Raw genomic sequence first — 57,671 nt, forward strand, 5'->3', positions numbered from 1 at the left:
GTGTCCCATTGCTCAATTGAATGAAATTGAATATTCTGTCCGCAAAAGTGCTTCAATGGAGTCCCGCGTGGCTGAATCGAATGCCGTAATTTCGCAGATCGGAGATCTTGCAGAAGCCGGCGAAAAAATGATCGAGCGGCTGCGGCGCAAAGCCTTTCTGCCAGAAAGCCGCAAGGGCCTCAACGTGCGTACCGGCATTGCCGAAGCCGCACAATTGCTCGGTTGTTCGACCAATCGCATCCGCATGGCCGAAGAAGACGGCCGCCTGCCCCCTCCCCCGGCCGGCGAAAATGGCCGCCGTCTTGGCTATTCGATCGAGGACATGCTGCACATGCGCGAAGTGCTTGGCGCTTCGCCGGCGCGCGCTCCGCTCGATGTGCCGGCAATGATCGCGGTTCAGAACTTCAAGGGCGGCGTCGGCAAGTCCACCGTCACCACGCATCTTGCCCACTTCTTCGCGGTGCATGGCTACAAGGTACTGGTTGTCGACTGCGACAGCCAGGCCACCACAACCACGCTGTTCGGCTTCAATCCGCACTTCAACATCACCCGCGAAGAGACCCTTTACCCTTATCTATCAATCGATCCGACCCAGGCGGACCTGCTCTACGCGGTCAAGCGTACGCCCTGGCCTAACGTCGACCTGATCCCGTCGAACCTTGAACTGTTCGACGTCGAATACGAACTGGCTGCGGCCGGTTCGGACGGCCAATCGGTGCTCGCCGCCCGTTTCCGCAAGCTCAAAAAGGGTCTGACCGACCTTGCGCGGGACTACGACGTGGTGATTCTCGATCCGCCGCCGGCGCTGGGGACCATCAGCCTGGCCGTGATGCAGGCCGCCAATGCCCTGCTGGTGCCGCTGGCCGCAACCACGCCGGACTTCTGCTCGACCGTGCAGTTCCTCTCGATGATGGATCAGGTACTCGACCAGCTCACCGGTGTCGGCATCGAGGTCGACTATTCGTTCGTGCGGCTGATCTGCTCGAAGTTCGACGGCAACGATCCCAGCCATGAAATGGTCCGCACCATCATGGAGCAGACTTTCGGCCCTGCCCTCCTGCCCGTGCCGATTCTCGAAAGTGCCGAAATCAGCCACGCAGCGCTGCGCATGATGACGGTCTACGAGCTGGAAAAGCCGATCGGCACGCCGCGAACGCACAAGCGCTGCCGTGCCAACCTGGACGAAGCGCTGGGCCAGATCGAACAACTGGTCCGTGCCGGTTGGGGACGCAGCCAGAAAGTCGACGAGGACATGCTCGTCAATGGCTGACCTGAGGCCTTTCTCCTTCGACAGCGCGGCCTTGTGGCATCGCGCAGTTCCCTGTTTGTTCTTCACGAAAATCTCTGCCCGTCGAGTGGCAGAGTGTCGCTCGAGGTAAGCCCATGGCCCGCAAGCAATCCGATTATCTCGCCGCACTGCTCTCGGACGACGAAATAACGGCCGATCTCACGCCCAAGAATGAGGCAGAGTCCACCGCTCCCCCTCCAGTCGCGTCTACAAGGGCGGAAAGATCGCGTGGTACAACGCTGCTCGGACGTGAGAGCGCCCTCGCCCGCGTCGCCAGCGGTGAGGTACGCCAGGTCACGCAGCTGCTGCTCGACCCCGCGCGTGTCCGTATCTGGACCGGCAATGCCCGCAGCTATGTCCACCTGACCGAAGAATCCTGCCGCGAACTGATCGATTCCATCATCGCGGAAGGCGGCCAGAAGGTTCCTGCGGTGGTGCGCCGCATCGAGGGCGACCCGGAGCACGACTTCGAGGTCATCGCCGGAACCCGCAGGCACTGGTCGATTTCATGGCTGCGCCAGCATTCCTATCCGGACATGCAGTTTGTGGCGCAAGTGGTCCAGCTCGACGACGAAGCCGCCTTCCGGCTCGCCGATCTGGAGAACCGTGCCCGCAAGGACGTGTCCGACCTTGAGCGCGCGCGCAACTATGCGGCTGCACTCAAGGAACATTACGGCAATCACATGACCCGCATGGCCGAACGCCTCAAGCTCTCCAAGGGCTGGCTGTCGAAGATGCTGAAGGTCGCCGCAATCCCGGACAATGTGCTGGAGGCCTTTGCGTCGCCTGCCGATGTCCAGCTCAAGCCGGCCTATCCCCTCGCCCAGGCGCTCGACGATACCAGCAAGGCACCGGCAATCCGCAAGGAGGCACAGCGTCTGGCCAAGGAGCAGATGGCCCGCCGCAATGGCAATCGCCCGGCAGTTGCCGCTGCTGACGTAATAAAGGCCCTTCTCGCGGCCAACGATACCGATCGAGCGCGCCAGGATACGATGGCGGTCTTCTCACGGCACGGTCGTCAGATGGCTTCGGTCCAGTCGAGCAACCGCCAGGGCGTGACCATGCGGCTTCACGCCGGCTCCGGCGCCACCCGCGAGGAGATCCTCGAAGCGGTTCGCGAATTGCTAGGTCAGCTTGACGAGGACGGCCGCGGCTTGCGATCGTGATGCCGCAACCTTGCAAACACCGTCTCGCAAGGCACTCGAATATAGGTTTGTTGACAGGCAGGGGCACAACGTCCCTGCCTTTTTTCTTGCCTAAGCTCCAGTGGTTTCCCCGGGGAAACAGTTTCCCAGTTCCCCCCGCTTGGCGACATCGCTCCAGCAAGCGCAGGCTCTCCCCGTTCCCAGTTGGCCGAGTTCTTCACAGCCGCAACACCCCGGCGATTTGCCCTCCCCTGCCCGCATCGCCATGATACCCGGGAATCACCCGCTCTCACGAACACCGGCGTTTCCCTGGGGAAACACCGGCACCGCGTTGTGCGGATCAGTGCCGTCCAACCACGTCAAAACGCCAGTCGGAAACCCAACATGAGTCGCCAGAAGCCCGAAGCGGCAACAGAGCAGTTCGACATCTTCCTGCCCTACATCGTCGAGCTTCCGCTGCGCGATCAGCGCGAGATGATGGAACGTCCGTTCTTCAGCCTTGCCAAGTCGAAGCGTGTGAAGCCGATCGACTACACCAGCCCCGACGGCAAGCTCTGGGTCCATGTCAGCGCCAATCCCGACTATGGCATGGCGACGATCTGGGACGCGGACATCCTGATCTACTGCGCCAGCACGCTTGCCGACATGGCCAGGCGGGGAACCAACGATGTGCCCCGCAAGCTCCATCTGATGCCCTACGACCTGCTGCGCGCCATCGGTCGCCCGACCACCGGGCGTGCCTACGAATTGCTCGCCCAGGCCCTGGATCGTCTCGTCTCAACCACCATCAAGACCAACATCCGGGCCGAAAACCGCCGCGAGGCGACCTTTTCCTGGCTCGACGGCTGGACTCAGCTGGTTGACGAAAAGACCGAACGATCGCGCGGAATGACCATCGAGCTATCCAACTGGTTCTGGGAAGGCGTGATGATGAAGGGCGGTGTGCTGTCTATCGACCGCGCCTACTTCGACATCACCGGTGGACGCGAACGCTGGCTCTATCGCGTCGCACGCAAGCACGCCGGCGGGGCAGGGGAGGGCGGTTTTGCCATTTCTATGCCTGTGCTGTTCGAAAAATCCGGTGCCGAAGGGCAGTATCGCCGCTTCAAGTTCGAGATGCTCAAACTGGCGGAGAAGGACGAGCTACCTGGTTATGCGCTCAGCGTCGAAACCGCCAAGGACGGTGAACCGATGCTGCGCATGCGCCGCGTGGACGGCAAAGGCGGCGCAGGAACCGTACTTTCCGACGGCGCCGCCTCCACGCCCGAGGCCAAGGCGCTATCACCCGTTTCCCCGGGGAAACCCGCAGAGGCTCACAGACAACGTCCTGCCGCCGTATCCCCCAAAACCTCGTCCGCGGCGGCGCTCGGCCAGGTGGGTGATGACGCCGCCATCGATGCCCGCAAGCTCATTCGCTCGACCGTGGCCGGCCTCTCCGATGCGGCCACCCGCGGCTTCATGACCGATGAGACGATCGATCTGCTGCGCCGCGAATGCCCGGGCTGGGATCTCCACGCCCTGCATGCCGATTTCGAACGTTGGGTTTTTGCCAGCTCCGAACGTACTCCGGCGGACTGGCAGCGCGCGTTCATCGGCTGGGTACGTCGGCATCACGCCAAGCACGGTCGCCAGATCCGCGGTTGAGGGCAGGGGGGAGATGCACCGATCCCGCGACCGTTTCAGCCGAACGGCAAAGAGCGTTCCCGAAGTGTCGCGTCTCCCCCGCCACCCCGCCAAATCGGCGATGAGCGCTTCGGGCTTCGTTTGCCGATTGAACCTTGTTCGCAAGCGTCCTCTTCAAAGTGATTCAACTCAGCCTGCAAAATCGGCGATTTTTCGGGACCTTCGACACTCCGGGAACAGCTTGAGGTGGATCTTCGACCCTTCAGGAACACCCCTTCGACACTCCGGGAACGTTGCTGTCGACACTCCGGGAACACATTCACGACATTTCGGGAACGGCCCTTTTTCGCGACTCATCGGGAAACCTGCGGTTTCGGAAGCAAGCGGGCTCCCTAACCTTGTAACAGATTCCCTAAATAGCTTTCTAACCTCGCAGAAGTCTCAGTCTTGTGGAGATTTTTAGATGGGCGCGATGCCCGCGACACAGCGGCAGACCCAGCATCTCACTGCCATCGGCAAGCCTTCAATGAGGCCCGATCCGTCTCCCTCCGCACACAGGCCCTAGCGGATGCCCGCCAGATCACCTTTTACCAGCCACGATCTCGACACCTTTGCCGCATGCCCAAAGCGTTTTTGGCTGGAACGGAATATTGAGACTGAAACGACAAAGCCTGCCTTCGCCGGACACCCGGAACGTGATCCGATCCTGCATGCAGTTCTAGCAGCCACCCCGGAAGGACAGCGGATCTGCGATGGCCCCGACTTGCAAGCGGCCGTAAACGAAACCAACCGCCATCTGGCCCACAACGATCATCGTCCCTTGTTCAACGCGTGCTTCATTGCCGCAGGCCTTGCGGACGCGGTCACCCATGATCCGGCACCCGCCATCACCGTAACCGCCGATATGCTGTTACCTGCAGGAGAATACAGCTGGATCCTGGTCGAGATTCTGCCAGCCTTGCGCATTCGCGAGCGAAGCCTCGAACGGGTCGCCCACAAGATCGCGGTACTCGAACGCTGCGGCATTGAAATTGCCGGAGCCATTATCCGCACGATCAACCCGGATTTTGTTCTCGAACGCCCGGGGGAATATCGGGGGCTCTTCAGCGACCATCATGTTCTCGGCCGGGTCCGTCACCTCGTGAACGACGTCCCGGGAATACTGGAAGCAGCCCAAGCTGTCATGAAAGAACCCGAGCCGAAATTACCCCTAGGCCCCCATTGTACCAACCCGGCACCGTGTCGGTTCCTGCCCCACTGCACGGCACACGCGCCCGAACCGCAATGGCCGGTCACGATCCTCCCGGATGGCGGCTGGAAAAAGTGGAAACGAAAAGGATACGATGATCTGCTTGCTCTGGATGAGCACGAGATGAAGCCGCGCGAGGCGATGATCGTTGCAGCTACCCGATCGGGCAGGCCCTTTCACGACCTCGAGGGCGCTCGTGAAGCAATCGGGCAATGGACCTATCCCCGTGCATGGATCGACTTCGAAGCGGCATCGCCGGCACTTCCGCGGTGGATCGGGACACAGCCATTTCAACAAGTGCCCTTTCAGTTCTCACTGCACCTCGAGCAGGCTGACGGGAGCATGTCGCACCACGAGTATCTATGCTGCGACGGAAGCGATCCGCGAAAGGGATGCGCGCAAGCACTGGTCGCCGCTATTCCCGTCGACGCCACATTGATTGCCTATAATGCCGGTTTCGAACGCAGCGTCCTGCGACGACTTGCGCGCGATGTGCCCGACCATGCGGCGCCCTTGCTGTCCATGGCGGAACGGACAGTCGACTTGCAGCCAGTGGCCCGCAGTTGCTGGTATCATCGGGCGCAACGCGGTTCGTGGTCTATGAAAGCCGTGCTGCCCAGCGTCGCTGATCTTGATTACGACAGATTGGAGGTAAAAGGCGGTGCCATGGCGCAGGACAGGTTCCTGGAAGCCATTGACCCTTCCACCACCCGGGAGCGCCGTCAGGAGATCGAGGCGGCGCTTAGAGCCTATTGCCGGCAGGATACCTGGGCCATGATCCTGCTCGCCCGCCGACTGACTACGGCAGCTTGACGTGGTGGGAGTAGCTCAAACTTGAGATCGGACTGGCGTACAGGCCCGTTCGAGACGCGCTTGAAACGTCTGACTGCTAATCCCCCGCGGGTGGTGAGGCCTTGTCGAGAAGGGCCTCCAGAGCCTTCATGGAAGCTTCAAACTCGTCGAGCGATTGCTGCGAGAATGCAAAGCTCTCTTCGTTCGGTTGCGGCCCCGGCGCTTTCGGCGGACATTCGGCATAGCGATAGAGCATGGTGCGGTTGTGCGCTGCCTCGGTAACCAACTGGCCGGACTCGGCAATCGTCGCAAGGATCGTGCGCACACCAAGGCGGGAGGCGCCCAGGACAAGCTCGATCTGGCGGCCGCGCATGGACCCAAAGCCAGCCAGCATTTCCAGCACCGGACCGGATCTGCCCGTCGAACGGCGGCCGGCACTCCGTTCGGCAATCGTGCTGGCGCGGCGCTCTGCTTCCCATAGCCACTGCTCTAGCTGCCACAAGGCGGATCGCAGCGCGTCGGTGCTCTGCTGTTGCAAGCGGCGCTGCGTATCCCACAGGTCATCATCGCTTGGATCTTGGTTGCACTGTCCATGACCGGGAAAGGAGAGGAAGCCAGGCAGGGGAATGGGTAGCGGCAGGCGCCCAAGCGGCGAGGCCCAGTCCGACGCAAGCCTTGTGCCGACCAGCAAGTCGAGTGCCCATCGGCAATTGGTCGGGGTATCTGCTTCGCGGGCGATACGACCGGATCCGGTCTCGAGAAGTTCGTATCCGCGCTCCTGCTGGCCGAACCGCGTGCTCGCGCCGACGGCTTGCAGGAGCGCCGAGATTGCGTTGAAGGGCAGGTCCTCTGCCTCAACAGGGATCGCCGCGAGCAGTTGATGTGCCTCCTCGATAGTCGCATTGATCTCTGCATGGGCGGCAGTGGGCGAGGGGGATGTCATGGCGTCCGGAACATCGGACAGGGCGAGAAACGCACGTTGGATCTTCTCGGCGGCATCGGCGAGGAGGGGCCATGAACTGTGCAAAAGCTCAGTCAATATCGCTTGGCATATGGCCCTGGCAGGGCGTAATCTGTGCTGAGGAAGGTCGGACAGCGTCTTTAGTCCCGCGAACCATTCGTGGAAGCGTTGTTCGGTAAAGGCATGTCCCTCCTGCCGAAGGGCTGCGATCAGGCATTCACGGACGACCCGGAGCCCTAGGATCTGCAGGCAGCCCTGCGAGGCTGTTCGGAGGGCACTTTGAAGGCGGCCGAGATAGAGTGCGGCAAGAACCGCGCCGGACGGGGTTTCGAGAGGTGCAGACATGATGGAAGTCCCGGTTTCTGGGGGTTTTTCCAAGGTGTATAATTAAATGTATATAGCTATACACCTTCTTTGAGCAAAGCAGAAGGCACTATCGATAATGATAGGGGCGGCCTTTAGCCCCCCAACTGCCTTTAGAGAAACCGCTAGGCGGGCGGCACGGTGCGGTGCTTTTTCGCGAAGGCATTTTGCCCGTTTCATACCGTGGCCCGAACGCGGGACAAATGGGTCGCGGTTTGGCCGTCAGCCGGGCAGGGCGTATCCCGAACCGGCGAAATCCCCATGATCACGGGAACCACCGAAGTGTTGGAGGGATTCGTTCAACCCAACCGGAGTTAAGACCGCTGTTCCTAGGCCGCAAACTCATCAACGGACCATCGAGGTGCCCAAATGGCGAACAACTCGGGCCGAAGGTGTCGCCGGGCGGGCTGGTTGCCCATCCAAGGTCGCGTCGGTTCGAGATGGAAGCCGTTTTGGCGTCCCTGCGAGATCTACCTTACGGTGAGCTTCGCTTGATCAAAACGCCCAGCGCCGCGTCGGGAAGTCTTGAAATATCGAAATATTCCAGGGCCTTCCCTCCTGTCTCTGATCTATTTGGCCTCAAACCTCGATGGTGCCGTTCATGCGTTTACGACCTAATAGCCGAGCGGCTTGACTTCGCGAATGAGTTCGATGAGGAGCCGCAGCCCCGCTGGTACCTGGCGCCGGCTCGAGTAATAGATGTGATAGCCCGGCCCCATGCAGGACCAGTATTCCAGCACGAGGCGAAGCTCGCCCCGCTGGAGATAGGGCTGGAAAATGGCCTCGTTTCCATACATGAGGCCGGTACCGGCAAGCGCCAGGGGCATCATGGCTCGCCCGCCTCGCACCGTGATGCGGTTGGGAACGGCGATGGCCATGTCGCCGTCGGGGCCTGCAAATTCCCAGTGGTAGACGCGGTCGTCGCCCAGCCTGAAGCCGAGGCAGCGATGCTCGCGCAGGTCTTCGGGTTTTTCGGGCGTGCCATAACGCTCCAGATAGGCAGGCGCGGCCGCGACGCACCAATGCAGGTCTTGCGAGAGGCGCTGCGCGATCATGTCTTCCGGAACGGTGCCGCCGTGACGTATGCCCGCATCGAAGCCTTCCCCGACGATGTCGACCATCCTGTCGGATGCGACGATGTCGATCTCCATGTCGGGATAGCGTTCGAGGAACAACGGCATGACCGGTGCCAGCAGCAGTTCCGCCGCATCGCCGATCACGTTGAGCCGAATGCGCCCGGCCGGGGCATCCCGGAAACGATTGAGGGCTTCGGCAGCGGTTTCGATCATGTCGAACGGTTGCGCGATGACCGAACGGAGTTCCTCGCCCGCAGACGTCAGCGTCACGCTGCGGTTGGTGCGATTGACCAGTCGCACGCCGAGGCGACCTTCCAGGCCCTTGAGCGCGTGGCTCAGCGCCGAGGCGGTGATGCCGAGTTCAAGACCGGCGAGGCGAAAGTTTCGATGCCGTGCAATGGCGAGGAAGTAGGAGAAATCGGCAAGATCGGTGCGGTTCAACGGCATCGCGGCATCATGTTCGATCCGCGCGATCATCGCAACTCCGGCGTCCGGACAAGTGGGGGCAAGTCCGGGCGGAGCCCTCCCGTTTGGTCCGGCCCGGCCCAGAAAGCCGGGCGATACCGGTCAGGCTCCAAGCCTCCGGGCCAGCGCGAAGGCGGCCAGTGTGGCAGCGACGAGCAGCCCTGCACTGGTGAGGAATTCGACCCGGGCGCCAGCCATGTCGAAAACGACGCCGCCCAGCGTAGCGCCTAGGGTAATGGCAAGCTGGACGATCGCGACCATCAAGCCGCCGCCGGCCTCCGCCTCGTCAGGCACCGTGCGCGCGAGCCAGGTCCACCATGCCACGGGTGCCGCCGTACTTGCAAAGCCCCAGATGGCCAGGAGGATCGCCGTTATCGGGAGCGAGGCGCCGAACGCGGCGAGCAGGATGGCGGCGGCAGCCATGGCCGCAGGAAGAACGCCGAGCGTCAGGAACAGCACCTGCACCTGTCCTTGCGGTTGCACTTGCCCGAGTACGCGGCCGATGACGATCGTGCCCATAAACCCCGATACTCCGATGATCAGCAGCATCAGCGAGAGCATCGACACGCCGATCTGCGTGATCTGCTCGAGGAAGGGCCGCAGGTAGGTGAACAGCGCGAATTGACCCGCAAAAAGCAGGGCTACGGTGAGCAGGCCGAATACCAGCGGCGGGCGGCGGAGCAGGCCCAGCATGGCACTCTCGTTGCGCGCCCTTTCGCCGGGCAAGGGAGGCAGGCTGGCGACCTGCCAGACGATGGCCAGAACCGCGGTCGGGACGATGCAGAAAAACGTGCCGCGCCAACCGATCAGGCCGCCCATGAAGCTGCCGATCGGTGCCGCGAGTGTGGAAGCCAGGGCGTTACCGCCGTTGATGATGGCAAGGGCCTTGGGCACGTCCTGCGCTGGAACCAGTCGCATTGCGATCGCGGCGGACATCGACCAGAAACCGCCGATCGCGATACCGAGAATGGCGCGGCCGACCATCAGTACCGGATAGCCTGGTGCAAAGGCGACCATGGTGCCGGAAACGACCAGCATGGCGATAAGCGCAAGCAGCACCCGGCGCCGGTCCGCTCGGCCGAGCAGCGCCGATATCGTCAGGCTGGCAATGACCGCGAACAGTCCCGATATGGCGATGGCCTGGCCCGCCTGTCCCTCGGTGAGGGCAAGCGTTGCGGCAATCGGGCTGAGCAGGCTGACTGGCAGGAATTCCGATGCGACCAGCACGAAGCTGCACAGCGCCATCGCGTAGACGGCGCTCCATCTGGCCGGAGCGTGGGTGGCAGGATTGCTGCCGGACGTCGCCGTTTGGACGGTGTTGAAGCTGGCCATGGGCTCTCCGATGTCTGGTGTGGGCGGCGCACCTGTCGGCCTTGGTGCGAACCAAGGGGCCAAAACCGGAGAATCTGCCGGGCAGGGCGTGCGTGGCAGCGGAGCGGGGGGCCTCGGTGCCGCGCCGGGAATTATGCGGTCGCCGCGGCTGGGACAATCGGGCCTGTGTTTGATGAGGTAATGAGTAAAGCTCATCGTTTGGGTGTTTCGATGCTTTTGGGACCGGCTATATCTGACTGCAGCGTTGAGATTCCCTCATTGCTCCATCAAGTCCCCCCAGTCTGTTGGTGATGCTGCCGGGGCGCTATTTCCCTTGGCACCGGTCGTTCCGCCGGGGTCAAGCGACACCAAGGCACCCTAGATGCAACGCAGAAACGCCGTGAAGCTCAGCGGTGCCGCCGTGCTGGCCCTTGCGGCGGGCACGGTTCTTCCCGTTCTTCCAGCAAAGGCCCAGACCATGTCCAACCTATGGGACAAGACCTTCCCCCAAAGCACCAGGGTTGACCACCAGAAGCTCCGCTTCCCCAATCGCTATGGCATCACTCTCAGCGGTGACCTCTACCTTCCCCGGGATCGCGCGGGCGAGCCGCTCGCCGCCATCGTGGTGTGTGGACCGTTCGGGGCGGTCAAGGAGCAGGCGTCCGGTCTCTATGCGCAGATCATGGCCGAGCGCGGCTTTGTCGCGCTGGCATTCGATCCCTCGTTTACCGGCGAGAGTGGCGGCGAGCCGCGCAACCTCGCCTCGCCCGATATCAATACCGAGGACTTCAGCGCCGCGGTCGATGCGGTCGGCCTGCTGCCGTTCGTCGACCGGGAGCGGATCGGCATGATCGGTATCTGCGGATGGGGCGGCATGGCGCTCAATGCCGCGGCTGCCGACAAGCGCGTCCGGGCAGTTGCCGCCAGCACGATGTACGACATGGGCCGGGTCATGTCGAAGGGGTACAATGACAGCGTCACGCCCGAACAGCGCCGGCAGACGCTGGAGCAACTTGGCCGGCAGCGTTGGGAGGATGCCCAGCGCGGCGCGCCTGCCCATGGCCCGGTCTCGCTCGAACTGAAGGGCGGCGAGCCGCAGTTCGTGGTCGACTATGCCGAATACTACAAGACCCAGCGCGGTTTCCATCCGCGCGCGATCAATTCGAACGCGTCCTGGACGCTGACGACGCCGCTGTCGTTCATGAACATGCCGCTGCTTTCCTATATCCAGGACATCTCGCCGCGACCGATGCTGCTGATCCACGGCGAAAAGGCCCACTCGCGCTATTTCAGCGAGACGGCTTATGCTGCCGCTGCGCAGCCCAAGGAATTGCTGATCGTGCCCGGGGCCAGCCACACCGATCTCTACGACCAGGTGGATGTGATCCCCTTCGACAAGCTGGAGGCGTTTTTCCGCCGGCACCTCGCCTGAAGGGGCGCTTCAGCCGCATCCGGCAAAGGCGACGAGATGCCGCCCGCAGGGCTCCTGGCGCAGTGCGATCGGCCGGCCGAGGAAACGCTCGGCCAGTGCGATGGCGGTCAGCAGATGGCCGCTCGGCTTCACCGTGGTGAAGGAGCCGCTGCCGGCCAGCGCAAAGGGCAGCACCAGCTGGTCGGCCAGATAGGGCCCGGCAAAGGCGCTTGAAGAGAGGTACCCCTTCAGGCGCCCCGCTGCCACCCGCGCGACCCGTTCGGCCGGTACGCCCAACTGGCCGAAGCCGCTGGCCAACTCGGTTACCGCGTCCTTGCGGGCCGCGATCATCAGGATGACGCCGGGGCCCTGGTCGGCGGGAAGTTCGCGCAGGACAAAGGCCTCGTCGGGCCATTCGGCCAGTTCCTTGCGGGCACGCGCGATCATGCGCTCGGCGATGTCGCGCGGGAGTCCGGCAAACAGGACTTGCGCGGTGCCGCCATCGAACGCGCCGCCATCGTGCAGATCTAGCGGCTGCAAGGGCGCCGGGGTGATGTCCACCTCGATCCGTCCGCCGCCGCGCGGGTAGAAACCGTGGCGCACGAGCCGCGCTTCCACTTTCGGGCCCATGCGGTTGACGACCGGCAGGAAAGTGCGCTCGATGAAGTCGAACGGCGGCGCCAGCATGGCGTGCGTGCCGCCCTCCAGCACCAGGCGGGAAGGGGCATCGGCCAGCGCCAGCGGCATCAGCACCGTCTGCAGGACGAGGCCCGTGCTGCCGGCGGTGCCGATGGCGAAGTGGTACTCGCCGGGTCGCACCGTGCCGGGGTGGAATTCGAGTGTGTGCGAACCCACTTGGGCGCCGGTCACCTCCGCCCCGCCGATCCGCGCCGCCGCTTCCACGGCGGTGACGTGCTGGCGCATGAGGCCGGGTTTCGAACGCTGGCCGCGCACATGGATAATGCGGAAAGGCTTGCCGGTGACCAGCGAGAGCGCGCAGGAATTGCGCACCACCTGCCCGCCGCCTTCACCGTCCGAACCGTCGATCTCGATCATGTCGTCCTCTCGTCGTGCGTCTTTGCAGGGTTGGCCCTTGGCATCCACCAGAACCACCACGGATCGGCTTTCCTGTCGTCGGACGGCTTCATGCCGAAGTCGCCGTCACCGATCTCGACCGATGCGAGGGCAGCGCCGAATTTGCGGAGCATCGGTCCGCCTGCTGTCATCGTCAGGCGATCGCCTTCCACCCCGAGGCGAAGCTCCGTCGCCTCGGGGTGGTACTCGATACGCAGGCGCGAATGTTGGCGGTCGATCGGACCGAGAAACCCCGGCACTTCATGAACGGCCTGTGTGACTCGCGCCAGCTCCACGGTGCGGTGGCACGGAGCACCGCCGACCATGCGATCGACCAGATTGCGCATGGAGCGGCATCCCGCCGGATCACCGGTGAAATGCCATCCCCGATAAGCTTGCCGAGGCTGGCGATAGCGCCACACGAACAGTTGGCCCTGCTGCCTCCACTCGCTCACGAAATCGCGCATCTTGTCCTCCGGGGCGATGGTCTGCGTGAAGGGGATCACCCCTTCACGCAAACCACCTGTTTTAAGGTGTGGACGATCTCGACGAGGTCGGCCTGGGCCGCCATCACCGCCTCGATCGGCTTGTAGGCGCGCGGCGTCTCGTCGATGACGCCTTCGTCCTTGCGGCATTCGACGCCCGCCGTATCGGCCACATGCTCTTCCAGCGAGACGAGCTTCTTGGCCTGCGTGCGGCTCATCACCCGGCCGGCCCCGTGCGAGCAGCTGTCAAAGCTCTCCGGGTTGCCGAGCCCGCGCACGATGAACGATTTCGCGCCCATCGAACCCGGGATGATGCCCATGGCGCCCTTCGCCGCGCGCACCGCGCCCTTGCGGGTGACGAGCACGTTCTCGCCGAAGTGGTTCTCGCGGGTCACGTAGTTGTGATGGCAGTTCACCGCTTCCAGTTCGGCCTCGAAGGGCTTGGCGATCCGGCCGCGCAGGGCCGCGATCACGTTGGCCATCATCATCCGCCGGTTGAGCGCGGCGAAGTCCTGCGCCCAGCCCACCGCCTCGACGTAGTCGTCGAAGTGATCGGTCCCTTCCGGGAAGTAGGCGAGGTCCTCGTCCGGCAGGTTGATGTGCCATTTGCGCATGTCCTGCTTGGCCAGCTCGATGAAGAACGTGCCGATGGCGTTGCCGACCCCGCGCGAGCCGGAGTGCAGCATGATCCAGACCCGCGCCTCCTCGTCGAGGCACAGCTCGATGAAGTGGTTGCCCGTCCCCAGCGTGCCCAGGTGTGTGAGGTTGTTGGTGTTCTTCAGGCGCGGGTGCTTGTCGCACAGGCGCTCGAAACGCACGGCAAGCGTCGCCCAGGCCTCGACGATGGCGGGCGGCGGCGCGCCCCACGATCCGTGGTCGCGCTGGCCGCGTCCCACCGAGCGCCCGTGCGGCACCGCCTGCTCGATGGCGGAGCGGAGCCCTTCGAGGCTGTCGGGCAGGTCGTGCGCCATCAGCGAGGTGCGTGCCGCCATCATGCCGCAGCCGATGTCGACACCGACCGCCGCCGGGATCACTGCGCCCTTGGTCGGGATCACCGAGCCGACAGTGGCGCCGATGCCGACATGCACGTCGGGCATGCCCGCCACATGGCGGAAGATGAACGGCATCCTTGCCGCGCGGGCGAGTTGCTCTTGCGCCTTCTCGTCCACGGGTACGCCGCGGGTCCACATCTTGATGGGCACGCCGCCTTCGACCTGCCGGAATTCGAAACTGGTGTCGGTCATCGCCGATCTCCTTGAAAATACGTCATAGATGCTGGCGACGAGGTTTGGCGAGACACCCTGAATGCTCAGGGGCGGGGCGAACCCGCATCTCCCTTCGGGCCTTGCGGGCCTGCGCGGCAGGAACCGCGATGCGGTGCCGGCGAAAAGGCGCTTCACGGCCATGGCGAAAATCCTTCGTCCGGGGAGTGGAGGCGGCCGGCCCATTCCGGCCGCCCCGCTTTCCCGTTTCCTGCTGCCGGGCTGTTCGACAAACCCGACGAGGATGGAATTGCAGGAGGCGTGCCAAATGCCCGGAGGGTTCCGCGAAAAAACTCAAAAACCTCGGAATTTCGCGGATTTCGAGCGGGAATCCATCCGGTTCGGCCACGATCGTTGCCGACGCCGGTCCCGCGATTTGTATATGTTTATATAAGCGGATATATGATCGTATCATGAAGTCGCTTACCGTCATCGGGTTTCTCGGATCCACCCTGGATGCCGCCAAGTTCGGCCCGTCGCGCTGGATGAAGTGGCGCCCATCGGTCGCGCTGACGATGCACGAGGACTTGCGGGTCGATCGTCTGGTCATGATCCATGGCAGTGCCCACCGCCGGCTGGCCGAATACGTCACCGCCGATATCGCCGATGTCTCGCCGGAAACCACGGTGGAGCGCCACGTCATCGATTTCGCCGATGCCTGGGATTTCGAGGAAGTCTACGGCAAGCTGCTGGATTTCACCCGTACCCTGCCGCTCGACCCCGATGCCGAGGATGTGCTGGTCCACATCACCACCGGCACCCATGTCGCCCAGATCTGCCTGTTCCTGCTGACCGAGGCACATTACCTGCCGGGTCGCCTCCTGCAGACCCAGCCCAGCCGCAAGACCGACGGGACCGCGCCGGGCACCTGGTCGATCATCGATCTCGACCTGTCGCGCTACGATTCCATCGCCACGCGCTTTGCCGAGGATCGCGCGACCGGCACCTCGTTCCTGAAATCCGGGATCGAGACACGCAATGGCGCCTTCAATGCGATGATCGACGAGATCGAGCAGGTCGCCTCGCGCACCCGCGCGCCGATCCTGCTGATGGGGCCGACCGGGGCGGGCAAGAGCCAGCTGGCGCGCCGCATCCACGATCTCAAGAAAGTGAAGCGGCAGGTCGCCGGGCCGTTCGTCGAGGTCAACTGCGCCACCTTGCGCGGCGACAGCGCGATGTCGGCGCTGTTCGGCCACCGCAAGGGCGCCTTCACCGGCGCCGCCTCGGACCGCGCGGGCCTGCTGCGCGGTGCCGACAAGGGCATCCTGTTCCTCGACGAGATCGGCGAACTCGGCCTCGACGAGCAGGCGATGATCCTGCGGGCGATCGAGGACAAGCGGTTCCTGCCGGTCGGTGCCGACAGTGAGGTGGCGAGCGATTTCCAGCTGATCGCGGGCACCAACCGCGATCTTGCCCGCAGCGTTGCGGAAGGCACGTTCCGCGAGGATCTGTTCGCCCGCCTCAACTTGTGGACCTTCGCGCTGCCCGGCCTTGCCCAGCGGCGCGAGGACATCGAGCCCAACCTCGACTACGAGCTTGACCGCTACGCCGAGCGCGAGGGGGAGCGTGTCTCCTTCAACAAGGAGGCGCGCGCCCGCTTCCTTGCCTTTGCCGTATCCCCGGCAGCGCCGTGGAACGGCAATTTCCGCGATCTTGCCGCCAGTGTGACCCGCATGGCGACGTTTGCGCCCAAGGGGCGGATCGACGTGGCGACGGTGGACGGCGAAGTCGCGCGGCTGGCGCGGCTGTGGTCCGGGGGCCCGGCCGGCGATGATGGGCTGGCGGCGGTGCTCGATCCGTCGCAACTGGCCGCGATCGATCCGTTCGACCGGGTCCAGCTGGCCTATGTCGTGGCGGTATGCCGTGAGAGCTCTTCGCTTTCCGGCGCCGGGCGGCGCCTTTTCGCCGCCTCGCGCGAACGCCGCGCCAGCACCAACGACGCCGACCGCCTGCGCAAGTATCTGGCGCGGTTCGACCTGGACTTCACCGGCTTGCGCTGATCCGTTCCCGGCGGGTGACACACGCGGTAGCTTGCAAAATGCGTTGGATGAAAACCGGGAGCGGCCGGTCCGGTGCAATCGGATCGGAAATTGCGCTAGAAGGGGGGCTCGCATAGTCGGGGCGCAGGTACGGGAACCCGGTTTGGACAGGATCGTCAGCATCTATGCGCCGGGTGAGGCGAGCGTGCCGGTGCGCGGCAGCGGACAGGCCGCGGACCGGCTGGCGCAAGTCGTCGCCCTCGTGCGCGACCATGCCGGTGCCGCCGATGCCGACTTGCGGTCCGTCCTTGCGGCGCGCGCGCCCGCGAGCCTCAAGGCCCTGGTCAACGACTTTTCTGATTACCGGGCCTTCATCGCCAGGATGGAGGGGCGCATCGATGGGCGCACGTTGCTGCCCGCAGATCCGGCCGAGGTCCTGGCCTATGTGCAGGATTGCCGGGTGCATGGGCAAAAACCGGCGACCATCCGGCGGCGGCTTGCGTCGCTGCGGGCGCTGCATGGGCTCGCCGGGCTGGCGGACCCGACCGGATCGCCGCAGCTTCGTGCCATGCTCAGGGGGCTGGCGGCGCAGGGCGTAGCGGCGTCTTTGCAGGTCAGCAGCCGCAAGCCGGCATTCACGCTGGAGATCCTGCTGGAGGCCTGCGAGGAGACGCCGCCGGGTCTGCGGGATGCGGCCTTGCTGGCGGTGGCCTGCGAGGCGGGCCTGAAGGTCTCGCAGGTCCTCGCGCTGGAGGCGGGGCAGGTGGTCCCCGCTGCCGAAGGGCAAGGCCTGCTGCGGCTGGCGGGCGTACAGGAGCGGGTGCTGACGGGCGAGACCTTCCAGCGCGTCGACCGCTGGTGCCGCGCGGCGGGCATTGCCGAAGGGGCGCTGTTCCGCCGCGTTGCCGTCGTCCGTGCGAAGGGGAGGGAAGGGCGCGGCCCGGTTCCGCTCGCCAAGCTCGCCTGGAATGCGCGCGCCGGCGATGGCCATCTGGGCGAGCGGCAGGCCCGGGCGGCGCGGACCGACTATGTGGTGGGCGAGAACGGGCTGACCGCCGCGGCGGTGCGGGACATCGTGCGCAAGGTGGCGGGCCGTGCCGCCGATCTCGGGCTGGTGGCGCTGCAAGGGCGGGAGCGGGAGGCGGCGATTGCGGCGCTGCGCCTGCAATCGCTGTGGTGCCGGCGCGCGCCGGACGCGACGGTCGGCGGCGATTGAAGGCGAACGGCAAAGGCCGCAACCGGGGGAAGCGGTTGCGGCCTTGTCATTGGGTTTCAGGCGCCGGTTTCAGGGGGCCAGCTTCAGTGGGCCGGGTTTGGCGCCTTTCGGCGTCATTCCGGTTTCAGCACGAACCATCCCGAGTATCGCGGCGTCGGGCCGCCTGCTCCCGCGTCGATGCGGTGGAGTTCCAGCCCGTTCGCCGCCACCAGCGCGTCGATGGCCGCCACGATGTCCGGACGCTCTGGCCCATAGCCGTTTCCGGCAAAGATGCAGCCCGGACGGAGCCTTGCGAACCAGTCGGCCAGCAGGGTTTCCGCCGCCGCGGCGCTTTCGTGCAGGCAGGCGTCGACGTGGATGAAGTCGAGCGTTTCGGGATCGAACATCTCGAGCGCATCGGCAAACCCCATGCGGACCAGCGAATTGCGCTCGCGATAGGGATCGAGGTCGAGCAGGGCCTGCTTGTAGCGCACGATCTCGTCGCGGGCGCCTTCACCCTCGCACTCGCTCCAGCCCACGGTGAAGAGATAGCCTGCCTGCCCTTGGTCGAGGACATGCCGCGAGAAGGCACTGGAGGCATCGAGCGCGACCGCGGCGCTGCCGGGCGGGATCAGCCGGGCGACGTCCTCGTGCCGGGCGAAGCGCGCCGCGACATCGCGCAGGCGGCGGTTGATCCGGACGTAGTCCTCGGCATCGGGGACCGTCGGCGCCGCCGCGAGGGGCACCTCGGCGATCGAGGCCGCAAGCGGGGCTGGCGCCGAAGCCGGACCAGCTACCGGAGTGCCCATCATCATGTCGGGTTCGGAGCGGTATTCCTGGCCCTTGATGTAGAAGGTGAGCGCCAGCGTGTTGCGCGCGTGTTCCTGCGGGCCCAGCTCGCCGACACTGTGCCAGCTTTCCTCGCTGCGGACGAAGGAATAGGCGGCGTTGGGCTTGAAGTCGTTGGTCTTGTAGTCCGCGAAGCCCTGCGGCGTGCGGGTGTGGAAGCGGGTGCCGAGATGGCGCTGGCTCTCGTCCGCGGGCAGGTAGAACTGCAATGTGGCGATCTTCGAGGCGGCATCGGGATGGATGCCGATGCGGTAGCCGGGGAAATCGCGGTAGAGCAGCGGCACCGCGACGAGTTCGGGCAGTTCCTCGCCGAACCGGGCGCGCAGGGTCTTGCCGAACTTGTCGACGAGGGCGGCGGCCAGCGCGGGATGGGTGCAGATCTGCGTCATCGCCTGCCAGAACGCACGGTCCTGGGGGGCGATGCGGCCCAGCGTGGCCTCGGTAAGGTCGAGCAGGCGGCGGGTAATGCGCCCGTCGGCGGCAACCGCATCGGGGTGGACGATTGGATCGAGCACATCATCGGCGGGCAGCCGCGCGACGATTTGTGCGTAGAGATCGGCGGGGAAGACCTCTTCGAGGTAGATGTTCTCGCTGGGCACGGCGTCGATCGGGGCCTCGGCGATGCGGCCGACGATGCCCGCGACCACGGCGTCGACATCGACTTCGACTTCGACTTCGACATCCGCGGGGCTGGGATCCCAGTTCACCGCCACGCTGGTGGCAGGGGCATCGCGGCGGAACAGGTAGTTCAGCACGTCGCGCGTCTCGGGTGTCGCGAACGCGGCGTTCTGTTTCTTGTGCTGGAACTGCAGCCCGGCAGCGGCGAGGATCTCGGTCACTTCATCCACTTGCGCGGCGTCGGTTTCGATCAGTTCGATCGAGACCGATTTGACCTCCTCGCGCGCCAGCATCTGCGCGGCGCCGCGCACGATCGGCAGTTCGATGCCGTCGACGTCGATCTTCACGTGGTTGGGCACCGCCATGCCGAATTCGCCGATCAGGCTGTCGATGTCCTGGCCGACCATGCCCTGGCGGAAGGCGGGAGCGTAAGGATTGCCCCGGAAGTCGAGCGCTTCGCCGAAGCTGCTCATCGAGGTGCCGAAGTCGACGCTGGCCAGGTTCATCGCCGCGATCGCCTTGCGGTCGGTCAGCGCCAGGCAGAGCGGGGTGACGCGGTCCTGCAGGCCGTTGAGGCCGATGTTGATGCACAGCTGGTAGTAGTTGGCGAAATGCGGTTCGAAAGCGTGGACGCGGGTGCCGCGCACCCCGGCATAGACGCTGTAGATGCCGACATTAGCACCGATGTCCCACAGCGTTTCGCCCGGGCGGAAGCTGTCGATCCACTCGATCGTCTCGGGCTCCTTCTGGAGCAGCGTTTCGTAGCGCCAGCCCGAGCCTTGCGCCATGTAACGGATCTCGCGGCCGCGGGCTTCGAGCCGCCCGACGTTTCCGGCACCGAGCTGCCGGCTTACCTCGCTAAAGAATCCTGCCGTGCCGGCGTTCATGACATGCCTCCAGAAAATCCATCGCCCGCAAGGATGCGGGCCGTCTGAGGATTTATAGACTGGAAACGACCCCGAGCCGGATGCGCGGCCCCGGAAATGCGGGGCCTCGGCATCGCATGACCGGGGCGGGAACTCTGCCCGCCCCGGCCGTGCATCGATCCGGACGGCGGATCAGTACTTGAAGCTGACCGTGCCGATCACCGTACGGCCCGCTGCCTGGTGGGCATAGTGGGTCGAATAGGCCTGGTCGTAGTAGAGCTTGTTGGTGATGTTCAGCGCATTGACGCGCACCGCGATATTGTCGGTGATGTCGTAGCTGGCGTTGGCATCGAAGCGCCAGTAGCTGGGCACGTACGTCGCGCGGGTCTTGACGATGGTGAACACGCCGTTCGTGTAAGTACGGGTGTCCGAGAAGCCGCCGTAGACCTTGTCCATGTAGATGGCGCCGCCGCCCAGGGTGAGCTGCGGTGTCACCTTGTAGTTGGTGAACAGCGTGAAGCTGTTCTTCGGCGTGTTCGGGAAGGCGTGGCCAGTGGCCGCCGCCGGGGCGTAGTACTTGGCCGCCGCGCCGCTCGCATCGGTGCCGGTGGTGGCGGTCAGGCCGGCGTTCAGCACCTTGGAATCCATGTAGGTGTAGCCGCCGAAGACGTTCCATTCCGGCGTGATGTTGCCGCTGAAGCCCAGTTCGAAACCGCGAATGCGCTTGGTGCCGACATTGAGCACGCCGCCGTCGGGGTTGGTGGTGCGGGAATTGGTGGTGCGGGTCTGGAACACGTCGAAGCTGAGCGCCAGCGCCTCGCCGAACAGGTTCCACTTGGTGCCCGCTTCATAGCTCGTGGTCTTGGCGACCTTGAGATCGTCGGTGCTGACGCCGGCGGTCGTCAGGCCGTTGTCCTCGCTGCCCTGGGCAAGGAACGAGCCCGGCGGGATCGCCGAAGTGGCGGTCGAGACATAGATCGTGCCGTTGGACACCGGCTTGAACACCAGTCCCGCCTGGTAGGTGAACAGGTCGTCGGTGCGGTGCTGCCAGGTACGGGCGGCGGTGAAGGGCTTGGCGACGGCGGCCGAGGCGTCGGTGTCGTAGTGGTCGTAGCGGCCGCCGATGTTCAGCTTCCAGTGCTCGCCCAGGCTGATCGTGTCGAACAGCGAGGCCGAATAGGTTTCGCTGCTGGCCAGCGTGCGCGAGTTGGCCGGGCCCTTGACGATCGAGCCGGTCCAGCTGTCGTAAGGATTGGGATTGGCGAGATCGGTGCAGATCGCGTTGCTGCCCGAAGTGGCGGTGGCGCAGGTGACCGCGGTGGGCAGCGCGGTGTAGCTGGTGCTATCGGCATAGTAGCTGCCGTAGCCCGATTTCTGCCAGCTGTATTCGAGCGCGGCGGTGAAGCTGTGCTCCAGCACGCCGGTGGCGAACGTGCCCGACAGGTCGAGCTGGTCGACGAGGCCCTGCTGCTTGGAATAGCGCGAGTTCACGCGGCGCGAGACGGTGCCGTAGCTATAGACGTTGCCCTTGGAATCGTCCGGCTGGGTCCAGAGGTACTTCTGGCTCGAATCCGAGAAGCGCGCGGTGTTGCGCAGGGTCAGGCCGTTGTCGAACTCGTGCTGGAAGCGCGCGGTGAACTGGTCGACCGTGGTCTTGCGGAAATCGCGGTCGGCGAGGCCGTAATAGGCATCGCGCGAACGCACCGAGGTGCCGGCGGGCGCGGTCTGGTCATTGGCGCCGGGCTGGTTCGAGATGGTGGTGAGGTAGGGAATGCCGGTGTCGGGCAGTTCGCTGGTATGAAGGTGATACCAGTCGAGCTGCAGGCTGGTCGGGCCGTTCAGGCCGAACTTGATGGACGGCGCCACGCCCCAGCGCTTCTGCCACACCGCATCCCGGCCGGCGACGTCCTGGTCATGCCACATGCCGTTGATGCGCACGCCGATGAAGTCGTTGAGCGGCTGGTTCACGTCGACGGTGACGCGCTTGTAGTCGTCGTTGCCGTAGCTGGCGTCGAGATGGGCGAAGCGGTCGGCCTTGGGGGCCTTGGAGACGAGGTTGATCGAACCGCCGGCATTGCCCGAACCGTTGGTGACGCTGTCCGAACCCTTGGTGACTTCGATGGCTTCCACCGCGAAGGTCTCGCGGCTCTGCGCGGCGATGTCGCGCACGCCGTCGAGATAGGTCGAGGCCTGGCTGTCGCTGCCGCGAATGAACGGACGGTCGCCCAGCGCGTTGCCGCCTTCGCCCGCGCCCATGGTGATGCCCGGCACGGTGCGCAGCGCCTCGGCGAGCGAGGTCGAATTGGTGTCGCTCAAGAGCCGGCTGGAAATGACCGTGATCGAGCGCGGGGTATCGATCAGCGGCGCGGTGGCCTTGGGGCTGGAGAGGGTGTCGACCTTGTAGCCGTCATCGTCGATCGCGGTATCGGACACGGTCATGCCGCCGAGGCGCGCGGGCGCGGCTTCGGTGCTGTCCTGTGCAAGCGCGGGCGCGGCGCTTGTCGCCAGTCCGATGCAGCTCAGCGCGAGATAGGCCTGCGCTGCCGTGGCGGACGAATGACGGAAACGGGAAGTGGACACGGTGCCTCCTTGTTGCAGATGATTATTATTTGCGATGGATGCGCGGATCGGTGGCGAAAACGGCTTTCGATCCACGGAAATCGGGGCAGGAGCGGCAGGCGGCAGGTCTCCGCAATCGCCGCGAGAACGGGCTCAGCGCATGGCGCGGCCGTGGCGTAAAAACACCCTGACGTTCCGGCACGCGGGGCTGGAACCGGCCGTGATCCTCATGTCTGTCCTGCCTGACTCGTTATCTATTGAGAGCGATTATTAATAGCGACAACCGGGCCGCGCAAGCTGGACATTTGTATCAATCGTCGCACCCGCCCCCGCTCCCCCCGGCCGAGCCTCTCGCTTTCACCCGATCCCTCAGCGCAGGCCCATCCGGTCCATTTTCTTGAGCAGCCCGACCCGTGACAGGCCCAGTTCGCGGGCGGCATGGGTATGATTGTGGCCGGTCCGCTCCAGCGCTTCGGTAATGCGCAGGCGTTCGAGCGCGGTGATTTCAGCCTCCAGCGACAGCGGAGGCATCGCGGCAGGCGGCGCCTTCGCCGCCGTGATGGCCTCTCCGGTGGCGAAGGCAAGGTCCTGCGCCGCGATGGCGATTCCCGCCGCGCCGCGCGGGGCCAATGCTGCCGCGCACTCGACCGCGGCGCGCAGTTCGCGCACGTTGCCGGGCCAGCGGCGCGCCGCCAGCCAGGTCAGGGCATCGGGCGTGAACCGCGCCTCGCCTTGCGCCGCGCGGCGCAGAAACAGGCTGGCGAGCAGGGGCACGTCTCCGGGCCGTTCATCCAGCGCCGGCGTGCGCAGCACGACCCCGCGCAGGCGGTAATAGAGGTCCTCGCGGAAGCTGCCGTCGGCGACGGCGGCCTGAAGGTCGCGGTGGGTGGCGGCGACCACACGCACGTCGGCCTTGCGCATCGCGCGCGCGCCGACCGGCTGATAGGTGCCATCGGCCAGGAAACGCAGCAGCTTCACTTGCATCGCAGCGGGCATCTCGCCGATCTCGTCGAGGAACAGGGTGCCGCCCGAGGCGGTCTCGACAAGGCCGGGGCGGTCGGCATGGGCACCGGTGAAGCTGCCCTTGAGGTGGCCGAACAGTTCGCTTTCGAGGAGGTCCGCGGGCACCGCGCCGCAGTGGATCGGTACCAGCGGCCGGGCGGCGCGCGGCGATGCCTGGTGGAGCGCGCGGGCGACCAGTTCCTTGCCGGTGCCGCTCGGCCCCAGCACCATGACCGGCAGCGGGGTGGGCGCCACGCGGCGGACCAGATCGCGCAGGGCGGTCATCGCCGGGGAACTGCCGGCCAGCCCCATGTCCTCGCTGCCGACCGACTGCGCCTTGAGCTGCGCCACTTCGCGAGCGAGCCGCGCCCGCTCCACCGCACGCGCGACAACGACTTGCAGCATGTCGGGATCGACCGGCTTGGCGAGAAAGTCCCATGCGCCCGCCTCGATGGCCTTTAATGCCAGCGCGTGGTCGGCATGGCCGGTCATCACCACCACCGGGGCCGGGGCAAAGGCGGGGATCAGCGCCAGCCCCGCTTCGGGGGCGTGGTGCGGCGGCATGGCGAGGTCGAGCAGCACGACATCGGCGGGCGAGCGGGCAAAGGCGGCGTGGGCGGCATCGCCGTCGCCCACGGTCTCGACGTCATGGCCCAGGCTGCGCAGCCACTGGGCGGTAAGGCGCTGGAACGCGGGTTCGTCGTCGGCAAGCAGGATCATGTCGGGTTTCCGAAAGTGAGGCGCAGGCAGGTGGACCAGCCGGGCCGCGCGGCGAGCGTGACGGTGCCGCCATGCGCCTCCATCACGCGCCGGACGATGGCGAGGCCGAGCCCGGTGCCGCCGGGGCGGCGCGAGACGAAGGGGCGGAACAGGCTGTCGGCGATCTCGGCCGGAATGCCGGGGCCATCGTCGCAGATGTCGATCGTGGCGGGCGGGCCGGGCGCGGCAATCAGGGCGACCCTGCTGCCGAGCGCCCGCGCATTGTCGACGAGGTTCGCCAGCGCCCGGTCGAGCGCCATGGGGTCGGCGGTGACGGTCATGCCTGCGGGCACCTGTGCCTCGATCCCGAAACGCCCTGCCAGCATCGTCACGTCGAGCGGGCGGGGGCTGAGGGTCCAGGCCCTGGCATAGTCGAGGATGTCGGTGATGAGGTGGTTCATGCGCGCCACTTGTTCGGCGATCTCGCCGCGGACATCGGCCGGGGCGCCGGTCGCGGCCATGGCGACGATGCCCAGCGGATTGCGCAGGTCATGCGCGACGGTCGCCGCCAGCGCGCCGATTTCGGCAAGGCGGGCCTCGCGTTCCTCGGCAACGAGGCGCTGCGCGGCGGTCAGGCGGCGGGCGGCTTCCCCGACCAGCGCGGCGAGGCGCTCGGCGATGTGGCGGGTGGCAAGGGGGGCGTCGTCCCACCCGGACAGCGTCACCGTCTCGCCTGCCAGCACGAGGTGGGGGCCGTCTTCCGGCAGGCCGAGGCGGGTGCGCAGCAGGGTGTTGGCCCGTGCCGCAAGACTTGCCGCGTCGGCCGGCTCGGCCAGCTGGTCGCGCCATGTGGCAATATCGGTTTCGCTGACTTGGCCGCCGGGAAAGACCAGCCTGTCGACCCATCGCTTCATCGGCGTCAGCACCGCCATGCCCAGCAGCAGCGTGGCGGCGAGCGCGGTCCAGGTCGCCAGGAAACCGGCGGGGCGCCCGGCCAGCGCCAGCGGCAGCGCGGCGATCAGCGCGCTGGCCATGCCGGCGCCCGCCAGCAGCAGCACCCACACGAGCGCGCGGCGCGCCCAGAGGTCGACGGCCATGAAACGGTGGCGCACGATGCCGTAGACCAGCGCCACCGAATAGAGCGGCAGCAGCAGCACCGGGAAGGGATAGATCGCTAGCCCCAGCGCCGGAAACGCGAAGCCGGTGAGGGCGACAAGGCCGAGGCCGCTGGCCACGAAAACGGCGCGCGCCTGCTCGCTCTGGCGCCGGATTTCGCCGCTGCCCCGGCGTTGCCCCAGCCAGGTCCGGAGCAGGCGCAGGTGCCCGGCGAGGGAGAGCAGGCCTGCCGCGCCGAGGACGCCCCAGCCGCAGGGCGAGGGCACGAAAAAGCCCGGAAAACCCCGCCATGGCACGACCGCGCCGACGCCGAACACCAGTCCCACCGTCGCCGCGAAGAGCGCCGCGGCATAAGCGGCGATAGCGACCGGGCGCTCGCTGGCACAGCGGGCATAGGCAAAGACCAGATGGACAAAGGCTGCGGCGGGGAGCGGGGAGAGCGCGACACACACGGTGCTGAACGTCCCCGAGGCGGGGCCGAGCAGCGCCGGTGCGGCCTGCGCGATGCTCCAGAGGGCAACACCGCAAAGGAACACCACCAGCAGCCGTCCACCCGGCAGCATCCGCGCGCGCAGCGCCACGAAGACAGCCAGCAGCAGGCTGGCGAGCGCGGTCAGCGCGAGCGCGCCGACATAGGCAAGGATGCCGAGTGCTGTATCCATCGTTAACACCATACCACGGCTTCCTGTTTACATCGTTTACATTTCGCTCTGCTCCGCGGCCCCGCTTTTCGGCGAATTTGCGGCCATGCTCATTGGGCACAGCAAATGCCGGGCCAATTGGCACGGCCGTTGCAATTCACCCTTTGCGCCTGCCGATCCCCGGCGGGCCGACGAAGGGAACCCACGCCATGCTGGAACCGATCTCCGCCTTGCTCCTCACTTATGCCCTGACCGCGCTGGTCGCCACGCTCGCCGCCGCCGTCCTGTGGCGGCCGCTGTCGATCCTGCTTGCCGAACTGTGCGGCACCGAGGAGCGCTCGCGCTTCTGGACGGTCTGGTCGATGGTGATGATGGTCGCCACGCCGATGCTGTTCGTGTCGATGAGCAGCGTCGCCGTCAGCCCGGCCGATCTCATTCGCGGCACGATGACGAGCGCGCTGATGGGCGTCCTGCTGGCGCTGGTCGGCATGGGCCTTGCGGTCTGGACCCGCAGCCCGCGCCGCGACGCGTGAGGGCGGCGGCGATGCATGTCCTGATCGTCGGGGCGGGCGGCTTCATCGGCCGCCACGTCGCCGGCCGCTTGCTGGCCGCCGGTGCGCGCGTGACCTTGGCCGCGCGCGCACCGGAGCGGCTGCGGCGGTCCTTTCCCATGGCGCGGACGCTGGCCTGCGACCTCGCCCGTGACCGGGCGGCGGACTGGGCGCCGCGCCTTGCCGGCATCGACGCGGTGGTGAACTGTGCCGGGATCATCGGCAACCGCGCCGACTATGCGGGGGTTCATGACCGGGGCGCGCGGGCGCTGTTCGATGCCTGCCTGGCGGCGGGGGTGGGAAGGGTGATCCAGATCTCCTCGCTCGGCGCCGACGAGAGCGGGGTGACCGCCTATCACCGCAGCAAGAAGCGGGCGGACGATCACCTCATGGCCCTCGACCCGGCGGGCGAGCGGATGGGCTGGGCGGTGCTGCGGCTCTCGCTGGTGATGGGGCGCGGCGGGGCCAGCACGGCGCTGTTCACGGCGCTGGCGGCGCTGCCGCTCCTGCCCCGGCTCGGTTCCGGGCGCTGGCAGGTGCAGCCGATCCATATCGACGATCTGGCACGGGCGGTCCTGCGGCTGCTGGAGCGGCCCGGGCCGCTGGCCTGCGCGCTCGATGCGGTGGGGCCGCAGGCGGTCAGCACCGATGAACTGACCGAAGCGCTGCGCGGCTGGCTGGGGCTGGCGCAGGGGCGGGCGCCCAAGCTCTCCTTGCCGAAACCGCTGCTGGCGCTGGTCGCCCGGCTCGGCATCGGTCCGGCCACGCGGGAGAGCCTGACGATGCTGGCGGCGGGCAACACCGCGCCGTCCGCGCCGTTTGTCGCCGCGCTGGGCTTTTGCCCGATGACGCTGGGCGAGGCGCTCGCCCGGTACCCGGCCTGCGCGGCGGACCTCACCGAAGCCCGCCTGCGCGCGCTGGCGCCGGTGCTGGCGGGATTGCTGGCGCTGGTGTGGCTGGGCGGCGGGATCGTCTCGCTGGCCCTTGCGCCGACCGCCACGGTTGCCCCGTGGCTCGGCCGGGTCGGCCTGGCCGGACCCGGGGCGACGGCGGCGCTCTGGGCCGGATCGCTGGCGGACATCGCCGTGGGCCTCGGCCTGATCCTGCGCCGCCGCGGCGCGCCGCTGGCAGGGGTGGCGCTGATGGCGGTCTATACCGCGATCCTGACCGCCGCCGCTCCCGAACTCTGGGCCGATCCGTTCGGCCCGCTCGTCAAGAACCTGGCCGTTCTCGGCCTTTCGCTGGCCCTGTTTGCGATGGAGGGGCGCCGTGGCTGACTATTTCCTGCTCAAGACGATCCATATCCTCAGTTCCACGCTGCTGCTGGGCACCGGGCTCGGCACGGCCTTCCACGGCTGGATGGCGAACCGCAGCGCCAGCCTCGCGGCGCGGCGGGTGGTGAACCGCAATGTCGTGCTGGCGGACTGGCTGTTCACCGCGCCTGCGGTCATCGTCCAGCCGGTGACCGGGGTGTGGCTGGCGCGGCTTGCGGGCTTTCCCCTGAGCAGCGGCTGGCTGGTCGCGGCCATGCTGCTTTATGCGGTGGTCGGGGCCTGCTGGCTGCCGGTCGTGTGGATCCAGATCGCGATGCGCCGGATCGCCGACGACACGCCCGAGGGCGCGTCCTTGCCGCCGCGCTATCACCGCCTGGCGCGATGGTGGTTTGCGCTCGGCTGGCCCGCATTTCTGGGCGTGATCGTGATCTTCTGGCTGATGACCGCCAAGCCGGAGATCGCGTTGTGACCCGCGCGCGCTTGCGGGCGGCGCGGGCGGGCGCTACCAAGGCGCCAGCCGAAGCGTGCTCACGCACGTTGCGGCATGATCGCGCCGGTGCCCCGAAAGGGGCTTAATAGGGAATATGGTGGGAGGGGATTTCCCCTCGAATCCGTGGCTGTCCCTGCAACTGTAAGCGGCGAGCGCGATGCATATCGCGGCGGGGCAAGGACCCTCGCCGCAGCCACTGGGCCGGACGCTAAATCCTGCGAGGCCCGGGAAGGCCGTGCATCAAGCGATGACCCGCGAGCCAGGAGACCTGCCGGCGCATGGTCGCTCTTGCCTTGGTCCAGGGGATGGCCGCGGCACGGAAACTCCGTCTGAGCGACGCATGTGCGGCGGGGGCCGCACCGGCATTCGTGCCGGGCGTCAGGTGGCGTCCGTCCGGCACCGCGATGCCGGCCGCAGGCGCGGCAGGCTCCCCGTCCGGTTTCGCTGGCGCCGACGGGGTTTTTATGGGTTTCCTTTCCTTCACCTTGCGCCGCCGCATCACGGTGCTGTTCGCGGCGCTGATCGCCGCCAATGTCCTGGCCTGGGTCTGGGCCTTTGCCGCCTTCCACGGCAATACGCTGATGCTGGGCACGGCGCTGCTGGCCTGGAGCCTGGGCCTGCGCCACGCGGTCGACGCCGACCACATCGCCGCGATCGACAACGTGACGCGCAAGCTCATGCAGGACGGCCAGCGCCCGCTGACGGTGGGCCTGTGGTTCGCGGTCGGCCATTCCGCGATCGTCCTCGTCGCGGCGACGACGATCGCGATCGCCGCCAGCACCCTGTCCGACTTCGAGGCGATCGGCGAGGCGGGCGGGGTGATCGCCACGGCCATCTCCGCCACCTTCCTGTTCACCATCGCGATCATGAACCTGGCGATCCTGCGCGGGGTCTGGATGCGGTTCCGGCAGGCGCGGCGCGGCGAGATGCCGAATGAGGACGATCTCGACATCCTGCTGGCCGGGCGCGGGCTGATCGCGCGGATCCTGCGCCCGCTGTTCCGGCTGGTGCGATCGAGCTGGCACATGGCGCCGCTCGGTTTCCTGTTCGGGCTGGGGTTCGACACCGCCACCGAAGTCGCCATCCTCGGGCTGTCCGGGGCCCATGCGGCGGACGGCATCGCGCTCGGCACGCTGCTGGTCCTGCCGGTGCTCTTTGCGGTGGGCATGGCGCTGATCGACACCGCCGACGGCGTCATCATGCTGGGCGCCTACGAGTGGGCTTTCGTGAAGCCGATCCGCAAGCTCTACTACAACATCACGATCACGGCGATCTCGGCGCTGGTCGCGCTGGTGATCGGCGCGGTCCAGACCGCCGGGCTGTTCGCCGAGAAACTGGCGCTCGAGGGCCAGCCCTGGGACGGCGCCCGGGCGCTGTCGGAGCGCTTCAACATGCTCGGCTTCCTGATCATCGGCCTGTTCGTGGCCTGCTGGGCAGTGAGCTATGCGATCTACCGCTGGCGCCGCTTCGACGAGATCGAACTGGGCTAGGCGCGTCTATCCGGCGGCTCCTTCAAGGCTCGCCGATGTGGACCGCGAGCCAGATCGTGGGGCTGGCGGTGCGGGTGACGAGATGCGGCATGCCGGCGGGGATCATCAGGTGCTCGCCGGCCGCCAGTGTGCGGCGGCAGGTGCCGTCCAGCAGCAGTTCGGCCGCGCCTTCGAGCACCAGCACCCATTCGTCCCAGTCCTGCACATAGGGCTGGTCGGGCGGGGTGGTCTGGCCGTGCGAGACGATCCGCTCGATCCTCACGCCCGGCGCGCGCAGCAGGTCCTCGAAGCGTTCCTGCGCCTCGTCCCCCGGCGCGACGGCCAGGAGATTGCGCGGGGCCTGCGGCGGACTGTCGCTTGCCACGGCGCGACTAGGCCGCCGGTTGCGGGATCGGCTGGACGACCGGCTGCGAGATCATCTGCACGGGGGCCGGAACGGGAGCGGGTGCCGGTTCCGCTGCCGGTTCCGGCACCGCGGGTTGCACCGGCTGGCCCGCCTGTTCCTGGCCTGCCGGATCCTGCGCCGTCTTGCCGCCGGCGGTGGGCATGCGCGGGCCGTAGACCGGCACGACATCGGGCAGGGTGCGGCCATGCAGCGCCTCGATCTCGGCCTTGCGCTGGCGCAGGTAGAGTTCGCGATAGGCCGCGTAGGGGCGGTCTTCCTTGCGGATCTTGTTGATCTCGTCGTCGAAGGCGGCGCGCTCGCCCAGCTGGTTGAGCACGATCATCGGCAACGCCACTTCCGGCTTGGTGAAGGGCTTGCCGAGCAGGGCCGGGGAGGCAAGGTTGTCCACCGAATCGCCGATCAGGTCGCGCAGCGTCGTCGGGCCGATGATCGGCAGGTACATGTAGGGCCCGGGGCCGACACCGTAATAGCCCAGCACGTTGGCGAGGCCATTGGGACGATAGGGCAGGTGGAAGGGCTTGCGCTTGGCCACGTCCATGACGCCGCCGACGCCCAGCGTGGTGTTGATCGCGAAGCGTCCCACGGTCTCCATCGCCTTGCCGGGCTTGAGTTCGAGCAGGAAGGCCACAAAGACCACCGGCTCGCCCAGGTTGGTGAAGAAGTTGCGCAGGCCCTGGCGGATCGGGCGCGGCAGGCCCTTGTTATAGGCCTTGGCGACGGGTTCGACCACCGCGCTGTCGACCGCCTGCACCGCCTTGAACGACTGTTCGTTGATGCGCTCCAGCGGGTCGCCCGGCGGCGGCGGCTTGCGGCGGGTGACGAGAATGTCGTCGCCGATCGTCTCGTTGTCGGCGCCCTGCTCGCTGGCCGGCTCACCGGCCTGCTGTTCGGCAGCCGCGGCCGCGGGATCGATCAGGGGCACCGGGGATGCCGCGAAGGCGGGCAGGGGGACGCTGACCGGCCCGCCCGTGATCTGCCCGCCTGTCACCGGTGCGCCTGCGACGGGCTGGGCGGCGGGGGCGGCATCGGTCTGGGGAAGGTCGCCCCCTTCAGGAAGCGCGGAACCCATCATCAATACGACAGCGGCGGCCGTCAGACTCATTCGATCGTCCTTGTCGGGTGGCCGCCGGATGCGGGGCCAGCCTTGCAGAGTAGAGCATGCTCCCGGCGCGGTCTCGACGGGGAATCGAGGGGGCGGATCGCGCGGGGGGGCGGCAATTACGTGAGCGGCCTTGCCGGGGGGCGCCGCAGGTCGGGCGGCAATGTTCGATTGCCATTGGACATGCGGCTATGCGCGATTGCCGCTTTCGTCAATCCAGTGCCAGATCTGTCGAGGATCCTTTCGATGAATGGGGCGATGGAACGGTTTTTGGACGCTATTGCCTGTCGATATTGGGGCCGGTGAGGGCGCCCGCAACCCCATCAACGCCAGAAAGGCCTTGCGGTTGCGAATTCGTCGTAGTCGCTGGCGGCCGCACGCAGCAGGCGGGCCTGCTCGGCCTTTTCGGCATCGGCGGTCGGAACCCGGCGCGGCGCAAGGCCCAGCCGGGCACGGACCGCCGGCGCGGTGACCCGGTCGTTGAGCGTGCCGAGCCGCTCCTGCAGCCTTTCCACGCGGGCGACAAAGCGCCTGGCGCGGCGGCCTTCGCGTTCCTGCGGATAGAGCGCGGCAAAGAAGTCGGCCGCATAGCGCAGCTTCTTGGCGGCCTTGCGGACGTCATGGCGGGCTTCGTCGCCGAGCGCCGCCAGATGGCGGCCGCGCTTGCGCAGGACCTTGCGGCGACGGGTCAGCACTGCGGCGGCAAAGGCGCCGAGGGACGGCTCGCCCAAAGCGGGATCGGGGGCCGCCTCGGGGGCTGCATCGGGAGCGGCGCGGCGCCAGCGGCCGACCGCGATCCATTCGGCAAGGTCGAGCATCAGCATGCGGCACCGCTTGGAGCGCAGCGCCGCCGCCGCTTCGCCCGCAGCCTTGCGTCTGGCGGCGCAGAGCGGGGCGATGGCCTCCGGATCGTCGTCGTTCGCGAGCAGCACGTCGATCTCGCGCATGGCGCCCAGCTTTCCGGCCAGCCATTGCAGCTCGCGCTGGAAGCGGGCCAGCGTGCGCGGCTCCTGCACCACCGGACGGTAGAGTGAGAGCGCCGAGCGCAGCCGCCGGATCGCGACGCGGGCCTGATGCAGCGCATGGGCGTCGCCATGGTCGAGCAGCGCGGGCAGGTTGCGGTGAAAGTGGCCGAGACAGTGGCCGACGATCAGCACGAGCGAATCCGCCACGCTCATCTGCGGGGTCAGGCGGACCCGCCCCGCCTTGGGCGCGGGCGCCGCCGGCCCCAGCAGGCGATAGCCGCGCTCGGCCTTGCTGAGCACGCAGATCCTTGCGGGAACCCGGGCCTCGATCTCGCGGGCCAGGGCAAAAAGCGCGTCAAGCTGCGCGCCCTTGCGCTCCAGTTCCACCTCGCAGAGCGGCGCCAGGCGTTCGCCCGCGACGATCCGTCCCTCATCGAGCGCGATCTCGATGCCGTCCCGGTTCCACACCCGCCGCTCGTTCTCGACCACAAAGACCGGCGCCAGCAGCGCGGTGCGGTGGCCGAGCAGGGCGGTCACCGGATTGTCCTCGTCCAGCACCGGCTGGTTGCCGGCGATCTCGCGCTCCCATTCGCTGCGCACGAGCATACCGGCGGCACTGCCATCCGCCTTGATCGTCTGCTTGTGGCGCCGCCCGCTGCGCCGCACCCGCAGCGACAGGCCCGCGCGGGCCAGCGCATGGTCCGGCGTGTCGAAATAGGTCGATTCCTGGGAAACCAGCCGGGGCGCACCGCCCAGCAGCCCGCAGTCGGCCAGCAGGTCGGCATCGTAGGGCGAGAGTTCGAGCTTGAGCTCTTCTTCCAGTGCGCTGGTGTCCGCCATGGTTTCCCCGTCTTGCGTTCAGCCTGCCGCGCGGATGCGGGCCTGCCCGTTGGTCTGGTCGCCTTTCCCCGCCGCGCCGGGCGCGAGGGCACGGTAGATCCGTGCCACGCTCCGTCCGGCGGCATCCCAGGAATAGGCGGCGCTGTTCCGGCGGGCCGCTGCGCCCATGGCCCGGCGCACGTCCGGGGCGGCGGCCAGCGCCGCGAGGCGGCCGGCATAGGCCGCCAGGTCCCGGGGCGGGCAGAGGTAGCCGGCGGGAGCCTGCCGCTGCTGGCCGGGACCGAGCAACATGCGGGCGCTGGGCGCATCGGCGCTGACCACCGGCACGCCCGAGGCCATCGCTTCGAGAATGACGTTGCCGAAGGCCTCGGTGGTGCTGGGGCAGAGCATGGCATCGGCGCTGGCGACAGCCCGGGCCAGCGCGTCACCGGCGAGATGGCCGGTCATCACCGTGCCGGGCAGCGCGGCGAAGGCATCGGCCGCCGGTCCCGCGCCGACTACCAGCGCGCGGGCGGGAACGTCCTTCTGCAAGGCGCGCATCGCGGCGGTGAAGGTGGCGATGCCCTTTTCGAGCACCAGCCGGCCGAAGAACAGCACGACAAAGTCCTCGTCGCGCAGGCCTTGCGCCCGCCGCCATGCCATGTCGCGGCGGGCGGGGTGGAACAGGCTGCGGTCGATCCCCCGGCTCCAGACGCTGACGTGATCGTCGCCGCGCAGCCGCGTGAACTGCTCGGCAAGGGCGGGGGTGGGGGCCAGCACGTGATCGCTGCGGCGGTAGAACCGGTCGAGATGCGCGCAGATCAGCGGGCGCAGCCAGCCCAGCCGGTAATAGTCGAGGTAGGTCTCGAAACGGGTATGCATGCTGGCGACGACGGGGATGCCGCGGCGCAAGGCGTAAGTCTGGGCGCGGGTGCCGAGAATGTCGGGGGCGGATACGTGGACCATGTCAGGCCGGAACTGCTCCAGATCGCGGCGGACGCTGCGCGGCAGGCCGAGTGCCAGCCGGAACTCCCGGCGCCGCGGCAGCGCGACCGAGGGGACCGGGACCAGCGTGCCGGTCGGTTCGAAGGCGGGGGACCGGGAGACCGGGGAATAGGCGCGGACTTCGCAGCCTTCGTGCGTTTCGAGATGGGCGGCCAGCCTGTTGAGCGCCTGGTTGGCGCCGTCGCGAACGTAATTGTAGTTTCCGGAGAAAAGGGCGATCCGCATGAGTCAGACCTGCCGGAAGTTGAGAACGGCGTTGAGCAGGAACACGGCCAGCCCGGCAATGACCGAAACGAGGGTACGGGCAATCAGGTAATGCATCGGCGTGAAGTAGAGCAGCGCGGCAAAAAGCGCCATGGTGAGGAGCAGCCCGATGCCCGAATTGGCCAGGAACAACCAGTATCCGGCATGTATTCCGCGGGCGCTTCCGGGAAATATCCACGCACGCCCAATGACATAGTGCAGCGAGTTGGAGACCAGGAAACTGACGCCGGCAGCGCCCACCGCGCCCACCGCGAGCCGCTCCACCAGCAGCCACAGGATGCCCAGGCGGACCAGGAACACGCCGATGCTGACGGCCGTGTTGCGGGCCAGCATCGCGGCGACCCGACGCGACAGCAGGCGGCCGGCGAGCGCAGGGCCGCCGGCAGGCTGCAGGGGGGCGCCTTCGGGCTGCGCCAGCGGCTTGCTCATCGCTCCACCGCCGTTCCCGGCGCGATGGGGCCGGCGGCCGTTTGCGCATCGGCGGCATCCGGCCAGTCGGTCCGTCGGCGCTGGAACGGGTTGAGGAACAGGACCGGCAGTTTCAGGAACAGCAGCTCGGAATGGATGAAGGTGTCGGTCCAGCGCTCGCGGCGGCGATAGGGGCGGGAGCGGCGCCGTTCCAGCCAGCCCTCGTAGGGCGCCCAGTGGCTTGGCTCGTCCTCGCGGATCACGCGGAAGATCCGCATCATTACGGGATCGCTGCGCACGAAACGGTTTGCCAGCAGGGCCTCGACCTGGCGGTAGCCGCGCTGCTCGGTCAGCGAGATCACCCGGCACAACCGCTCGAACAGGTCGTCGCGGTCGATCACGGCCTGGGTGTCGAGCCGGTCGATGGTCCGGCCGAAGACGAGTTCGACGAAGCGGTCGATGTGGCCGAAGCGGCGGCCGAGCGCGAGCGGCATGACCCCGCGCCGTTCGAACCACCTTCGGAACATCACGTAGTGCTTGCGTTCGTCCCGGCGGTGCTGCTCGATGGCGCGGATCAGTTCCAGATCGTCGGGGGAGCGGGCGCGCACCGCCTGCAGCACCCGGTCGATCGCGGTGTAGCCGCGATGTTCGTTGTAGAGGTAGATCGATCCCAGCACATCGAGATAACGCTGCCTGATCCCGCTCGCCATGCCTGCCTCCACCCAAAGCGTTCTGAACGCGCTTCCTCAGGCGGAAATCATGAACCCAAACGGGCGGGAGGGGAAGGGGCGGGCCGTTCGCCCGTCATCGCGGCCCGTCATCCCGGCCGGTCATCACTGTGGCTCGCCGCGCCCGGACTGCCCGAGGCGCCGATGCCAGCCGATCGCCGCCTGCCCGGCAATCGTGCGCAGGTCCCGCAAGGCGCTGCCCTGTTCGGCCAGGCGGAAGCGGCGCGGCAGGCGGCCGACATCGTGGAGGGCGATCTCCGCCTCGACGCTGGCCAGCCCGGCGCGGCGGCGGGCGGCCTCGATCTCGGCGACCGGCCCTTGCGCCTCCACGGCGTCGAAGTAGGCACGGTTGGCGGCGATGCCCTCCGCGATCCGGACCTTGAGCGAGGCGCCGAAGTCCGGCCAGAGCAGGAACACCGCCAGCAGCGCGGCGAGGCTGCCGATCACGTTGTCGACGATCCGCGCACCGGCAATGCCCGCGCCGGGCTGGAGCATCTCGGTGACGATCACGAAGAGCATCGTCAGGAACACCACGAAGGCGGTGTAGTTGACCGAACGCAGCGCGATCGCGTCGCAGGCGAGCGCCAGGGCCAGCAGCGAAAGCGCCAGCGGGCCGTGGAACACCAGCAGCAGCGCCATCGCGATCAGCCCGCCGAGCAGGCTGCCGAGAATGCGTTCCAGGCAGCGCGTCCAGGTCACCCGCGCGCCGCCCTGCAGCACGACCACGACCGCCATCGCCGCCCAGTAGGGATAGCCGAGGTGGAGCACGATGGCGGCGTAATAGACCGCGATCAGCCCGGCGGACTGGCGCAGCGCCTGGCGCAGGGCGGGCGGTGCGAAGCCCATTGCGTGCGTGGTGGGGGGCGGGTCGGGGGCGGGCGTAAGGGCCGGGGCGGGGTCTGCCAGGCTATCCAGCGCTTTGGCAAAAGCCAGCGTGCAGCCGGCAAACAGGCTTTCCCCCAGGCGCGGCCGCAGCCGGTCCAGTCGCGCCGCCGCCCAGCGCAGCGGGCGCGGTCCGTGGTGCCCGCGGGTTTGCGTCAGGCGCCAGGCCAGCAGGGTCGTGCGGCAGGCGCGGGCGGTGGCGAGCCGTTCGTCGACCGGGCCGATCCGGTCGATGTAGGCCTGGTCGAGCGCGATCAGCGCCGCGAACAGGGTTTCGGCGGCACGGCAGGCGCGGGCGTAGGGTCCGGTCGCCGCGGGATCGCCGGCATAACGCTCCAGCATCGCCCGCAGGCGTTCGATCGCCATGCGCACGGTGCGGCGGTGTTCGGCATGTTCGCTGTGCCAGCGGTCGTCCCGGTGCCGCCCCTCGCCCAGCACCACGAGGCTGTCCGCCATGTCCTGAAGGCGGATGACGACCGCCTCGCTGGCGCGGGCGAGTGGCAGCAGCGGGTCGATCCGCCAGAGGTGGTTGATGAGCAGGTAGGCCCAGGCCGCGCCGCCCAGGAAGGCCGCCGCCTGCACGCTCGCCAGGGCCAGCGGCTGGCGGAAGCCCACCGCGACCACCGCGACGACCGCGAGCAGCGTGCCCAGCAGGCCGCCATAGGCGATGCGCGAAGACCACAGGACGGCGGCGAAGACAAACAGCGGCCCGACGATCATGCCCGCGAAGGGGGCGGCAGCGGCGATCCACGAGCCGGTCAGCGCGATCAGCGCGCCGCAGACCACAAAGGTGCCGAGCAGGCGCCGCCGCAGGCGGTCCGGACCGGGGGCATCGCACAGGCAGGTCCAGAAGGCGGCAAATACCGCCCAGCCCATGCCGGGGTGGCCGGTGCCGACCGCGAGGGCCAGCGGCAGCGCCACCGCGAGCGCCGCGCGCAGCCCCTCGGCATGGCTGAACTGCTCCGGCACCAGCCCGAACGAGCGCAGTTCCAGCCGCCGCGCCGCCCAGCGCACCAGGGTGCGCGCCTGCGACGGCCTGGCGCGCGGGCGGGCGATGGCAGCGGGGCGGGACGGGGCGGAAGCAGGGGCGGCTGGATCGGTCATGACGGTTGCCCGACCCTGACGCCTGCCGCCCCGCGCATCAACCCGGTTTCGCGGCGGCAAGGATCGTCCTGGTTCGAAGAGCCCGAAGGGTCCGAAGGCAAGCTGTGCATGAGGTCCTACCAATTTATCTTGCTTCGCCGTTTAGACTATCGGATAGAACGAATCACGCCGTTTGTTTGGTGAAAATGGTAGGACCAATTGAGCCGATTGCATGTCCTTGATGACAGGAGCGCCGCATGAGCGCCTTGCCCGACCGGCTTGAGGCGATGATCTCGGCCCGCGCGCTCATGCCGGGGGACCGGCTGCCTGCCGAACGCACGCTGGCGGCGCAGTTCGGGGTGTCGCGCTCGGCCTTGCGCGAGGCGATCAAGCACCTTGCCTCGCGCGGGCGGGTGGTCAGCCGCCAGGGCGGCGGCACTTACGTTGCGGCGGCGCAGGAGGGCGAGCCGCTGCGCGATGCGCTGCTGGAACTGGCGCCGCTGGCCCGGGGCGAGGCCGGTTACTGGCGCGACGTCCTGGAAATCCGCAAGTCGCTGGAGGCCGATGCCGCCGCCTTTGCCGCGCGCCGCGCCGACGAGGCGGACCGCGCGCGGATCGCGGCGGCCTGCGATGTGCTGTCCCGCGCGCTGCAGTCGGAGCGGGGCGATAGCGGGGCGGCAGAGGCCCCGCTGGGGCTCGCCAGGCTCGACGCCGCCTTTCACATGGCGATTGCCCGCGCGGCGCACAATGCCGTGCTCCATCAGGTCATGATCGGTCTTCAGGGGCTGCTCGAAACCAGCATTTCCGACAGTCTGGCGCGGCTCTACCGGTTGCCCGGCGTGCCCGGCCAGCTCGATCTCCAGCACCGCCGGATCATGGACGCGGTGCTGGGCGCGGACGCCGAGGCGGCGCGCGCCGCCGCCATTGCCCACCTCTGCTACGTCGAGGACCGGCTGGAGGACATCGAAAGCGATGCCGCCCGCCAGCAGCGCGCGGCGCAGGCACTACGACACATCAGGAACACCGAGGACGCCCCGTCATGATCATCTCCTCCACCACCGACTACCGCGAGGCGGCCCGCCGCCACCTGCCGCCGTTCCTGTTCCACTACATCGACGGCGGCGCCTATGCGGAGCAGACGATGCGCCGCAACATGGCGGACCTGCAGGATCTGGCGCTCCGGCAGCGGGTGCTGAAGGGGGTGGGGCAGGTGGACCTGTCCACCCGCGTGCTTGGCGAGGACTTCGCGCTGCCGGTGGCGCTGGCGCCGGTCGGCCTCACCGGCATGTATGCGCGGCGCGGCGAGGTGCAGGCGGCCCGCGCGGCGGCCTCGCGCGGGGTTCCCTTCACGATGTCCTCGGTCTCGGTCTGCCCGATCGAGGAAGTGCAGCCGGCGATCGAGCGGCCGATGTGGTTCCAGCTCTACGTGCTCAAGGACCGCGGCTTCATGCAGAACGCGCTCGACCGGGCCTGGGCGGCGGGTGTGCGCACGCTGGTCTTCACGGTCGACATGCCGGTGCCCGGTGCGCGCTACCGCGACCGCCATTCGGGCATGTCCGGGCCCAACGCGGCGCTGCGGCGGATGCTGCAGGCGGTGACCCATCCCGGCTGGGCCTGGGACGTCGGCTTGATGGGGCGCCCGCACGATCTCGGCAATGTCTCGGCCTATCTTGGCAAGGCCATCACGCTGGAGGACTATGTCGGCTGGCTCGGCGCCAATTTCGACCCGTCGATCGGCTGGCGCGATCTCGAGTGGATCCGCGAGAGCTGGAAGGGGGCGATGGTGCTCAAGGGCATTCTCGATGCCGATGACGCCCGCGATGCGGTGCGTTTCGGCGCCGACGGCATCGTTGTTTCCAACCACGGCGGCCGCCAGCTCGACGGCGTGCTGTCGAGCGCGCGGGCACTGCCGGTGATTGCCGACGCGGTGAAGGGCGAGCTTACGCTCATGGCCGATTCCGGCATCCGCTCCGGCCTCGACGTGGTGCGCATGCTGGCGCTGGGCGCCGATGCGGTCCTGCTGGGCCGCGCCTTTGTCTATGCGCTGGCGGCGGGCGGCGAGTTGGGGGGCGAGGCGGGGGTCGCCAACCTGCTCGACCTTGTCGCCAGCGAGATGCGGGTGGCGATGACGCTGACCGGCGCGCGCGCGATCGGCGAAATCTCGCGCGACAGCCTGGTGAGCGCGGGGCTGGTCTCGCCCTGATCCGCCTGCCGGGCGCGGCGCCGCGATCGAGCCCCGGGAGCCCGGACAGCGTTTGGCATTTGCATTGCCGGCGGCGCGCGGTCATGGGCAGGAGCGATCATGAACGAGCCTATCCTCTACAGCTTCCGGCGCTGCCCTTACGCGATGCGGGCGCGGCTGGCGCTGCTGGTCTCCAGCATGCGCTGCCAGCTGCGCGAAGTGCGCCTCTCCGCCAAGCCGGAGGCCATGCTCACGGCCTCGCCCAAGGGCACCGTGCCGGTGCTGGTCCTGCCCGACGGCACGGTTGCCGAGCAGAGCCTCGACATCATGCGCCTGGCGCTGGCGCGCCGCGATCCGGAAGGCTGGCTGGCGCGTGAGGATGCCGCGCTGATCGCGGTCAACGACGGCGCGTTCAAGCACGACCTCGACCGCTACAAGTATCCCGAGCGGCACGATGCCGACCCGGCGCGGCACCGCGCGGGCGGGCTGGAGTTCCTGGGCGAACTGGACGCCCGGCTGGCGCGGGCGCCGTTCCTGGGCGGGGCCTCGCGCGGGTTCACCGATGCCGCCATCGTCCCGTTCGTCCGGCAATTCGCCGCGGTCGACCGGGCGTGGTTTGCCGGGCTGGAACTGGCGCACCTGCGCCCGTGGCTGGAGGCCTATCTGGCATCACCGCTGTTTGCCGCCGTCATGGCGCCGATCAAGCCGTGGTCGCCCGAGGCGGATCCGGTGTACTTTCCGGCATGATCGGCGGGCCGTTCCGGCATATCCGGTCCGGCATATCCCGTCCCGGCAATCAAGCAGACCGGTGAAAATAATGCGGCGAACTGTCTCGCCCCGGCAACAGACGCAACAAACGAATATCGATCGGCGCCTATGATATCCTAACGTTTATGCCCTAGGGCGGGAGGCAATGGTTTGCGAATCGTTAGTCCCGCGCCTGATTCGAAAGGCCCTGGCTGCCTCCGGCATGATCGTGTGCATCATCATGTGCGGGGGACTGTTCGGGCTGGGCTGGGCTGCGCCGGCTGCTGCCGAGAGCCTGCGGATCGGCGAGCCGCTGTGCCATGCGGTGAGCGGGACCGTGGCGACAGAGGGCGCCGATCCGCCGGCATTTTCCTGCAGCGGAGAGCCGGCCGGCTACCAGCAGGGCACGCTCTGGCTGCACGCGATGCTCTCGCCCGAGGCGGGCACTTCGGATGGCGAGCGTGACGATCTCTCGCTCATCATCCACAATTCCCGCTTCGACCGCCTGATCGTGACGTTCTTCTACGCCGATGGCGCGGTGGAGCGGCAGGACGTGCGCAGCGGCGATTTCGGCACGCACTGGCGGGCGGGGGGGCAACTGGCCTTCCGCGCGCCGCACCGCGACGTGCCGCTGGTGGGCGTGACGATGCAGTTCGACAAGCTGGCCAGCGCGCGGCTGCTGCGCATGCGGCTGGTCGAGCGCGGCGAGGAAAGCACCCAGACGACCGGCCTTGCCACTCTGATCGGCGCGGCGCTGGTGCTGCTGCTGGCGGGGGCGATCTACAATGCGTCGCTGGCATTTGCGGCGCGGCGGCAGTTCTCGGCCTGGCAGTCGGCCTGGGCGGTCTGCATGATCGCATGGGGGGCCTGCTGGTCGCAGCTGCACTTGTTCTTTTTCCCCGCGATGGCCGGGGCGATCTCCGCGCAGATCTGCACCGGGCTGTCGTGTCTCGCCATTGCGCTGGCAACCCTGACGGCTGTTACCGCGCTGGAAGCGCCTTGCGTCAGCCGCTGGCTGAGGCGCTGTGCGCTGGGGCTGACGGGCAGCGTATTTGCGCTGGGCATCCCGCTGTCGTTCATGAGATCCGGGCCGATCGATACCCTTGGCAGCGTGCTTGGCATGCTGGTCTTGGCCAATCTGGTGGCGGTGGGCGCGTGCATCGCCCAGGCCTGGCGGCGCGGCAGCGTCGAGGCCCGCAACTTCGCCGGCGCCTGGGCGGTGCCGATGATGGTGCTGGGATCGACCAGTTTCTTCGATGCGGACGCGATGTTCTGGGGCGGAGGGTCGCAGATCCTCGTGCTGTTCGCTGCGGCCTGGCAGACGCTGTGGCTCTCGGTCACGGCCACGCGCTCGCATGCCTTGCTGCGGGCGGAACGCGACATGGCGCGTCAGGCCGAGGCGCGGGCGCAGGATCTCGCCCGCCGCGATGCCCTGACCGGCCTGCCCAATCGGCGCGGCTTCATCGAGCGGGTCGGCGCCGTTCTCGCCGCCTCCCGGACCAGGGGCGAGCCGGTGGCGCTGCTGGTGATCGACGTCGACTGGTTCAAGTCGATCAACGATGCCTTCGGTCATGAGGCGGGCGACGTGGTGCTGGAGCGCATCGCCCGCTGCATCGCCCCGCACGAAAGCGCCACCTGCACGGTCGCGCGGCTGGGCGGCGAGGAGTTCGCGATGATGCTGGCCGGGATGGCCGGTTTCGATCTCATGCGTTTTGCCGAGAGCCTGCGCCAGCGCATCGCGGAGCAGGAGCACGGCGCGGTGATCCGCGGGCGCAAGGTCACCGTGAGCATCGGCATGGCGACCACGTCGGGCGCCGCCGATTTCCGCACGCTCTACCGCCTTGCCGACGAGGCGCTCTACGAGGCCAAGCGGGCCGGGCGCAACCAGGTGGCGATCCGCCTGCTCGAGGGGGCCGAGCCCTTTGCCGACGATCAGGGGCTGGCCGGTGGCCCCGGCCTTCCGGGCGGCCACGACCTCGACCTGCGCAAGGGCTGAACGTGCGTCGGGGACGCGGGCCGGGCGCTCCTTCTCATGGGCTTGTGGGGCTCCGGACTTTCCGGGTGATGCCCCAAAAAACAGGGGCGGGATCCTGCGATCCCGCCCCTGTCGATGGGCTGTTCTGAGCGAAGGGGCTTACTTGGCCCCGCCGAACAGGTCGGCCAGCTTGATGCGGGCGCCCAGGAAGAAGTAGCGGCCGACCGCGCTGATCGGCGTGTTCATCGAACCCAGGGCGGGCTTCTGGTCGAACAGGTTGTTGACGCCGCCATAGACCTGGAACTGGTCGTCGATTTCGTAGGTCATGCTGAGGTCGTGGGTGAAGCGTTCCTTGAGCTTCAGGTACTTCGGCGCGACCACGTCCGGGTTGCTGGCGATGGTCTGGCGGTCATAGCGATACATCGCGGACATGTAGTTGACCTGCCAGTCGAGGCTGACCGGCCCCTTGGCCCAGGTGAGGTCGGTGGTGACCTGGAACTTGGGCGAGACGTTGGCGGCGACGTAAGCCTCGTTGACCGCATCGGCACCGGGGATCGGAACCTGCTTGAGGCGGTGCAGGTAGTTGCCCACTACCCGGGCGCCGAAGGTGCCGTAGCCATCCGTCGGCAGCACGTAGTTCAGCGCAAAGTCGAGCCCGGACGTGCGGATATTGGCAACGTTCAGCGGCCCGGTCAGGAAGCTGATGATGTTGCCCGCCTTGGCGCCGCCGGCCGTCCCGTTCTGGCGGGTGATGGCCGCACAGTACTGGTTGTCGAGCGTGGCCTGATCGACGCAGAGATCCGCCACCGTCTGCGCGTCGACCGTGTTGATCGCGTTCTTGATGCGGATGTCGTACCAGTCGGCGGTGATCGACAGGCGCGGAATGAACGACGGCTGGATGACCACGCCGGCCGTCCAGGTCTTGGCCGTTTCTTCCCTGAGATTGGGGTTGCCGCCCGAATAGCCGGCGATGTTCGAGCTGCGGGTATCGTTATAGGCCGACGGATCGGCGACACCGAGCGAGGACAGCAGGGCCTGGCAGTTGTTCACGCGGTACTGCGTACCGTTCTGCAGGTAGGTGCTGCCGCAAGGATCGTCGATGAACTCGTAGGTTTGCGAGACCTGGCTGTAGAGTTCGCTGATGTTCGGCGCGCGCACGGCCTTGGAATACGTGCCGCGCAAGGTGATGTCGCGCACCGGCGCCCATTCGCCGCCGACCTTCCAGGCATTGGTCGAACCGATGCTCGAATAGTCCGAATAGCGGAAGGCGCCGTTGACGCCGAGGCGCTTGGCGAAAGGCATGTCGGCCAGGATCGGCACGTCGACTTCGGCGAAGGCTTCCCAGACGTCGAACGACCCCTTGGTATTGCCCAGCGAGTTGGTGAAGGTGAGGCCTTGTGCCGCCAGTTCGTCGGCGACGAAGCTGCTCTTCTCCTTGCGGTACTCACCGCCCAGAGCGAACGAGATCGGCCCCCCGGGCAGTTCGAAAATGCCCTTCGAGTTGCCGGTGATGGCGCCGTTCAGCACGTGCTGGGTCAGCGTGGTGCGGTCGACGGTGTCGGCCATGATCCAGTCCAGCGCCGCCTGGTTGCCCGCGGCATTCTCGCCGAACAGGTTGAGCGGCATGCAGTCGCCGGGCGAGAAGGTCGTCGGCGGGATTTCGCTGCGGGTGTTGTTGTAGGGCTGGTAGGGCGTCCAGCTCGGGTCGAGGTTGACGCGGCAGGTCACCCCGCCGTTGCCGTCGCTGACCGCATCGATCGCCGCATAATAGCGGTCCGTGATCATGTTGTTGGTATAGTGCGATTTGATCTTCGAGCGGCCGTAGACGTAGGAAACGTCGTAGGAAAGGTTCGGGCTGATATCGCCCTTCGCGCCCAGCACGCCGCGCACGGTCTCGCGGGTGATGTCCTCGCCGCGGCGCCCGAAGTCGAAGTTGTCGCGGTTGACCAGAACGCCGCCGTTATCGGGATCGATATAGGGGCGCACGGCGGCCGGGATATAGGGATTGTCCTCCGGGATATAGAGGTAATAGTCCCAGGTCGGCTGCGCGACCGAATAGGACCGCGTGTTGGCGTACTTGCCTTCGGCGTAGAGCTTGAAGGCATCGCTGAAATCGAAGTGGAACACCGCGCTGACGATGTCGCGGTTGATCTTGGGCAGCAGATCGTTCGCGTAGTCCGAGGCGAGAGTGCCCGAACCGCCCTGCTGGTAATAGAGCGGCACCGGCGTGCCGGGGTCATAGGGCAGGCCCTGGGCGCCGTAGAAATCGGGGATGCCGTCGAAATCGACGTCGATGCCGCCTTCGCGCGAGGTGTCGTTGTAACGGATGTTGCGCAGCGGAATGTAGTCGGGGATCCCGTCGTTGTTCTGGCTGCCGGTCTCGGTGTCGGCCGAGTTGAGGAAGAAGCCGACCTTGTTCTCGCCGTCCAGCCACTTGCGGCTGTGCGAGCTGAGGCGGTCTTCCTCGCCGTGTTCCCAGGCCACCGCGAAGTTGCCGCGCCCGTCCGCGAAGTTGTGGCCGGCGGTGATCGCGATCAGCCGCTGGCCGGCATCGCCGTACTTCGACAGGCCGTTCTGCACGCGCGCGGTCAGGCCTTCGAAGTCCTTCTTCTGGATGAAGTTGACCACGCCCGAGACGCCGTCGGCGCCGTAGACCGCCGAGGCGCCACCGGTCAGCACTTCGACGCGCTCGATCAGGTCGGTCGGGATCGTGTTGATGTCGACCGACTGGGTGCCGTCCACCGAGGCGACCTGGCGGCGGCCGTCGATCAGCACCAGCGTGCGCTGGGTGCCGAGATTGCGCAAGTCGAGCAGGTTGAGGCCGGTGGTGCCGATGCCGGCGCGATCACCGCTGTTGTTGTAGGAGCTGGACGAGCCCTGCAACGCCGGGATCGTCTTCAGGTAGTCGGTCAGGTTGGTCGTGCCGGAATTGGTGATGTCCTGCGCGGTGACCACGGTGACCGGGTTGGGCGAATCCAGTTCGGGACGCGCGATGCGCGAACCGGTGACGATGATGGGTTGTTCGCTGGCCTCGTCGTCCCCCTGGACGTCCTGGGCCTGCGCCTGCATCGGCGACAGCAGGGCCAATGCGGGAAGGGCCGCTGCACCGAGCAGCAGCCGGTCCTTGCGCGTAAACATGTCTGCATTCCTTCGGTTGCCCCGAGGCCGGATCCCGGCCACCGGTCGGTTCGCGCATCATCGAGACGACAACGCACTGAATGTGTGCAAACGTCTGCAATCACGAGGAATGTGCAATGCAAATGTTACATGCTTCGCAATAATCTGGACATCCGTTGCAATATTGCAACTTTCGGATGATCTTTCGGCAAGTCGCGCGGCGGGCACCTGTTCTGTGCGACGGGGACTGCCGTTGTTTGCCGTATCCCGTGAATTCGGCTCCCCCACTCGCCGCCCCCACCCGTCCCCCACCCGCTCATCACCAGTTTCCTGCGCGGGCGGGTGGGGGAGCGGGGCTGGCGTCAGTCGGCCACTTCGAAGCTGGCGCTGAGCGCGGCGGCGGAACTGTCGCCGACGTAGACGTCGAACGTGCTGGCATCCTGCACGAAGGCGCGGGTGGAGGCCGCCCAGTAGCTGAGGTCCTCGGGGCGCAGCGTGAAGTGCACGGTGCGGGTCTGGCCCGGCTCCAGCGTCACGCGTTCGAAGCCCTTGAGCTCACGCACCGGGCGCGCGGCGGTGCCGTAGCGCTGGTGGATGTAGAGCTGCGCCACTTCGTCGGCCTTGCGGCTGCCGGTGTTGCGCACCTCGACCGAGACCGGCACCGCCTCGCCGCGCGCGACCCGGGTCTTGTCCAGCCTGAGGTTGGAAAACGCGAAAGTCGAATAGGACAGGCCGTAGCCGAAGGGATAGAGCGGCGTGTTGGGCTCGTTCCAGTAGCGCTCCTCCACCGTCTTGGGCTGGTGGGTGGTGAGGTGCGCATAGGGCAGCGGCAGCTGGCCGATGTCGCGCGGCCAGTTGTAGGGCAGCTTGCCGCCGGGCGAGACCTTGCCGAACAGCAGGTTGGCCACCGCCGTGCCGCCCCGGGTGCCGGGATACCAGATGTCCATGAGCGCCGCCGGCCGGGCGCCCTTGAGGTCGAGCGGGCGCGCGCTCATCAGCAGGACAACGACCGGCTTGCCGGTGGCGATCACCGCGTCGAGCAGTTCCTGCTGGCGCCCCGGCAGGTCGAGCGAGGAGCGCGAGGCATTCTCGCCGATCATGATCTGGCCTTCGCCCAGCACCATCACGGCGACATCGGCATCCTTCGCCAGCGCCACGGCGCGGGCGATCTCGGGCGTGTCGTCGACGTTCCGGGCCTTGCCGGCGGCGAACTCCTCGTCCGACTGGAAGATCGACTTGTTGACGCGTGCGGGCAGGGTCACGCCCGGCGAATAGGAGACCTTCACGCCGCTGCCCAGTTCGGCCTTGATGCCGGCGAGCACGGTGACGGTTTCCTTGTCGTCCTGGTCGAACACCCAGGGGCCCACGGTGTCGCGCGCGGAATCGGCAAGCGGGCCGATCACCGCGATCGACTTGAGCGCGCTGCGGTTGAGCGGCAGCGCGGCGCCCTCATTGCGCAGCAGCACGGCGCTGCGCTCGGCCGCGACGCGTGCGACCTCGCGGTGGGCGGGGTCGGCCAGCACGCGGGCCGCCTGCTTGAGGTCGACGTAGGGCTTCTCGAAAAGGCCCATGCGGATCTTGGCTTCGAGCACGTGGCGTACCGCGTCGTCGAGCTGGGCCGCGGTGATCCTGCCTGCCGCCAGCGACTGCGGCAGCGTCCTGAACGCGGACTGGCCGAACGGCGGCGCCATTTCCATGTCCACGCCCGCGCTCAGCGCGCGCACGCCCGCATCCTCGGTGCTGGCGGCAAAGCCATGGGTCTTGAGGTCGAAGGCGGCGCCCGCGTCGGTGACGACAAAGCCCTTGAAGCCCCATGCCTTGCGCAGCACGTCGGTCAGCAGCCAGCGGTTGCCGGTGGCGGGCACGCCGTTGACGCCCATGTAGGCGCTCATGATATTGCCCGCCCCGGCATCGACGGCGGCCTTGAAGGGCTTGAGGTAGACGTTCCACAGCTCGCTGTCGGACAGGTTGACCTCGTCATAGTCGCGCCCGCCGATCGAGGCGCCGTAACCGGCGAAGTGTTTGGGGCCGGCGATGATGCGGCCGGCGCTGCCGATATAGGCGCCCTGGAAGCCGCGCACTTGCGCGGCGGCCATGGCGCTGCCCAGATAGGGGTCTTCGCCCGCCCCCTCGACAATGCGGCCCCAGCGCGGATCGCGGGCGATGTCGACCATCGGCGCGAAGGCCCAGTGCAGGCCGGCGGCGCGGGCTTCGGCGGCGGCGACCGCCTGGCCGTCCTCTGCCACTTGCGGATCCCAACTGGCGGCCACCGCGATCGGCACCGGCATGATCGTGCGCAGGCCGTGGATCACGTCAAAGCCGAACAGCAGCGGGATCTTGAGCCGGGTCTTCTCGACGGCGATGTGCTGCAGGCGGTTGAGTTCGGCGGGATCGTGCACGAAGAGCAGCGAACCGGCCCGGCCGGCGGCCATCTCGTCGGTGACGCGCCGGGCCTCGTCCGGGGAATCGGTGAAGTCGAAATACTGGGTGATCTGCCCGGCTTTCTCCTCCGGGGTCATCTGCGCGATCAGGGCATCGGCACGGGCGCGCACCGCTTCCTCGCTGGGCGGGGCCGAGGCTGCCGCCTTGCCTTGCGCCATGGCCGGGCCGGATGCGGCCAGCGTGGCTGCCAGGGCAGCGCCGGTAAGGGCCTTGCGGCGGAACTTGTTTTTCGAAGTCATTGCGGATCCCTGTCGGTCATTGGGGAGGAGGAAGGTCGAACAAGGGGAGTAAAGCTTCCGCCGCGCGGCAGGAAGAGGGCGCGCCGATCGCCGCCGGTCCTTTACCCCCGTCCAGCCTCGCCGTTTGCGCCACTCACCCGCTCCAGTTCCTGCTTGCGCGCGGGATTGGGTGATTTATCGTTAAATCACAAGGGCCAATTTCGGAGCCGCTTTCACGCCGGGCCTCGTTCGATCATTTCGAACGGCGCCTTCTTGGTTTGCGCCCCCATAGTTTGCGGGACGCCCCTCGTTGGTGCAGAGTTTGGACGGCGGCGCCGACAGGGCGCCGGACCGGACAGGCAAGGATCGCAGGAAAGGGATGGCAGGAAAGGGATGGGCAGGAGCGTGGCAGGCATGAGGCCGCAGATCAGGGGTGGGGCGCTGCTGCTGGCACTGGCATTGGCCGGTCTTGCGCCCGGCGGATCGTCCCTGGCTGCCGCTGCGCAGGACCGCACCAGCGGGCCGGTCGCGCGCGCTGCGACCCGCATTCTCGACCAGGAGGGCGCGCGGCGCTTGCTGGCGAACAAGGGGCTGACGCTCCAGTGGATCGATTGGGACCATCGCGGCGCACTGATGGTCAGCCGCGAAGGCGGGGTGTGGAAGCTGCATGGGCGCCAGGCCGATGCCAACGGCCCCGGACTGCTGGCGCTCGACGGGACCATCACCGAGATCGGCGCTGACTACTTCACATTCCAGGGCCGGATCAGCATCACCAACACGCCCGATCCCGGTCGCGCCTGCTCGGCGGACAAGACCTGGCGTTTTGCCGTGACCCAGAACCGCCGCTATTACCGGCTGCGCGAATTCGAGTGGTGCGACGATCTGACCGACTACGTCGACATCTATTTCTGAGCGGGGCGCGATTTCGCCACCACGCTGCGCAGCGTGGCGCCGTCGATGGCGCCGGGGATCAGGTAATCGCCGATGACCAGCGAGGGCGTGCCCGAAAGGCCCAGCGTATCGGCGAGGCGGGCGGTCCTTTGCAGGGCGGCGTCGATCTCGCCGCCGTGGCGGGCAAGATCCGCCTGCAGGCGCGCCCAGTCCACTTTCGCGCGCGTGGCGGCCTGGCGGATCGCCGCCGGATCGAGCTTGACGGGCCCGGCCATCAGCGCGTCGTTAAAGGCGGCGTGCCTGCCCTGATACCGCGAGGCCATGGCCACGCGCGCCGCCTCGCGCGAGGCGGCGCCGAAGATCGGCCAGTCGCGGTAGACCACGCGCAGCTTGCGGTCGCTGGCGGTCAGTTGCTTGAGGTCGGCGTGGAACTTGCGGCAATAGGGGCACTGGTAGTCCGAGAACACGACGATGGTGACATCGTAGCCTTGCGGGGCGAGGCTGGGCACGCCGGGATCGTTGGCCAGCGCGTCCTTCATGCGGGCGCGTTCCTGGGGGGAGGCCATGGCCGTCTCGGCGGCCTGGACCGGCGCCGGGCTCCATGCGAGCCCCGACAGCGCCGCGATCCCGATCGCCACAGCGGCAAGGCGCCGTCCCATGCTCATTTTCATCATCCTGAAATTCCAAACGAAGACGTGTGCGCGGCGCTGGGCCAGATCGGGCCGGACTGCAAGCCCCGAATGCCCGCCGGTTATGTCTGCTGCAATGCGATAATGCGAATCCCTTGCAACAACGTCGCAAAATGTTACAGCGCCTTCCAAACATGAGGGAAGCCATGCTGTTCACATTTCGACGTTCCTTGCTGGTCCTGCCCATGCTGGCGGGCAGCGTTCCGGCCTTTGCGCAAGTCTCCGGTGCGCAAGCCGATCCGGATGAAGCGATCGTCGTGACCGCGGCGCGCACGGCGCTGCCGGTGAACGCGCTTCCGCTCACCGTCGACGTGATCGACAACCAGTCGCTGAACCAGCAGGTCGCCATCGGCGGGTCGGTTGTCGATGCGGTCTCGGCCCTGACCCCCTCGTTCTCGCCGACGCGCCAGAAGCTTTCGGGCGCGGGCGAGACGCTGCGCGGCCGCTCGCCGCTCTATGCGATCAACGGCATCCCGCAGACCGCGCCCTTGCGCGACGGCGCGCGCGACGGTTTCACCATCGATCCCTTCTTTGTCGACCGGGTCGAGGTGATCTACGGGTCGAACGCCCTGCAGGGGATCGGCGGCACCGGCGGCATCGTCAACCAGGTCACCGTCGGCCCGCCCCGGCAGGACGGCATCTCCGGGCGCGTGCTGGTCCAGGGCAATGCCGATACCGGTTTCCACGGCGATGGCATCGGCGGCAAAGTCGCCGGCCTGATCGGCTGGCGCGAGGGGCGTTTCGATGCCACCGTCGGCGGCGCCTTCGAGAAGCGCGGCGTGTTTTACGACGGGCACGGCGAGCGTATCGGCACCGACCTTACCCAGGGCGAGACGCAGGACAGCCGCTCCTGGTCGGTATTCGGCCGGTTCGGCTATGCGGTGTCGGACAGCGCGCGGCTCGACCTCATGGTCAATCGCTTCGAGCTCAAGGGCGATGGCGACTACGTGGCCGCCAACGGCGATTACACCAAGAACCTGCCGACCACTTCGGTGCGCGGCACCCCGCCGGGTGTGCCCGCCACCAACCGCACCGAAAGCGCGGCGCTGACGTATACCGACAGCGACCTTTGGGGCGGCAACCTGATGGCACAGGCCTTCTTCAACCGGTCGCGCGATACCTACGGCGGCGAGATCGCCCCGATCGCCACGTTCCAGGATGCCGCGCTTGCGCCGATCGGCACGCTGTTCGACCAGTCGCAGAACCGCAGCCGCAAGTATGGCGGCAAGTTCTCCTACGAACGCAAGATCCCCGGCTTCGAGGCGCTGACGGCCACCGTCGGCATCGACCTGCTCTACGACAAGACCGAGCAGCGCCTGATCGCCACCGACCGCGTCTGGGTGCCGCCGGCCGACTATCGCAGCCTCGCGCCGTTCGCGCAGTTCAACCTGGCGCTGCTGGGCGACCGGCTGCGTCTTGCCGGGGGCCTGCGCCACGAGGACGTGCGCATCACGATCGCCGACTATCACACGCTGGCCAGCTACGGCGGCGGTTTCGACGTGACCGGCGGCACCCCGCGCTTCAGCGATACCCTGCTCAACGGCGGGGTGATCGTCGAGCCGTTCAAGGGCATCCGTGCCTATGCGAGCTACGCCGAGGGCTACACCGTGCCCGACGTCGGCCGCATCGCCCGCGCGGTGAACAAGCCGGGCGTGGAGATCGACAACTACGTCAACATCGCGCCGATCGTCTCGAACAACCGCGAGGTCGGCGTCGAGGTCAAGCGCGGGCCCATCGACGCCAGCGCCGCCTATTTCTGGTCGACCAGCAAGAACGGTTCGCTGCTGGTGCAGACCGGCGGGGTCTTCGAGGTGCAGCGCCAGCGCGTCGAGATCCAGGGGCTGGAGTTCAACCTCTCGGCGCAGACGCCGGTGCCCGGCCTCGTGCTTTCGGCGGGCTACGCGCACCTGATCGGCCGCACCGACGGTTCGGATGACGACGTGTTCAAGGTCGACCGCGATCTCGACGGCGCCAACATCTCGCCCGACCGTCTGAACCTGGCCGCCAGCTACCGGCACGGCCCGGTCTCGGCGCGGGTGCAGACGCAGTTCTTCCTCTCGCGCAAGTTCGAGCGTTCGCCCAGCAACTGGAACGACACCTACAGCTTCGACGGCTACAACGTGACCGACCTCAGCCTGCGCTACGAGACCGGTTTCGGCGCGCTGACGCTGGCGGCGCAGAACATCTTCGACCGGTTCTACATCGACTACTATACCCAGACCGTGCGCCCGACCGACAATGCCCACTTCTTTGCCGGTCGCGGGCGCAACATCACGATGAGCTGGGACTACCGCTTCTGATGAAGCTGCTCGACAGCCTGCACCGCTGGACAGGGGGCCTGATCGGCCTCCTGCTGGCCCTCCTGGGCCTTACCGGCACGATCCTGCTCCACCGCGATGCCTGGGTCATGCTGCCCCATGCCGGTGACGTGCAGGTCCAGGACACCGCGGTGCTGGCGCGCACGACGCAGCGCCTGATGCAGGGCGATGGGCCGCAGCCCCGCGCGATCACGTATGCGGGGGCGGATTTCGGACTCGACCGGCTGGCCTTTGCGGACGGGGGCGGGGCCTACGTGACCCAGGCCGGGGATCCCGTGGCGCGCTGGGACAGCCAGTGGCAGCGGCCCGAACTCTGGCTCTCCGACTTGCACCAGCACCTTTTTGCCGGGGATGCGGGCGAGACGGTGATCGGCATTGCCGGGCTCTGCGGGCTGTTCTTCGTGGTGAGCGGGACGGTGCTGTGGTGGCGCACGCGCCGCACGTTCGAGTGGCGGCTCTGGCCCGCGCGCATGACGCGGCCCGCCATCGTGCGCCACCACCGCGATCTCGGCATCGTTGTCGCCCCGCTCTTGGCGCTCTCGCTGGTGACGGGGGCGGTGCTGGTGTTCCGGCCGCTGTCGGCGGTGCTGCTGGGCCCCGGCGCCCCGCAGGAGATCGACCGGCGGCTGGCCGCGCCCAAGGTGCCCATGCGCAGCCTCGGCGGCGACCTCGGCGCCGACCTCGCCGCCAACCTGGACTGGGCGGCGATGATCGTGCAGGCGCGCGCGCGGTTTCCCGATGCCGAAGTGCGCAGCCTGTCGCTGCCGCGCGGTGAGAGCGGCCTCATCACCTTGCGCATGCGCGGTCCCGGTGAATGGCTGCCCAATGGCCGCACCACGGTGTGGTTCGCGGCGGACAGCGGCCGGATCGTCGCCACCCGCGATGCGGCCGCGCTGCCGGCGCGGGTGCGGGGCTACAACCTGCTCTACCCGCTGCACGCCGCCAAGGTCGGCGGGCTGGCCTTCCGGCTGGTGATGTCGCTTTCCGGGCTGGCGCTGTCGCTGCTGGGCACGCTGGCGGTCTGGACGTTCTGGTTCAGGCGGCCTGTCCGGCGAGGGTCCTGAGCGCCGCGACCAGGCGGTGCACCGCCTCGTCCGGGGTGAAGATCGCCGGGGTCACCCGCACACAGGCGCCGCTTGCCAGGCCTTCGCGCTGGACGGTGAAAATGCCGAAACGCTCCAGCAGCGTGGCGGCGAGCGCCCTGTTCTGGTCCGCGCCGTTGCGGCCGCGCAGGCGGAACGAGGTGAGCGCCGATGTCAGCCGCGGATCGGACGGGGTGAGGATCTCGATGCCCGGATGGTCGCGCAGGGTTTCCGCCCACAGGCCGCGCAAATGGCGCAGGCGCGCTTGCTTGGCGGTGATGCCGATCGCCTCATGGAAGTCCAGCGCATCGGCCAGCGCCAGATAGCCCGCGAAGCTGGCGGTGCCGGTATGGACGCGGCTCAGGGTGCCATGGTCGGGATTGCCGGTTTCGCTCATGTTCGGGTCGATGTCGGCCAGCCTGTCCTTGCGGATGTAGACAAGCCCCACGCCCATCGGCGCGCCGATCCATTTCTGGCAGGTGAGGCCGACAAAATCGGCGCCGAGATCGCCGATGGTGAAGTCCAGCTGCCCCCAGGCATGGGCGGAATCGAGGATCACGTCGACCCCGCGCGAACGGGCAAGGGCGATGATCTCCTTGACCGGCATCACCAGCCCGGTGCGGTGGCCGACATGGGTGAGCAGCATCAGCCGCACCCTGGGGTGGGCCTCCAGCGCCGCCGCATAGGCATCGATCAGTCCCTGATGGCTGGCCGGTTCGGGCATGGCGATGGTCACCAGATCGGCGCCGCGCCGCTGCCTGAGCCAGCGGAAGGCGGCCTGGGTGCTGTCATAGTCGAGGTCGCAGCAGAGCACCTGGTCGCCGGGGCGCAGGCGGTTGTAGCCGGCGATCAGGGTCTGCAGCGCTTCCGTTGCCCCGCGGGTGAAGGCGATCTCCTCGGGCAAGACGCCGAGCATGGCGGCGGCGCGGGCGCGGACCGGCAGGATGTCCTGCCAGAAGCCGCGCCGCGCGTAGTAGGAATTCTCAGCGTTGACCCGGGCGAGCCTGCGGGCATGGGCCTGTGCGACCGGCCGCGCCATCGATCCCCAGTTGCCGTTCTCCAGCTGGACGATGTCGTGCGTCACGTCGAACTGGGCCGCCACCTGGGCCCAGTAGGCACTGTCCTGCGGGGCCGCCGGGACCGCGCGGCGCAGCGCGGCCCCGATCGGCCCATTTCCCGGCCCCGCATCTGCGGAGGCCAGGGTGCCGGACAGCAGGCCCGAGGCCATGGCGCCGGTCATCCATGCACGGCGATCGAGCTGCGCGGGCCGCCGCTGGGCCATGGCTTCGCTTCCTTCCATCAGAACGCCACGTCGAGGCGGGCGTAGTAGTTGCCGCCATTGGTGTCGTAAGGGGCGTTGCGCGAATAGACGAGGCCGCGGCTGGCCTGGAACGTCGCCTTGGCGGGGTAGGTGTTGAACAGGTTTTCCGCGCCGACCCGCATCGACAGGCCGGGGCGCAGCGCATAGGTCACGCCCGCATCCACGAAGGCGATGCCGCCGAAGTCCTGGAAGATGTCGCCGGTGGAATTGCCGCTCGAATCCGTCCAGCCGCCATAATAGCGCAGGCGGCCCATCAGCGAGACCTTGCCCAGCGTGTAGGTGATCGTGCCCACCGCGTTGTGTTCGGGCAGGCCGTTCTGGTACTTCACGCGGGTGGTGTCGCTCTGGGCGATCCGGCTCGAGACGACCCGGGTCTGGGTATAGCTGTAGGAGGCCGTGGCATCGAGCGTGCCGGGGCCGACCGGGTGCTTGTACGAGACCACGAAGTCGACCCCGCGCGAACGGGTGTCGTAGTCGTTGGTGAAGAAGGTGATCGTGCGATAGTCCGCCGCCTGGCTGATGCCCTGGGCGATGAGGTCGGCCTTGATCGCATCGGTCAGGACATGGCTGGGCGAGACGCTGAAGCGGTTGTCGACCCTGATCTGGTAGGCGTCGATCGAGCCGGACAGGCCCATGCCGGTGCGCCAGACAAAGCCCGCCGTGGCGGTCTTGGAGGTCTCCGGCTTCAGCGCGGTGGCGCCGAAATACTGCGCGACCGGATTGAGTGGCGAGAGGCGGCCGGTGGTGTAGAGCAGCAGCGTGGTGGTATCGAGACCCTGCGAGGTGCTGGTCGAATGGAGCTGGGCCGGGGTCGGCGCCTTGAACCCGGTCGAATAGGACCCCCGAACGGCCAGTGCCGGGGTGATCTCGTAGCGGGTCGAGACCTTGTAGTTGAAGCTGTTGCCGAAGCTCGAATAGTCCTCGTCGCGCAGCGCCGCCTCGACGCTCCACGCGCGGGTCACCGGCACCGTCACGTCGAGATAGCCGGCGTAGCTGGTCTGGCTCCACGAGCCCGCCTGAAGGTCGGAGAAGCCGGGAAAGCCGTTGGAACCGGCGGCCAGGCCATAAGCCGCACCGGCGCCGACGGCATAGGAGGCTTTGTCACCGGCGCGGATCGTGTAGGTCTCCACCCGGCGCTCGGCACCGAAGGCCACCGTCACCGGGCTGGCGAAGACCGGCAGGGAAAGCGTGTAGACGCCGTCCGCATTGAGGTTGAACTCGCGCTGGATGTTGCGGCCGAGGTAGAAGTCCAGCGGGCTGTCCGGCCCGAGCGAGGCATTGATCGAATTGTGCAGGTAGAAGGCGGTGGCGTTCTGCCCCAGCGAGGCGGAAAGATCCCAGTGGAAGTCGCCGCCCTTGCCGCCGCGAAGCCCGCCCACGGTCTGGAAATCGGTATAGCGCACGCCTTCGCTGGGGGTGAAACCGGCGGGATAGATGGCGTTGACGTCGAAGCCGGGGAAGGCGGCGGTCTGGTTGTAGACCGACGTGGTGGTCGCCGGGTTGCGCCAGTTGATGTCGGACCAGCCCTTGCCCTTGCCGAACGTGCCGAAGCCGTAAATTTCCATGTCCTCGCCGATCGGCTCGGCGGCGTCGGCGGCGAACTTGATCGTCTGGAGCTGCGGATTGCCCCAGCGCTGGACCGGGTCCTTCACGGCGATGCCGGTGGAATTCGCGAAATCGATGGCGTCCTGGCGCTGCTGGCTGCGCGAGGTCGGGTTGGTGTCGGCAAATTCGCCGGTCACCACGAAGTGGCCGCCGCCGGGCAGGGCAAAGCCCGCGCGGCCGCCCAGCTGCACCTGCCCGCCGTCGCCCTTGTAGTACTGCGAGCCTTGCGCATAGGCGGAAAAGCCCGGCTTGGTGTCGAACATGACGTTGATGACACCGGCAATCGCGTCCGATCCGTACTGGGCCGAGGCGCCGTCGCGCAGCACTTCGACATGGCCGATCGCGAAGGAGGGGATCTGCGCCAGGTCGGTTGCCTGGGCGCCGCTGTTGAGGAACGAGGAGCGGTGGAAGCGCTTGCCGTTGACCATCACCAGCGTCATGTCGGGCGAGAGGTTGTTGAGCGAGGCGGGGCGGATGAATTCCGGGCCGTCGGAGGCGGGCAGCTTCTGGACGATGAAGGCGGGGACAAGCTGCGTGAGCTTCTCGTCGAGGCGGGCGGTCACGGTGGCCCTGACCTGCTCCTGGGACAGCGTGTCGACCGGGGAGAGCGCGGTGAACACCGTCTGTGCCTGCGCGCGGGTGCCGGTGACGATGATGTCGGAGGCGGCCTCCTCGGCGGGAAGGGTGCTGCGGCCGCCGCGCGGGGCGGGCTCTGAACGGTCTTCCTCGAGGCCGAGGATCACGGTCCTGCCGTCGTCCTTTTTCACCGCAAGGCCGCTGCCGGCAATCAGGCGGGACAGCGCAAGCTGGCGCGGCATCCGGCCATTGAGCGCGGGCGCGCGCTGGGCGGCGATGGTGGCGCTGGGGAAGAAGATCTGCACTTTGGCCTGGCGGGCAAACAGCGTCAGCGCGCTCGACAGCGGCTGGGCGGGAATGGCGAAGGCAGGCTGCTCGGCAGCCATGGCAGGCGCCGCGAAGGTGGCGGATGCGGCGCAGACAGCAGACGTGGCAAGCAACGCCGCGAAAAGCGGCGCGCGGCGAAACCGTGCGGACATGGATGAACGACCCCTTTGGCAGGCGCCGACCGGCGCCTCTGCCTTTCCAGACGATCCGGCCGGGCCGAACCGCCAAGCGGCGCCGAAATTTTTCAGCGTGTCAGCACGAAGCCGCCGCCGCTGGGGGTGGCGCGGATGCCGAGGCCCAGATCGAGCGCGGAGAGGAACGCGGCCGGATCGGTCGAGGTGAAGCGGCCGCCGACCGGGATGCCGGTCAGTTCGGGATCGGCGATCAGGATCTTGCCCGTGAGGTAGCGGTTGTACTCCTGCACGGCGGTCTGCAGTGGCTGGTTGTCGAACACGATCTCGCCCTGCTGCCAGGCCAGCGTTGCCGCCAGGCGCTGCGGGCTGGCGGGGCGGACGGTGGGCCGGGCGGCGGAGAGCAGCAGCCCCTCGTTGGCGGCGGCGACCCGGCCGGGCGCATCGGTAGTGCTTTGCCCGCTCGCCGCCAAGGCCCGGCCGGCGAGCACGGTGACGTCCATCGCCTCGGGCTGGATGCGGACGTTGAAGCGCCCGGCCGAGAGCAGGGCGACCTG

41 protein-coding genes and 1 riboswitch (1 of these 42 running past the window's edge) are annotated in these 57,671 nt (G+C 67.6%); of the genes, 18 read left to right on the forward strand and 23 right to left on the reverse strand.

What is annotated here, in order from left to right; all coding sequences use genetic code 11:
• Nucleotides 1-127: 127 nt before the first annotated feature.
• From CA833_RS17835 to CA833_RS26980, 4 genes are all read left to right on the forward strand, one after another.
• Nucleotides 128-1,270: an AAA family ATPase gene (locus CA833_RS17835; RefSeq protein WP_242526629.1), complete on the forward strand. Its 1,143-nt coding sequence runs from the start codon at nucleotides 128-130 to the stop codon at nucleotides 1,268-1,270.
• 113 nt (nucleotides 1,271-1,383) lie between these two features.
• A complete protein-coding gene (locus CA833_RS17840) occupies nucleotides 1,384-2,454 on the forward strand; it encodes a ParB/RepB/Spo0J family partition protein (protein ID WP_207080647.1) in 1,071 nt (356 codons plus the stop codon).
• Between the two features lie 363 nt (nucleotides 2,455-2,817).
• Entirely contained in the window at nucleotides 2,818-4,077 is a 1,260-nt protein-coding gene (locus CA833_RS17845; RefSeq protein ID WP_207080648.1) for a replication initiator protein A, read from the forward strand.
• A gap of 547 nt (nucleotides 4,078-4,624) precedes the next feature.
• A complete protein-coding gene (locus CA833_RS26980; RefSeq protein WP_242526514.1) occupies nucleotides 4,625-6,118 on the forward strand; it encodes a DUF2779 domain-containing protein in 1,494 nt (497 codons plus the stop codon).
• A gap of 76 nt (nucleotides 6,119-6,194) precedes the next feature.
• On the opposite strand, the gene CA833_RS17855 is transcribed toward CA833_RS26980, so the two are convergent.
• From CA833_RS17855 to CA833_RS17865, 3 genes are all read right to left on the reverse strand, one after another.
• Nucleotides 6,195-7,403 carry a hypothetical protein gene (locus CA833_RS17855; protein WP_207080649.1) on the reverse strand — a complete coding sequence of 403 codons (1,209 nt, stop codon included), beginning with the start codon at nucleotides 7,401-7,403 and terminating at the stop codon, nucleotides 6,195-6,197.
• A gap of 632 nt (nucleotides 7,404-8,035) precedes the next feature.
• The gene (locus CA833_RS17860; protein WP_242526515.1) at nucleotides 8,036-8,974 is read right to left on the reverse strand and encodes a LysR family transcriptional regulator; all 939 of its coding nucleotides are present in this window, start codon (nucleotides 8,972-8,974) and stop codon (nucleotides 8,036-8,038) included.
• A gap of 90 nt (nucleotides 8,975-9,064) precedes the next feature.
• Nucleotides 9,065-10,294: an MFS transporter gene (locus CA833_RS17865; RefSeq protein WP_207080650.1), complete on the reverse strand. Its 1,230-nt coding sequence runs from the start codon at nucleotides 10,292-10,294 to the stop codon at nucleotides 9,065-9,067.
• Between the two features lie 361 nt (nucleotides 10,295-10,655).
• On the opposite strand from CA833_RS17865, the gene CA833_RS17870 reads away from it, so the two are divergent.
• On the forward strand, nucleotides 10,656-11,705 hold the full coding sequence (locus CA833_RS17870) for an alpha/beta hydrolase (protein ID WP_207080651.1): 1,050 nt from the start codon (nucleotides 10,656-10,658) through the stop codon (nucleotides 11,703-11,705).
• Nucleotides 11,706-11,714: 9 nt separating this feature from the next.
• Here the strand turns inward: CA833_RS17870 and rtcA are convergent, their stop codons facing one another.
• Genes rtcA through CA833_RS17885 form a run of 3 tightly spaced genes read right to left on the reverse strand, consistent with a single transcriptional unit; the run spans nucleotide 11,715 to nucleotide 14,487 of the window.
• Nucleotides 11,715-12,740 (reverse strand): RNA 3'-terminal phosphate cyclase, encoded by a 1,026-nt coding sequence (rtcA, locus tag CA833_RS17875; protein ID WP_207080652.1) that lies wholly within the window; start codon nucleotides 12,738-12,740, stop codon nucleotides 11,715-11,717.
• Nucleotides 12,737-13,264: a hypothetical protein gene (locus CA833_RS17880; RefSeq protein WP_207080653.1), complete on the reverse strand. Its 528-nt coding sequence runs from the start codon at nucleotides 13,262-13,264 to the stop codon at nucleotides 12,737-12,739. Before CA833_RS17880 ends, rtcA begins: the two co-directional genes overlap by 4 nt.
• On the reverse strand, nucleotides 13,261-14,487 hold the full coding sequence (locus CA833_RS17885) for an RtcB family protein (protein ID WP_207080654.1): 1,227 nt from the start codon (nucleotides 14,485-14,487) through the stop codon (nucleotides 13,261-13,263). The genes CA833_RS17880 and CA833_RS17885 overlap by 4 nt, the downstream gene beginning before the upstream one ends.
• 431 nt (nucleotides 14,488-14,918) lie before the next feature.
• Here CA833_RS17885 and rtcR point away from each other — a divergent pair, with 431 nt between their 5' ends.
• Both rtcR and CA833_RS17895 read left to right on the forward strand, forming a co-directional pair.
• The gene (gene rtcR, locus CA833_RS17890) at nucleotides 14,919-16,505 is read left to right on the forward strand and encodes an RNA repair transcriptional activator RtcR (RefSeq protein ID WP_207080655.1); all 1,587 of its coding nucleotides are present in this window, start codon (nucleotides 14,919-14,921) and stop codon (nucleotides 16,503-16,505) included.
• A gap of 142 nt (nucleotides 16,506-16,647) precedes the next feature.
• Complete coding sequence (locus CA833_RS17895) at nucleotides 16,648-17,700, forward strand: integrase (RefSeq protein ID WP_207080656.1); 1,053 nt, start codon at nucleotides 16,648-16,650, stop codon at nucleotides 17,698-17,700.
• A gap of 113 nt (nucleotides 17,701-17,813) precedes the next feature.
• Here the strand turns inward: CA833_RS17895 and CA833_RS17900 are convergent, their stop codons facing one another.
• The 4 genes from CA833_RS17900 to CA833_RS17915 form a co-directional block, all read right to left on the reverse strand.
• Nucleotides 17,814-20,033, reverse strand: coding sequence for an FkbM family methyltransferase (locus CA833_RS17900; RefSeq protein ID WP_207080657.1), 2,220 nt, complete (start codon nucleotides 20,031-20,033; stop codon nucleotides 17,814-17,816).
• Between the two features lie 171 nt (nucleotides 20,034-20,204).
• Entirely contained in the window at nucleotides 20,205-22,592 is a 2,388-nt protein-coding gene (locus CA833_RS17905; protein WP_207080658.1) for a TonB-dependent siderophore receptor, read from the reverse strand.
• Between the two features lie 348 nt (nucleotides 22,593-22,940).
• Nucleotides 22,941-24,293: a sigma-54 dependent transcriptional regulator gene (locus CA833_RS17910; RefSeq protein WP_207080659.1), complete on the reverse strand. Its 1,353-nt coding sequence runs from the start codon at nucleotides 24,291-24,293 to the stop codon at nucleotides 22,941-22,943.
• Entirely contained in the window at nucleotides 24,290-26,050 is a 1,761-nt protein-coding gene (locus tag CA833_RS17915) for a sensor histidine kinase (RefSeq protein ID WP_242526516.1), read from the reverse strand. The genes CA833_RS17910 and CA833_RS17915 overlap by 4 nt, the downstream gene beginning before the upstream one ends.
• Nucleotides 26,051-26,238: 188 nt before the next feature.
• Between CA833_RS17915 and CA833_RS17920 the strand changes: the two genes are divergently transcribed.
• The 4 genes from CA833_RS17920 (at nucleotide 26,239) to CA833_RS17935 (ending at nucleotide 29,834) form a co-directional block, all read left to right on the forward strand.
• A complete protein-coding gene (locus tag CA833_RS17920; protein ID WP_207080661.1) occupies nucleotides 26,239-26,562 on the forward strand; it encodes a hypothetical protein in 324 nt (107 codons plus the stop codon).
• 11 nt (nucleotides 26,563-26,573) lie between these two features.
• A complete protein-coding gene (locus tag CA833_RS17925) occupies nucleotides 26,574-27,857 on the forward strand; it encodes an SDR family oxidoreductase (protein WP_207080662.1) in 1,284 nt (427 codons plus the stop codon).
• Nucleotides 27,850-28,323 (forward strand): DUF2269 domain-containing protein, encoded by a 474-nt coding sequence (locus CA833_RS17930; RefSeq protein WP_142638144.1) that lies wholly within the window; start codon nucleotides 27,850-27,852, stop codon nucleotides 28,321-28,323. Before CA833_RS17925 ends, CA833_RS17930 begins: the two co-directional genes overlap by 8 nt.
• 68 nt (nucleotides 28,324-28,391) lie before the next feature.
• Nucleotides 28,392-28,635, forward strand: a riboswitch (cobalamin riboswitch).
• Nucleotides 28,636-28,808: 173 nt separating this feature from the next.
• Complete coding sequence (locus CA833_RS17935) at nucleotides 28,809-29,834, forward strand: HoxN/HupN/NixA family nickel/cobalt transporter (protein ID WP_242526517.1); 1,026 nt, start codon at nucleotides 28,809-28,811, stop codon at nucleotides 29,832-29,834.
• A 22-nt stretch (nucleotides 29,835-29,856) separates the two neighbouring features.
• On the opposite strand, the gene CA833_RS17940 is transcribed toward CA833_RS17935, so the two are convergent.
• From CA833_RS17940 to CA833_RS17970, 7 genes are all read right to left on the reverse strand, one after another.
• Nucleotides 29,857-30,198 (reverse strand): cupin domain-containing protein, encoded by a 342-nt coding sequence (locus tag CA833_RS17940; protein ID WP_207080663.1) that lies wholly within the window; start codon nucleotides 30,196-30,198, stop codon nucleotides 29,857-29,859.
• A gap of 7 nt (nucleotides 30,199-30,205) precedes the next feature.
• Nucleotides 30,206-31,342, reverse strand: a complete 1,137-nt coding sequence (locus CA833_RS17945) for a VacJ family lipoprotein (RefSeq protein ID WP_207080664.1) — start codon at nucleotides 31,340-31,342, stop codon at nucleotides 30,206-30,208.
• A 320-nt stretch (nucleotides 31,343-31,662) separates the two neighbouring features.
• Nucleotides 31,663-33,144: a CHAD domain-containing protein gene (locus tag CA833_RS17950; protein ID WP_207080665.1), complete on the reverse strand. Its 1,482-nt coding sequence runs from the start codon at nucleotides 33,142-33,144 to the stop codon at nucleotides 31,663-31,665.
• A gap of 18 nt (nucleotides 33,145-33,162) precedes the next feature.
• Nucleotides 33,163-34,353, reverse strand: a complete 1,191-nt coding sequence (locus tag CA833_RS17955; RefSeq protein ID WP_207080666.1) for a glycosyltransferase family 1 protein — start codon at nucleotides 34,351-34,353, stop codon at nucleotides 33,163-33,165.
• 3 nt (nucleotides 34,354-34,356) lie between these two features.
• Nucleotides 34,357-34,821, reverse strand: coding sequence for a GtrA family protein (locus CA833_RS17960; protein ID WP_207080667.1), 465 nt, complete (start codon nucleotides 34,819-34,821; stop codon nucleotides 34,357-34,359).
• Complete coding sequence (locus tag CA833_RS17965) at nucleotides 34,818-35,510, reverse strand: ferritin-like domain-containing protein (RefSeq protein ID WP_207080668.1); 693 nt, start codon at nucleotides 35,508-35,510, stop codon at nucleotides 34,818-34,820. Before CA833_RS17965 ends, CA833_RS17960 begins: the two co-directional genes overlap by 4 nt.
• Nucleotides 35,511-35,633: 123 nt before the next feature.
• A complete protein-coding gene (locus CA833_RS17970; RefSeq protein ID WP_207080669.1) occupies nucleotides 35,634-37,514 on the reverse strand; it encodes an FUSC family protein in 1,881 nt (626 codons plus the stop codon).
• 236 nt (nucleotides 37,515-37,750) lie between these two features.
• Here CA833_RS17970 and CA833_RS17975 point away from each other — a divergent pair, with 236 nt between their 5' ends.
• The 4 genes from CA833_RS17975 (at nucleotide 37,751) to CA833_RS17990 (ending at nucleotide 42,418) form a co-directional block, all read left to right on the forward strand.
• Entirely contained in the window at nucleotides 37,751-38,536 is a 786-nt protein-coding gene (locus CA833_RS17975) for an FCD domain-containing protein (RefSeq protein ID WP_207080670.1), read from the forward strand.
• Nucleotides 38,533-39,696, forward strand: a complete 1,164-nt coding sequence (lldD, locus tag CA833_RS17980; RefSeq protein WP_207080671.1) for an FMN-dependent L-lactate dehydrogenase LldD — start codon at nucleotides 38,533-38,535, stop codon at nucleotides 39,694-39,696. Before CA833_RS17975 ends, lldD begins: the two co-directional genes overlap by 4 nt.
• Nucleotides 39,697-39,795: 99 nt before the next feature.
• On the forward strand, nucleotides 39,796-40,422 hold the full coding sequence (locus CA833_RS17985) for a glutathione S-transferase (RefSeq protein ID WP_207080672.1): 627 nt from the start codon (nucleotides 39,796-39,798) through the stop codon (nucleotides 40,420-40,422).
• A gap of 223 nt (nucleotides 40,423-40,645) precedes the next feature.
• The gene (locus CA833_RS17990) at nucleotides 40,646-42,418 is read left to right on the forward strand and encodes a diguanylate cyclase (protein WP_242526518.1); all 1,773 of its coding nucleotides are present in this window, start codon (nucleotides 40,646-40,648) and stop codon (nucleotides 42,416-42,418) included.
• 138 nt (nucleotides 42,419-42,556) lie between these two features.
• Here CA833_RS17990 and CA833_RS17995 read toward each other — a convergent pair whose 3' ends face one another.
• Entirely contained in the window at nucleotides 42,557-45,535 is a 2,979-nt protein-coding gene (locus CA833_RS17995; protein WP_207080674.1) for a TonB-dependent siderophore receptor, read from the reverse strand.
• Between the two features lie 341 nt (nucleotides 45,536-45,876).
• On the reverse strand, nucleotides 45,877-48,195 hold the full coding sequence (gene bglX, locus CA833_RS18000; RefSeq protein ID WP_207080675.1) for a beta-glucosidase BglX: 2,319 nt from the start codon (nucleotides 48,193-48,195) through the stop codon (nucleotides 45,877-45,879).
• A 393-nt stretch (nucleotides 48,196-48,588) separates the two neighbouring features.
• Between bglX and CA833_RS18005 the strand changes: the two genes are divergently transcribed.
• Nucleotides 48,589-49,086, forward strand: coding sequence for a hypothetical protein (locus tag CA833_RS18005; RefSeq protein ID WP_142638171.1), 498 nt, complete (start codon nucleotides 48,589-48,591; stop codon nucleotides 49,084-49,086).
• Here the strand turns inward: CA833_RS18005 and CA833_RS18010 are convergent.
• A complete protein-coding gene (locus tag CA833_RS18010; protein ID WP_242526519.1) occupies nucleotides 49,077-49,730 on the reverse strand; it encodes a DsbA family protein in 654 nt (217 codons plus the stop codon). The genes CA833_RS18005 and CA833_RS18010 overlap by 10 nt on opposite strands.
• A gap of 170 nt (nucleotides 49,731-49,900) precedes the next feature.
• On the opposite strand from CA833_RS18010, the gene CA833_RS18015 reads away from it, so the two are divergent.
• Together CA833_RS18015 and CA833_RS18020 are read left to right on the forward strand one after the other, a co-directional pair.
• Nucleotides 49,901-52,054 carry a TonB-dependent receptor gene (locus CA833_RS18015; RefSeq protein WP_207080676.1) on the forward strand — a complete coding sequence of 718 codons (2,154 nt, stop codon included), beginning with the start codon at nucleotides 49,901-49,903 and terminating at the stop codon, nucleotides 52,052-52,054.
• Nucleotides 52,054-53,136: a PepSY domain-containing protein gene (locus tag CA833_RS18020; RefSeq protein ID WP_207080677.1), complete on the forward strand. Its 1,083-nt coding sequence runs from the start codon at nucleotides 52,054-52,056 to the stop codon at nucleotides 53,134-53,136. The genes CA833_RS18015 and CA833_RS18020 overlap by 1 nt, the downstream gene beginning before the upstream one ends.
• On the opposite strand, the gene CA833_RS18025 is transcribed toward CA833_RS18020, so the two are convergent.
• From CA833_RS18025 to CA833_RS18035, 3 genes are all read right to left on the reverse strand, one after another.
• Entirely contained in the window at nucleotides 53,108-54,436 is a 1,329-nt protein-coding gene (locus CA833_RS18025; protein ID WP_207080678.1) for an aminotransferase class V-fold PLP-dependent enzyme, read from the reverse strand. The two genes, CA833_RS18020 and CA833_RS18025, sit on opposite strands and share 29 nt — an antisense overlap.
• A gap of 17 nt (nucleotides 54,437-54,453) precedes the next feature.
• A complete protein-coding gene (locus CA833_RS18030; protein WP_207080679.1) occupies nucleotides 54,454-57,135 on the reverse strand; it encodes a TonB-dependent receptor in 2,682 nt (893 codons plus the stop codon).
• A 92-nt stretch (nucleotides 57,136-57,227) separates the two neighbouring features.
• Nucleotides 57,228-57,671: the final stretch of a FecR family protein gene (locus CA833_RS18035; RefSeq protein ID WP_207080680.1), read on the reverse strand. It continues 537 nt past the right edge of the window; only the last 444 of its 981 coding nucleotides appear in the window; its start codon lies off the right edge, out of view — the gene reads right to left on this strand; it ends in the stop codon at nucleotides 57,228-57,230.

This window comes from Novosphingobium sp. KA1, assembly GCF_017309955.1.
Classification (GTDB): domain Bacteria; phylum Pseudomonadota; class Alphaproteobacteria; order Sphingomonadales; family Sphingomonadaceae; genus Novosphingobium.

Coding starts and splice junctions, on each gene's coding strand:
- CA833_RS17985 (WP_207080672.1), top strand. CDS start 39,796: ATGAACGAGCCTATCCTCTACAGCTTCCGGCGCTGCCCTTACGCGATG.
- CA833_RS17935 (WP_242526517.1), top strand. CDS start 28,809: ATGGGTTTCCTTTCCTTCACCTTGCGCCGCCGCATCACGGTGCTGTTC.
- CA833_RS18030 (WP_207080679.1), bottom strand. CDS start 57,135: ATGTCCGCACGGTTTCGCCGCGCGCCGCTTTTCGCGGCGTTGCTTGCC.
- lldD (WP_207080671.1), top strand. CDS start 38,533: ATGATCATCTCCTCCACCACCGACTACCGCGAGGCGGCCCGCCGCCAC.
- rtcR (WP_207080655.1), top strand. CDS start 14,919: ATGAAGTCGCTTACCGTCATCGGGTTTCTCGGATCCACCCTGGATGCC.
- CA833_RS17990 (WP_242526518.1), top strand. CDS start 40,646: ATGATCGTGTGCATCATCATGTGCGGGGGACTGTTCGGGCTGGGCTGG.
- CA833_RS17865 (WP_207080650.1), bottom strand. CDS start 10,294: ATGGCCAGCTTCAACACCGTCCAAACGGCGACGTCCGGCAGCAATCCT.
- CA833_RS17855 (WP_207080649.1), bottom strand. CDS start 7,403: ATGTCTGCACCTCTCGAAACCCCGTCCGGCGCGGTTCTTGCCGCACTC.
- CA833_RS17950 (WP_207080665.1), bottom strand. CDS start 33,144: ATGGCGGACACCAGCGCACTGGAAGAAGAGCTCAAGCTCGAACTCTCG.
- CA833_RS17840 (WP_207080647.1), top strand. CDS start 1,384: ATGGCCCGCAAGCAATCCGATTATCTCGCCGCACTGCTCTCGGACGAC.
- CA833_RS17885 (WP_207080654.1), bottom strand. CDS start 14,487: ATGACCGACACCAGTTTCGAATTCCGGCAGGTCGAAGGCGGCGTGCCC.
- CA833_RS18015 (WP_207080676.1), top strand. CDS start 49,901: ATGCTGTTCACATTTCGACGTTCCTTGCTGGTCCTGCCCATGCTGGCG.
- CA833_RS17925 (WP_207080662.1), top strand. CDS start 26,574: ATGCATGTCCTGATCGTCGGGGCGGGCGGCTTCATCGGCCGCCACGTC.
- CA833_RS17955 (WP_207080666.1), bottom strand. CDS start 34,353: ATGCGGATCGCCCTTTTCTCCGGAAACTACAATTACGTTCGCGACGGC.
- CA833_RS17945 (WP_207080664.1), bottom strand. CDS start 31,342: ATGAGTCTGACGGCCGCCGCTGTCGTATTGATGATGGGTTCCGCGCTT.
- CA833_RS17915 (WP_242526516.1), bottom strand. CDS start 26,050: ATGGATACAGCACTCGGCATCCTTGCCTATGTCGGCGCGCTCGCGCTG.
- CA833_RS17835 (WP_242526629.1), top strand. CDS start 128: ATGATCGAGCGGCTGCGGCGCAAAGCCTTTCTGCCAGAAAGCCGCAAG.
- CA833_RS18025 (WP_207080678.1), bottom strand. CDS start 54,436: ATGGCCCAGCGGCGGCCCGCGCAGCTCGATCGCCGTGCATGGATGACC.
- CA833_RS18005 (WP_142638171.1), top strand. CDS start 48,589: ATGAGGCCGCAGATCAGGGGTGGGGCGCTGCTGCTGGCACTGGCATTG.
- CA833_RS18020 (WP_207080677.1), top strand. CDS start 52,054: ATGAAGCTGCTCGACAGCCTGCACCGCTGGACAGGGGGCCTGATCGGC.
- CA833_RS17995 (WP_207080674.1), bottom strand. CDS start 45,535: ATGTTTACGCGCAAGGACCGGCTGCTGCTCGGTGCAGCGGCCCTTCCC.
- CA833_RS17970 (WP_207080669.1), bottom strand. CDS start 37,514: ATGACCGATCCAGCCGCCCCTGCTTCCGCCCCGTCCCGCCCCGCTGCC.
- CA833_RS17975 (WP_207080670.1), top strand. CDS start 37,751: ATGAGCGCCTTGCCCGACCGGCTTGAGGCGATGATCTCGGCCCGCGCG.
- CA833_RS17920 (WP_207080661.1), top strand. CDS start 26,239: ATGCTGGAACCGATCTCCGCCTTGCTCCTCACTTATGCCCTGACCGCG.
- bglX (WP_207080675.1), bottom strand. CDS start 48,195: ATGACTTCGAAAAACAAGTTCCGCCGCAAGGCCCTTACCGGCGCTGCC.
- CA833_RS17960 (WP_207080667.1), bottom strand. CDS start 34,821: ATGAGCAAGCCGCTGGCGCAGCCCGAAGGCGCCCCCCTGCAGCCTGCC.
- CA833_RS17860 (WP_242526515.1), bottom strand. CDS start 8,974: ATGATCGCGCGGATCGAACATGATGCCGCGATGCCGTTGAACCGCACC.
- rtcA (WP_207080652.1), bottom strand. CDS start 12,740: ATGATCGAGATCGACGGTTCGGACGGTGAAGGCGGCGGGCAGGTGGTG.
- CA833_RS17965 (WP_207080668.1), bottom strand. CDS start 35,510: ATGGCGAGCGGGATCAGGCAGCGTTATCTCGATGTGCTGGGATCGATC.
- CA833_RS17910 (WP_207080659.1), bottom strand. CDS start 24,293: ATGATCCTGCTTGCCGACGACGAACCCGCGTTCCAGCGCCTTACCGCC.
- CA833_RS17870 (WP_207080651.1), top strand. CDS start 10,656: ATGCAACGCAGAAACGCCGTGAAGCTCAGCGGTGCCGCCGTGCTGGCC.
- CA833_RS17845 (WP_207080648.1), top strand. CDS start 2,818: ATGAGTCGCCAGAAGCCCGAAGCGGCAACAGAGCAGTTCGACATCTTC.
- CA833_RS17900 (WP_207080657.1), bottom strand. CDS start 20,033: ATGAACGCCGGCACGGCAGGATTCTTTAGCGAGGTAAGCCGGCAGCTC.
- CA833_RS26980 (WP_242526514.1), top strand. CDS start 4,625: ATGCCCGCCAGATCACCTTTTACCAGCCACGATCTCGACACCTTTGCC.
- CA833_RS18010 (WP_242526519.1), bottom strand. CDS start 49,730: ATGAGCATGGGACGGCGCCTTGCCGCTGTGGCGATCGGGATCGCGGCG.